Annotated in this window: 53 protein-coding genes (1 of these 53 cut by a window edge); 21 read left to right on the plus strand and 32 right to left on the minus strand. The window is 62.3% G+C overall.

The window, feature by feature from the left end; all coding sequences use genetic code 11:
* Positions 1–244: 244 nt before the first annotated feature.
* From L1075_RS13265 to L1075_RS13275, 3 genes are all read right to left on the minus strand, one after another.
* Positions 245–610, minus strand: coding sequence for a Rap1a/Tai family immunity protein (locus L1075_RS13265; protein ID WP_143333941.1), 366 nt, complete (start codon positions 608–610; stop codon positions 245–247).
* Positions 611–972: 362 nt separating this feature from the next.
* A complete protein-coding gene (locus tag L1075_RS13270) occupies positions 973–2,481 on the minus strand; it encodes a sodium:solute symporter family protein (RefSeq protein ID WP_246895326.1) in 1,509 nt (502 codons plus the stop codon).
* Positions 2,471–2,701 carry a hypothetical protein gene (locus L1075_RS13275; RefSeq protein WP_246895327.1) on the minus strand — a complete coding sequence of 77 codons (231 nt, stop codon included), beginning with the start codon at positions 2,699–2,701 and terminating at the stop codon, positions 2,471–2,473. Before L1075_RS13275 ends, L1075_RS13270 begins: the two co-directional genes overlap by 11 nt.
* 211 nt (positions 2,702–2,912) lie before the next feature.
* Here L1075_RS13275 and L1075_RS13280 point away from each other — a divergent pair, with 211 nt between their 5' ends.
* Entirely contained in the window at positions 2,913–3,731 is an 819-nt protein-coding gene (locus L1075_RS13280; RefSeq protein WP_246895328.1) for a DUF1206 domain-containing protein, read from the plus strand.
* Between the two features lie 11 nt (positions 3,732–3,742).
* Here the strand turns inward: L1075_RS13280 and L1075_RS13285 are convergent, their stop codons facing one another.
* The 16 genes from L1075_RS13285 to serS all read right to left on the minus strand — a co-directional run bounded on the left by L1075_RS13285 (position 3,743) and on the right by serS (position 18,434).
* A complete protein-coding gene (locus L1075_RS13285; RefSeq protein WP_246895329.1) occupies positions 3,743–4,348 on the minus strand; it encodes a HupE/UreJ family protein in 606 nt (201 codons plus the stop codon).
* 38 nt (positions 4,349–4,386) lie between these two features.
* On the minus strand, positions 4,387–5,049 hold the full coding sequence (gene ureG, locus L1075_RS13290) for an urease accessory protein UreG (RefSeq protein ID WP_040241925.1): 663 nt from the start codon (positions 5,047–5,049) through the stop codon (positions 4,387–4,389).
* 11 nt (positions 5,050–5,060) lie between these two features.
* Positions 5,061–5,753 carry an urease accessory protein UreF gene (locus L1075_RS13295; RefSeq protein WP_246895331.1) on the minus strand — a complete coding sequence of 231 codons (693 nt, stop codon included), beginning with the start codon at positions 5,751–5,753 and terminating at the stop codon, positions 5,061–5,063.
* The gene (gene ureE, locus L1075_RS13300; RefSeq protein WP_040241929.1) at positions 5,743–6,237 is read right to left on the minus strand and encodes an urease accessory protein UreE; all 495 of its coding nucleotides are present in this window, start codon (positions 6,235–6,237) and stop codon (positions 5,743–5,745) included. Before ureE ends, L1075_RS13295 begins: the two co-directional genes overlap by 11 nt.
* A 10-nt stretch (positions 6,238–6,247) precedes the next feature.
* Positions 6,248–6,748, minus strand: coding sequence for a GNAT family N-acetyltransferase (locus tag L1075_RS13305; protein WP_040241932.1), 501 nt, complete (start codon positions 6,746–6,748; stop codon positions 6,248–6,250).
* 12 nt (positions 6,749–6,760) lie between these two features.
* On the minus strand, positions 6,761–8,464 hold the full coding sequence (ureC, locus tag L1075_RS13310; protein WP_246895332.1) for an urease subunit alpha: 1,704 nt from the start codon (positions 8,462–8,464) through the stop codon (positions 6,761–6,763).
* A complete protein-coding gene (locus L1075_RS13315) occupies positions 8,461–8,793 on the minus strand; it encodes an urease subunit beta (RefSeq protein WP_246895333.1) in 333 nt (110 codons plus the stop codon). Before L1075_RS13315 ends, ureC begins: the two co-directional genes overlap by 4 nt.
* A gap of 10 nt (positions 8,794–8,803) precedes the next feature.
* Complete coding sequence (locus L1075_RS13320; protein ID WP_246895334.1) at positions 8,804–9,106, minus strand: urease subunit gamma; 303 nt, start codon at positions 9,104–9,106, stop codon at positions 8,804–8,806.
* 42 nt (positions 9,107–9,148) lie between these two features.
* Positions 9,149–10,090: an urease accessory protein UreD gene (locus L1075_RS13325; protein ID WP_246895335.1), complete on the minus strand. Its 942-nt coding sequence runs from the start codon at positions 10,088–10,090 to the stop codon at positions 9,149–9,151.
* The gene (gene urtE, locus L1075_RS13330) at positions 10,087–10,797 is read right to left on the minus strand and encodes an urea ABC transporter ATP-binding subunit UrtE (protein WP_011507605.1); all 711 of its coding nucleotides are present in this window, start codon (positions 10,795–10,797) and stop codon (positions 10,087–10,089) included. The genes L1075_RS13325 and urtE overlap by 4 nt, the downstream gene beginning before the upstream one ends.
* A complete protein-coding gene (urtD, locus tag L1075_RS13335; protein ID WP_245798104.1) occupies positions 10,797–11,669 on the minus strand; it encodes an urea ABC transporter ATP-binding protein UrtD in 873 nt (290 codons plus the stop codon). The genes urtE and urtD overlap by 1 nt, the downstream gene beginning before the upstream one ends.
* Positions 11,666–12,718, minus strand: coding sequence for an urea ABC transporter permease subunit UrtC (gene urtC, locus L1075_RS13340; RefSeq protein WP_075369875.1), 1,053 nt, complete (start codon positions 12,716–12,718; stop codon positions 11,666–11,668). Before urtC ends, urtD begins: the two co-directional genes overlap by 4 nt.
* Positions 12,715–14,331: an urea ABC transporter permease subunit UrtB gene (gene urtB, locus L1075_RS13345; RefSeq protein WP_075369899.1), complete on the minus strand. Its 1,617-nt coding sequence runs from the start codon at positions 14,329–14,331 to the stop codon at positions 12,715–12,717. Before urtB ends, urtC begins: the two co-directional genes overlap by 4 nt.
* Before the next feature lie 156 nt (positions 14,332–14,487).
* Entirely contained in the window at positions 14,488–15,735 is a 1,248-nt protein-coding gene (gene urtA / locus L1075_RS13350; protein ID WP_246942307.1) for an urea ABC transporter substrate-binding protein, read from the minus strand.
* 394 nt (positions 15,736–16,129) lie between these two features.
* On the minus strand, positions 16,130–17,002 hold the full coding sequence (gene cobA, locus L1075_RS13355) for a uroporphyrinogen-III C-methyltransferase (protein WP_246895338.1): 873 nt from the start codon (positions 17,000–17,002) through the stop codon (positions 16,130–16,132).
* 154 nt (positions 17,003–17,156) lie between these two features.
* The gene (serS, locus tag L1075_RS13360) at positions 17,157–18,434 is read right to left on the minus strand and encodes a serine--tRNA ligase (protein WP_246895339.1); all 1,278 of its coding nucleotides are present in this window, start codon (positions 18,432–18,434) and stop codon (positions 17,157–17,159) included.
* 378 nt (positions 18,435–18,812) lie between these two features.
* Between serS and ydiJ the strand changes: the two genes are divergently transcribed.
* From ydiJ to L1075_RS13375, 3 genes are all read left to right on the plus strand, one after another.
* Complete coding sequence (gene ydiJ / locus L1075_RS13365) at positions 18,813–21,974, plus strand: D-2-hydroxyglutarate dehydrogenase YdiJ (RefSeq protein ID WP_246942274.1); 3,162 nt, start codon at positions 18,813–18,815, stop codon at positions 21,972–21,974.
* An 11-nt stretch (positions 21,975–21,985) separates the two neighbouring features.
* On the plus strand, positions 21,986–22,186 hold the full coding sequence (locus L1075_RS13370) for a DUF2905 domain-containing protein (protein ID WP_040241963.1): 201 nt from the start codon (positions 21,986–21,988) through the stop codon (positions 22,184–22,186).
* Positions 22,187–22,338: 152 nt separating this feature from the next.
* Positions 22,339–24,138 (plus strand): cation:proton antiporter, encoded by a 1,800-nt coding sequence (locus L1075_RS13375; protein WP_246942276.1) that lies wholly within the window; start codon positions 22,339–22,341, stop codon positions 24,136–24,138.
* Between the two features lie 100 nt (positions 24,139–24,238).
* On the opposite strand, the gene trpC is transcribed toward L1075_RS13375, so the two are convergent.
* From trpC to L1075_RS13390, 3 genes are read right to left on the minus strand one after another with little or no spacing between them, the layout of a single operon-like run.
* The gene (trpC, locus tag L1075_RS13380) at positions 24,239–25,051 is read right to left on the minus strand and encodes an indole-3-glycerol phosphate synthase TrpC (protein ID WP_246895342.1); all 813 of its coding nucleotides are present in this window, start codon (positions 25,049–25,051) and stop codon (positions 24,239–24,241) included.
* A complete protein-coding gene (gene trpD / locus L1075_RS13385; protein WP_040241971.1) occupies positions 25,051–26,082 on the minus strand; it encodes an anthranilate phosphoribosyltransferase in 1,032 nt (343 codons plus the stop codon). The genes trpC and trpD overlap by 1 nt, the downstream gene beginning before the upstream one ends.
* A 13-nt stretch (positions 26,083–26,095) precedes the next feature.
* Positions 26,096–26,683, minus strand: a complete 588-nt coding sequence (locus tag L1075_RS13390; RefSeq protein WP_246895359.1) for an anthranilate synthase component II — start codon at positions 26,681–26,683, stop codon at positions 26,096–26,098.
* A gap of 519 nt (positions 26,684–27,202) precedes the next feature.
* Here L1075_RS13390 and L1075_RS13395 point away from each other — a divergent pair.
* On the plus strand, positions 27,203–27,655 hold the full coding sequence (locus L1075_RS13395) for a DUF2501 domain-containing protein (RefSeq protein WP_246895343.1): 453 nt from the start codon (positions 27,203–27,205) through the stop codon (positions 27,653–27,655).
* Positions 27,656–27,817: 162 nt separating this feature from the next.
* A complete protein-coding gene (locus tag L1075_RS13400; RefSeq protein WP_246895344.1) occupies positions 27,818–27,961 on the plus strand; it encodes a hypothetical protein in 144 nt (47 codons plus the stop codon).
* A 71-nt stretch (positions 27,962–28,032) separates the two neighbouring features.
* Here L1075_RS13400 and trpE read toward each other — a convergent pair whose 3' ends face one another.
* Positions 28,033–29,520: an anthranilate synthase component I gene (gene trpE, locus L1075_RS13405; RefSeq protein ID WP_246942309.1), complete on the minus strand. Its 1,488-nt coding sequence runs from the start codon at positions 29,518–29,520 to the stop codon at positions 28,033–28,035.
* 227 nt (positions 29,521–29,747) lie between these two features.
* Positions 29,748–30,419 (minus strand): phosphoglycolate phosphatase, encoded by a 672-nt coding sequence (locus L1075_RS13410; RefSeq protein ID WP_246942278.1) that lies wholly within the window; start codon positions 30,417–30,419, stop codon positions 29,748–29,750.
* 263 nt (positions 30,420–30,682) lie between these two features.
* Between L1075_RS13410 and L1075_RS13415 the strand changes: the two genes are divergently transcribed.
* On the plus strand, positions 30,683–31,981 hold the full coding sequence (locus tag L1075_RS13415; protein WP_246895345.1) for an NAD(P)/FAD-dependent oxidoreductase: 1,299 nt from the start codon (positions 30,683–30,685) through the stop codon (positions 31,979–31,981).
* Between the two features lie 55 nt (positions 31,982–32,036).
* Positions 32,037–33,686: a dihydroxyacetone kinase subunit DhaK gene (locus L1075_RS13420; protein WP_246942280.1), complete on the plus strand. Its 1,650-nt coding sequence runs from the start codon at positions 32,037–32,039 to the stop codon at positions 33,684–33,686.
* Here L1075_RS13420 and L1075_RS13425 read toward each other — a convergent pair.
* Both L1075_RS13425 and rpe read right to left on the minus strand, forming a co-directional pair.
* Positions 33,669–33,977: a GIY-YIG nuclease family protein gene (locus tag L1075_RS13425; RefSeq protein ID WP_246895361.1), complete on the minus strand. Its 309-nt coding sequence runs from the start codon at positions 33,975–33,977 to the stop codon at positions 33,669–33,671. The genes L1075_RS13420 and L1075_RS13425 overlap by 18 nt on opposite strands.
* Before the next feature lie 11 nt (positions 33,978–33,988).
* On the minus strand, positions 33,989–34,675 hold the full coding sequence (gene rpe, locus L1075_RS13430) for a ribulose-phosphate 3-epimerase (RefSeq protein ID WP_246942282.1): 687 nt from the start codon (positions 34,673–34,675) through the stop codon (positions 33,989–33,991).
* 265 nt (positions 34,676–34,940) lie between these two features.
* On the opposite strand from rpe, the gene L1075_RS13435 reads away from it, so the two are divergent.
* The 5 genes from L1075_RS13435 (at position 34,941) to L1075_RS13455 (ending at position 40,961) form a co-directional block, all read left to right on the plus strand.
* A complete protein-coding gene (locus L1075_RS13435; protein WP_246942284.1) occupies positions 34,941–36,275 on the plus strand; it encodes an NTP/NDP exchange transporter in 1,335 nt (444 codons plus the stop codon).
* The gene (locus L1075_RS13440; RefSeq protein ID WP_246942286.1) at positions 36,259–37,215 is read left to right on the plus strand and encodes an aldo/keto reductase; all 957 of its coding nucleotides are present in this window, start codon (positions 36,259–36,261) and stop codon (positions 37,213–37,215) included. Before L1075_RS13435 ends, L1075_RS13440 begins: the two co-directional genes overlap by 17 nt.
* 147 nt (positions 37,216–37,362) lie before the next feature.
* Complete coding sequence (gene ggt / locus L1075_RS13445; RefSeq protein WP_246942288.1) at positions 37,363–39,093, plus strand: gamma-glutamyltransferase; 1,731 nt, start codon at positions 37,363–37,365, stop codon at positions 39,091–39,093.
* A 33-nt stretch (positions 39,094–39,126) separates the two neighbouring features.
* The gene (locus L1075_RS13450; protein ID WP_246942290.1) at positions 39,127–40,281 is read left to right on the plus strand and encodes an MFS transporter; all 1,155 of its coding nucleotides are present in this window, start codon (positions 39,127–39,129) and stop codon (positions 40,279–40,281) included.
* Between the two features lie 68 nt (positions 40,282–40,349).
* Entirely contained in the window at positions 40,350–40,961 is a 612-nt protein-coding gene (locus L1075_RS13455) for a YajG family lipoprotein (RefSeq protein WP_246895352.1), read from the plus strand.
* Between the two features lie 24 nt (positions 40,962–40,985).
* On the opposite strand, the gene tmpT is transcribed toward L1075_RS13455, so the two are convergent.
* Positions 40,986–41,627, minus strand: a complete 642-nt coding sequence (gene tmpT, locus L1075_RS13460) for a thiopurine S-methyltransferase (RefSeq protein ID WP_075368813.1) — start codon at positions 41,625–41,627, stop codon at positions 40,986–40,988.
* Positions 41,628–41,684: 57 nt separating this feature from the next.
* Positions 41,685–42,302 (minus strand): TIGR04211 family SH3 domain-containing protein, encoded by a 618-nt coding sequence (locus L1075_RS13465; RefSeq protein ID WP_246895353.1) that lies wholly within the window; start codon positions 42,300–42,302, stop codon positions 41,685–41,687.
* A 502-nt stretch (positions 42,303–42,804) separates the two neighbouring features.
* Between L1075_RS13465 and miaB the strand changes: the two genes are divergently transcribed.
* From miaB to lnt, 5 genes are all read left to right on the plus strand, one after another.
* On the plus strand, positions 42,805–44,160 hold the full coding sequence (miaB, locus tag L1075_RS13470; RefSeq protein ID WP_075368815.1) for a tRNA (N6-isopentenyl adenosine(37)-C2)-methylthiotransferase MiaB: 1,356 nt from the start codon (positions 42,805–42,807) through the stop codon (positions 44,158–44,160).
* Positions 44,161–44,277: 117 nt separating this feature from the next.
* Positions 44,278–45,357, plus strand: a complete 1,080-nt coding sequence (locus tag L1075_RS13475) for a PhoH family protein (RefSeq protein ID WP_075368830.1) — start codon at positions 44,278–44,280, stop codon at positions 45,355–45,357.
* Positions 45,354–45,815 carry an rRNA maturation RNase YbeY gene (ybeY, locus tag L1075_RS13480; RefSeq protein ID WP_246942292.1) on the plus strand — a complete coding sequence of 154 codons (462 nt, stop codon included), beginning with the start codon at positions 45,354–45,356 and terminating at the stop codon, positions 45,813–45,815. Before L1075_RS13475 ends, ybeY begins: the two co-directional genes overlap by 4 nt.
* 108 nt (positions 45,816–45,923) lie before the next feature.
* On the plus strand, positions 45,924–46,817 hold the full coding sequence (locus L1075_RS13485; protein WP_075368817.1) for a CorC family transporter: 894 nt from the start codon (positions 45,924–45,926) through the stop codon (positions 46,815–46,817).
* Positions 46,818–46,892: 75 nt separating this feature from the next.
* Positions 46,893–48,362 carry an apolipoprotein N-acyltransferase gene (gene lnt, locus L1075_RS13490; protein WP_052444970.1) on the plus strand — a complete coding sequence of 490 codons (1,470 nt, stop codon included), beginning with the start codon at positions 46,893–46,895 and terminating at the stop codon, positions 48,360–48,362.
* A gap of 69 nt (positions 48,363–48,431) precedes the next feature.
* Here the strand turns inward: lnt and L1075_RS13495 are convergent, their stop codons facing one another.
* The 4 genes from L1075_RS13495 to L1075_RS13510 all read right to left on the minus strand — a co-directional run bounded on the left by L1075_RS13495 (position 48,432) and on the right by L1075_RS13510 (position 53,156).
* On the minus strand, positions 48,432–49,520 hold the full coding sequence (locus L1075_RS13495; protein ID WP_075368818.1) for a proline racemase family protein: 1,089 nt from the start codon (positions 49,518–49,520) through the stop codon (positions 48,432–48,434).
* Complete coding sequence (locus L1075_RS13500) at positions 49,517–50,680, minus strand: zinc-binding dehydrogenase (protein WP_246942293.1); 1,164 nt, start codon at positions 50,678–50,680, stop codon at positions 49,517–49,519. Before L1075_RS13500 ends, L1075_RS13495 begins: the two co-directional genes overlap by 4 nt.
* 221 nt (positions 50,681–50,901) lie before the next feature.
* On the minus strand, positions 50,902–52,416 hold the full coding sequence (gene betC, locus L1075_RS13505; RefSeq protein ID WP_246942295.1) for a choline-sulfatase: 1,515 nt from the start codon (positions 52,414–52,416) through the stop codon (positions 50,902–50,904).
* Positions 52,417–52,646: 230 nt separating this feature from the next.
* On the minus strand, positions 52,647–53,156 hold the full coding sequence (locus tag L1075_RS13510; protein ID WP_246942297.1) for a zinc ribbon-containing protein: 510 nt from the start codon (positions 53,154–53,156) through the stop codon (positions 52,647–52,649).
* Positions 53,157–53,335: 179 nt separating this feature from the next.
* Between L1075_RS13510 and leuS the strand changes: the two genes are divergently transcribed.
* The 3 genes in view from leuS to holA are tightly spaced (at most 56 nt apart) and all read left to right on the plus strand, a layout consistent with a single transcriptional unit that may run on beyond the window.
* Positions 53,336–55,906, plus strand: a complete 2,571-nt coding sequence (gene leuS / locus L1075_RS13515) for a leucine--tRNA ligase (RefSeq protein ID WP_246942299.1) — start codon at positions 53,336–53,338, stop codon at positions 55,904–55,906.
* 56 nt (positions 55,907–55,962) lie between these two features.
* The gene (locus tag L1075_RS13520) at positions 55,963–56,457 is read left to right on the plus strand and encodes an LPS-assembly lipoprotein LptE (protein ID WP_246942301.1); all 495 of its coding nucleotides are present in this window, start codon (positions 55,963–55,965) and stop codon (positions 56,455–56,457) included.
* On the plus strand, positions 56,454–57,298 hold the 5' portion of the coding sequence (holA, locus tag L1075_RS13525) for a DNA polymerase III subunit delta (RefSeq protein ID WP_040242016.1). The gene runs 214 nt beyond the window's last position; only the first 845 of its 1,059 coding nucleotides appear in the window; the start codon lies at positions 56,454–56,456; the stop codon falls past the right edge of the window. Before L1075_RS13520 ends, holA begins: the two co-directional genes overlap by 4 nt.

Below are 57,298 nucleotides of genomic sequence, written 5' to 3' on the forward strand. Positions count from 1 at the left end.
GAGAGAGCCTCCGAGGACGACCGGAGGCTCTCAATCAGCATAAGCCCATGTGTCTGAATGAATTCAGCACGTCCTTGGCAGCTGAGCATCCGTCCTAGATGCAGGTATTCTGACAAATTTCGAATGCAATAAACTTAACCTGCATCAACAAAAGACTCGTAAGCGGGCCAGCATCTTCATGCTGGCTTTCCCGACCCAATCTTCATGGTAGAAGGCCGCATTTCACCCGACATACGCCATCATGTCATTGACATGCGTACGCCTTTTTCAAGGCTTTGGTTACAACATCGCTGGCCGGTTCGTTCCAGCTCCCGGAGGTGTTTTCCAGATATTGCGACACACCATCCAAGATATCGCGACCGCGAACGTCACTGGGTGCACAAATCTTTTCTCGGGATTCTAACCGATCAAAAACCCCTAGTACGTATCCGGTATACGTAAAAAACTTACTAGTATCGTAGGACTCATCATCACGAAACTGCTGGTAATGGCGCTGAAAATCGAGAAGGTCGGCCCCATTGTAGAAATAGCCCCAGGCGTTGCCGATTCCCGCACTACCCAATCCGGCCACCAATATCACGCTCAATGCCCGCTTGGCGGTTTGTCTCATGAAAATCACCCCTGACTCTTTGCATTCCTCAAACGTCGAAACGAAGACAAAAAAACGCCGGCTGACAATCAACCGGCAAGCCGCCACGTACAGCATGGCGAGAGAGATACGCCGGCCTTTGCAGACCGGTTGGAGGCGGATGATCTTCCACCTCTGGAGACACATGAGACCTGCGTCTTCCTTGGCGATTCGGATCACATGAGCCTGCGAGGCGAGATCCGCCTCTTTCCTTGGCTGCCGGCCACCAGCCAGCGCAATCGCGCAATTCCCTTGGCAGCGTCCCAGTGACCGATGATCGCTTGAATCACCTCCATCTTAGACGTCAGACCGGGCTTGGAAAAGCTTTGTACAATAGCACTTACTCATCCTCGCGACGCCAAGTCCTCGCTGTCTGCTCCACTGAGACGACTTCTCGCGGGCGCCGCAATGGCGAAAAACCGCTCGATCACGGCTGTCGAGGCCGGGCGCGTCAAGCAAGTGATCATCACGAATACTGGCAGATTGATCAGCAGCCCCCAGAACCCAGCGTGGATTCCCAGCGGATTGCGCCACACCAGCGTAAACAACAGTGTGACGGTAAACCCTGCCAAAATGCCGCTCAACACGCCCACCTTGGAAGCACGAGTCCAGAAGAACATGCCGATGAAGGCGGGCAATACCTGGGTGGCAAAACCCAGCCCCACGAGCAATATCATCACCAGATTGCTGGGCTCGGCGATGGCCACCGGTGCTACGATCAGCGCCATGATCGGCAATAGCAAGCGCCGCGCCAACTTGGCGGCGGCGGCATCGGAAAGCTTGCAAGCCGGCTGGGCGATGTCCTTGGCGTAGGACAGCGCCACCGAATGCAAGAAGGGTTCGCAGGACGACATCGACGCGGCCAACGTGCCCGCGCCCAATAAGCCCACCAGCCAGACCGGCATCTGTTGCATGGCAAGCTCCAGAGCCACGGTATCGGCACGCGCCAGCTCAGGCAGGCTATAGATGCCGATGAAGCCCACCACCACCATCGGCAGGATGACCACGTAATAGCTCGGCAGCCAAGTCGCGCTGCGACGAATGGTGCATGCCGATGACGCACTCATCCACTGCGTCCAGACCGGCGGCATGAACGACAGCATCGAGACGATGATCGATGTCGTCCAGAAGGCAAAGCTCATATCCCCCTGCGCGCCCGGCAAGGTCAGAAAGGCAGGATCACGCTCACTCAAAGTGGTAAAAACATCGTCGAACCAAAGGCCGCCGCCGAAGCGCTGTGACGCCCAGAGCCCAATCGCCCACGCCACCGCCAGCATCAGCACGCCCTGAAAGGCGTTGGTGATACCGATCGCACGTTGGCCGCTGGCATAGAGATAAAGGGCGATACAGCTCAAGACCACCAGCACCCCCACCCAGATCGGTAAACGTCCAGCGCTCATGACGTGCAGAATATACGCCGCCCCAATGGTCTGCAGTACCGCATAGGCCAATGACGCGATCGACATTACCCCTGCGGCCAGGCCACCCAGCAGCGGGCTTTCATAACGATCGGCAATGGCCGCCCCTTGCGTGACATGTCCGAAACGCCGACCAAAGGCCCACACCTTAGGACCAAAATACCAAGCCACCAACGCCAGATAGGATAGGTAGATCACCACGTAGAATACCGCAACGCCCTTGGTGTAGGCCCAGCCTGGAGCGCCCATGAAGGTGTAAGCGCTCACGCTGCCTGCGGCGATCAGCAAATAGAGCGTAACCGGCCCCATGCTGCGACCGGCGACGCCCCACTCTTCCAGCGAGTTCATCGAGCGTCCTGTCCGGGCGCGCAAGCCAAGGAAGATCGCCACGCCCAGATAAGCGAGCGTCATGATAATCGGCACACTACTCGTCATCGCAAGAACGCTCCACTAGCCGATTGCCGATGGCCATGACACCACAACAGGCAAACACGATGACGTACGCCCATACCGCGATCAGTGGCAAGCCGAGCACCACGCAGGCTTGGTTGAACCAACCGATCACCGGCCAGATGCCTGCTGCTATGAGCACGACGAATGCCAGAGTCAAACCCCAGCCACGGCCCGTGGTCGGCCGCACGATATAATGCTTCATGAAACGTTCCGCTCAGGAAAGATGGTCTACGTTGCCAAGGCGTATGCCTTACAATGCGATACGAAAAGCGCTCATGGTAGCGCATTCATTCGCTCTAGGGGATCGACACGTGCTCGCATGTTCTTAACGGCCTATGGGCATAGTCAGTACACTTGCCATAGCATGGCGCCTACCGCTTCCTCTGTTTTTCCTCGGCGACAAGGATGTCCTAATGAAATTTTCCCTGGCCGGATTGCGTAACGCACTCAGTGGCACGGCCAGTGCCGGCTATATCGCCAAGGGAATGGTCTACTTCACGGTGGGCTGGCTGTCGCTGCTCACCACGATTGGGCTCGGTGGCCAGCAGGCCGGTACCAGCGAAGTCATTCGCGCCATCGCGCTATGGCCGTTCGGCACACTATTGATCGGGTTGCTCGGTATCGGCCTGCTCGCCTATGTGCTCTGGCGACTCGCCCAGGCCTGGTGGGATCTTGAGCACAAGGTCAACGGCTGGAAAGGCATCTTGCAGCGTCTCGGTTTCGCCATCAGCGGGCTTTTATACATCGCCCTGGCCTGGCAATGCGCCACGCTACTGATTCTCTCGCTAGCCAGCGGCGGAGGCAGCAGCACCTCTCAGCAAACTGCCAAGCTGCTCACCTATCCTGGCGGGCTATTCGTCTTGCTGGGCATCGGAATAATCTTTGTTTGCGTGGGGCTGCATCAGTTTTATCGCGCGTGGAAGCGGCACTACCGGCGCAACTGGCATATCGAGGACATGCCCAAGGGCCCGATGCCGCTGCTCGAAGGCATCGCCCGCCTGGGCCTGGCGGCACGGGGCCTGGTCTTCATGATCATTGGCGTGTTTCTGTGCATTGCTGCCGTCGAGGTCGACCCCGACAATGCCGAGGGGCTGGGAGGCGTGCTCCACACACTCGCCGAGCAACCCTACGGCCGTTGGTTGCTCGGCGGTGTCTCGCTGGGCCTCGTGGCCTATGGACTCTATTGCTTCATCAATGCCGGTTATCGGCGTACACGAACGCCGCGCCTGTAAACGACGTCGACTCAGCCCATCATCAAGGCGCCGCCGGCAGCCGCGGTAGCGGCGCCGATCCCGCGTAGCCAACGATTGTCACGACGCGATAGCCACTCGCCCAGCACACGTCCCGTCAGGGTGATGGCCACGCTGGTCGCCACGAAGCCCGCCGCATACAACAACGCGGATGCCCCCGGCGCCAATTCGCTGCCATGCGCATGGCCATGCATCAGGATGAACGCGAAAACCAGCGTGCCCCCCAGCACACTCGGCAAACGCACCAGAGTGGCCAGCAGCACCCCGGCCAGCAACACGCTCGAGGCAATGCCGAATTCGACGCCCAGCAGCGGCACGCCCATCCAGGCCAGACTGGCACCCGCCAGCATACCCAGCGCAATCAGCAGTGGCATGGCACGGCGTAACGCGCCCGCCTGGCGGAAGCTCCATAGTCCGATGGCCGCCATTGCCAGCAAGTGATCGAGCCCGGTCAACGGATGCATCAAACCGGCCATGAAACTTCCGGCATGCGAATGCGATAGATGCCCCGGGTGCGCCAATGCAGAACCAGCGAACAACAAAGCCAAGGGGGTCAACGCCAGGATCAGATGGCGCATATGAAGACGAGACATGGACATGAATATTCTCCTTTATAGTCAGTGATAACCAGCGTGTCTTAGGTGCTTGACGCCACATCGGCGTCCGCCGCCTGCCCCACATGCTGCGGACGGCGCTCGGGCAGCATGCCGCGTTCGAGCATGAAGTCGACGATCGTCTCGAGCCCCACCCCGTCATACAGATTGGCGAACACGAAGGGTCGCTCGCCGCGCATCTTGCGCGCATCACGTTCCATGACGTCCAGTGAGGCATGTACTTGCTCGGCGATATCGATCTTGTTGATGATCAAAAGATCGGACTTGGTGATACCCGGCCCGCCCTTGCGCGGGATTTTGTCCCCGGCGGAAACGTCGATGACGTAGATCGTCAGATCGGAAAGCTCGGGGCTGAACGTCGCCGACAGGTTGTCGCCACCGGACTCGACCATCACCAGCTCGAGCCCCGGATGACGCGACTGCAACTCGTCGATGGCCGCCAGGTTCATCGAGGCATCCTCGCGGATCGCGGTGTGCGGGCACCCCCCGGTTTCCACCCCCAGAATGCGGTTGGATTCCAAGGCATCGTGCTTGAGCAGGAAGTCGGCATCCTCGCGGGTATAGATGTCATTGGTGACCACGGCGATATCGTAATGATCGCGCAGGGCCAGGCAGAGTTGCTTGAGCAGCGCCGTCTTGCCGGATCCCACCGGGCCGCCGACACCGACGCGTAGACAATGTGTCATGTTCTTTCTCCTCAACTCCTGAACAACCGTGAATACTGGGTTTCATGCAAAGCGCTAGCTAACGCCAGGCCGGGCAACGCCGGTCCCAAATCATCATCTTCCAACGCCAGGGCCTCGGTGACTGCCGCAACAAGGGCCGGGCGTAGACGTTCGACGAGACGCTGAGCACTCGTCTGCCCCAGAGGCAAGGCCTTGCAGGCCACCGTCAACTGGTTTTCCAGCCACGCCCAGGCGAAGCCCAGCATGGCGTCTTCACAACTCACTCCGCGTACGCGTGCCGCCAAAGCAAAGGCCACTATGTAACCCGGCGTCTCGGGCAAAGCCGGCGTCTCGGGCACCTGATCGAGGCTTCTCAGCAAGCGCACCAGCGTGCCGCCTAGGCGTTGCTCTTCCTCGAGCAGCTCACGGGTTTCACGATTGGCTTGCAGCCAGTCATTCCAATGCGCCAAGGCCTCGGCGTCGTCCTCCGCCCAGGCACGATGGGCGCGCGCCAGCACCGGTAATTCGCAGCGGGTCAGCCCATCGTCGAGCACACCGGCGAGCCACTCGCCGAGACTCGCCTCATCATCGACCCAGCCCAGCTCCAGCGCGCTCTCGAGACCCTGCGACCAGGCGAAGGCGCCGATCGGCAACGCCGGACTGACCAGCTGCATGAGCCCGGCCAGGGCCAGCGGATCGTGTTGCGACACCGGCTCAGTGGACATGTGCCGACGCCTGATGGTGGTGATGATCGTGACCATGGCCTTCCGCCTGGCCATAGGCGCCCGGCTCGGGATCGAACGGCGCCGCGTGATGCTCGAGCGTCGCACCCAGCCGCTCGGCCAGCTCCTCGAGCACGTGATCCGGCGGAAAGCGCACCCAGCCGCGCTGCGCGTCGCCCGCGATGGCCAGTTGTACATGCCGGTTGCCCAGGTGATAGCACAGCCGCGCCAGCGCCAGAGCGCCTTCGATCCGTGCCGTCACTACCGGCTCGTCGGCCGCCTGCACGCGTACCACCTCGCCGCTCTCGGCACGCAGCCCGTCGCCGTCGCGCAGCACCGGGCCACGATCGAGGAACAGGCCCAGCTCGCGGCCGGCATCGCTGACCGCCTTGAGCCGCCCGCGCATGCGCGCCTCGAATGGCAACGTCAGAGTCTCGCCGGCCTGCTCCGCCGCAATCGGCCCCAGACGTTCGATCAGTTTCAACATAATGGCTCCTTCAGTATTCATGGCGAGGCGTGAGGCGCCTCCCCAGGATGGCAAGCGAGGTCGGCTGCCCATCGAGATCCGCAACCTCCGGCAGCAGTCCCCAGCGCTCGAACCCGCAACGCTGGAACAGGGCCAGACTCGGAGCATTGTGGGCAAAGATGAACCCCAGCAGCGTCTGACGTCCGAGTGCCATGGCGGAGTCGATCAATCGTTCGACAAGCTGCTTGCCATACCCGCGCCCCTGGTGCTCACGCGCGACATAAAGGCTTGCCTCATTGGTTGCAGCATAAGCAGCCCGGCCATAGAAAGGCTGCAGGCTCGCCCATCCAACGATCTTCTCGTCCACCTCGAGGACCCATAGCGGATGGGCTTCATCATGAGCGTCGAACCATGCCTGACGCGCCTCGACCGTGACCGGCACCAGATCGGCCGTCGCCAGCCGCCCGGGTATGGATTGGTTATAGATTTCCACGATGCGAGCCAGGTCGCGGGATTGCGCATGCCGAAACATAAGGGAGCTCTCTCAAAACAGATGATATCGCTGCGCCAGCGGCAATTCCGTCGCCGGCTCGCAGGTGAGGATGTCGCCATCGCAACGCACCTCGTAGGTCTGCGGATCCACCTCGAGATGAGGGCACGCCTCGTTGAGCTTCATGTCGGCCTTGCGCACGCCGCGCACGTCCTTGCAGGCCGCCAGTTCGCTATTCAGCCCCAAACGCGTCTTGATACCCGCGTCGAGCGCGGCCTGGCTGACGAAGGTCAGGCGCGTGCGGCTGGCCGCCCTCCCCAGGGCGCCGAACATGGTCCGGTAGTGCACCGGCTGCGGCGTGGGGATCGAGGCGTTGGGGTCGCCCATTGGCGCGGCAGCGATCATGCCGCCCTTGAGCATCATGGCCGGCTTGACGCCGAAGAAGGCCGGGTCCCAGAGCACGAGGTCGGCCAGCTTGCCAACCTCCACCGAGCCCACCTCATGCGCGATGCCGTGCGTGATCGCCGGATTGATGGTGTACTTGGCGATATACCGCTTGGCACGGTGGTTGTCCGCACCGCGTGCGGTGTCCTCCGGCAGCAGGCCACGCTGCACCTTCATCTTGTGGGCAGTCTGCCAGGTCCGGCAGATCACCTCGCCGACCCGCCCCATGGCCTGGGAGTCTGACGCGATCATCGAGATCACGCCCATGTCGTGAAGGATGTCCTCGGCGGCGATGGTCTCGCGGCGGATCCGCGAATCGGCGAAGGCGACGTCCTCGGGGATGTTGGGGTCGAGGTGGTGACACACCATCAGCATGTCGAGGTGCTCATCGATGGTGTTCACCGTGTAGGGCCGCGTGGGATTGGTCGATGACGGCAGCACGTACGACTTGGCGCAGGCGGTGATGATGTCCGGGGCATGTCCGCCCCCGGCGCCTTCGGTGTGGTAGGTGTGAATGCAGCGTTCCTTGAAGGCCGCCAGGGTGTCCTCGACGAAGCCCGACTCGTTGAGCGTGTCGGTGTGGATGGCGATCTGCACGTCGTATTTCTCGGCCACGCTCAGGCAGTTGTCGATGGACGCCGGCGTGGTCCCCCAGTCCTCATGCAGCTTGAGGCCCATGGCGCCGGCCTCCAGTTGCGCCTCGAGCGCCTCGGGCAGGCTGGCGTTGCCCTTGCCCAGCAGGCCGATGTTCATCGGCATGTCATCGATGGCCTGCAGCATCTTGCCGAGATGCCACTCGCCCGGGGTGCAGGTCGTGGCGTTGGTGCCGGTAGCCGGGCCAGTGCCGCCACCCAGCATGGTGGTGATCCCGCTCATCAGCGCTTCTTCCACCAACTGCGGGCATACGAAGTGGATATGCGCGTCCAGGCCACCCGCCGTCAGGATCTTGCCTTCGCCGGCGATCACTTCCGTGCCGGGGCCAATGACGATGTCGACGTCCGGTTGCGTATCCGGGTTGCCGGCCTTGCCGATACCCGCGATGCGGCCCTGCCTGAGGCCTACGTCGGCCTTGACGATGCCCCACCAGTCGAGAATCAAGGCGTTGGTGATGACGGTATCCATCACCGCTTCGTCGACACGCTGGCTCTGTCCCATGCCATCGCGAATCACCTTGCCGCCACCGAACTTGACCTCGTCGCCGTAGTGGGTGAAGTCCTTTTCGACCTCGATCCACAGCTCGGTATCGCCGAGCCGCACACGGCCCCCCACCGTCGGGCCGTACATATCCGCATAGGCTTTGCGACTGATCTTCATGGCGTTCCTCCCGCACTGGATTGGTCGAGGCTGCCCATCACATCGCCGTGAAAGCCGTAGATATGCCGCCGACCGACGAAGGGAATCAGGGTCACCTCGCGGCTCTGGCCGGGCTCGAAGCGAATCGCCGTGCCCGCCGCCACGTCGAGGCGATAACCGCGCGTCTTGTCGCGGTCGAAGATCAAGGCCGGATTGGCCTCGGCAAAGTGATAGTGCGAACCGATCTGGATGGGCCGGTCGCCGGTGTTGGCGACCTCGACGGTGATCCGCTCGCGCCCTGCGCAGAGCTCGATCTCGCCGTCTTTCAATTGGTATTCACCGGGAATCATCGAGAACTCCTTACACAATGGGCGCATGCACCGTGACCAGCTTGGTGCCATCCGGGAACGTCGCCTCGACCTGCACCTCATCGACCATCTCGGCGACCCCCTCCATCACATCGTCACGGGTCAGAATTTCACGGCCGTAACTCATCAGCTCGGCGACGCTCTTGCCGTCGCGCGCGCCTTCCAGGATCTCGAAGCTGATCAAGGCCACCGCCTCGGGGTAGTTGAGCTTGAGGCCACGGTCACGGCGTCGTTCGGCAAGTTGCGCGGCGGAAAACAGCAGCAGCTTGTCCTTGTCTCTCGGGGTCAATTCCATATCGGCAACTCTCTCGTGATGAATTCGGGCGTCGGGCCGTCGTCAGGTCATCCAGATCCGCGGCACGCTGGCCTGCCGTGACGACAGCCAGGGCCGCAGCACCTCCCAGGCCTGCTGACAAATCTCCCAGGCGGCATTGCGCTCATCGCCCAGGTAGCGCAGCAGGAGCACGTCACGGCGCTGGGTGACTGCCCAGTGCCGCGATGCCGGCAAGCATTCCCTCAGGGCCTCCACCGCGGCCTGCGGCGCCGCCAGCCCCACTGCCCAGAGCGTCGCCTGCACCGTACTGCCGCCCTGTCCCCAATAGCCGTGGAACCGTGGATGCATGGGATCGAGCGGTTGACGTTCACGCCATAGCGGGCGTCCGTCGCGCGTCAACGCGAAGCGCTGCTCGACCCGTCCGCTGACGAACGGCAACTGGCTGGCGGGACGCCCCAGCGCCAGGACTTCCCAGCCCACGCAGCACCCATCGCCCTGCACATCCAGCGTCGTGCTCTGCATGCCACGCGCGCCGTCGAAACACAGGGTTTCCTGCGGCAGCCATTCGAGCAGCGCGCCGGACCGCACGGTCAGATGCGTGTGCTGCCCCCAGCACACGCCATGGCTGTCGGCGCGATACAGCTTGGTCGCCGCCGGCGTGGTCAGCAGGGCATGGGCGCCGCGCTCGGCCTCGATGTCGATGCGCAGCTCGTCGCCGCTGACCAGTCCGCCCGGCGGGTGCAACAGATACACATGACAAGGCTCTGCGTAGCGAGCGTCGGGAACATGGCCCGTTTCGGGATAGAACGGCCGTTGCACGCGCAGAGGACCGTGGTGGCGAGCGCGCGTCATCCGCGTGCGCGCATCGCGGTCGCGAAAGCCCAGCGACAGGGAAGCCGCCCAGTGGCGCCGGGTGTCGAAGCGATGCCCCGAACCGCCGGACGGCGTCTGGCCCGCCTCTTCCCCGGGCGACGCCGCCTGGCCTGGAAACGACAAGTCCGTCATACCGTCAGGTGCCGTTTGATCAGGTCGTCGTCGAGTTCGCCGATCTCGCCGCCGGCGACCGTCTGCCCCCGGTCCATGATCGTGAAGCGATCCGCGTACTTGCGCGCGAACGGCAGCTTCTGCTCAACCAGCAACACGGTGAGCCCGTCCTCCTGGTTGAGCCGGCGGATCACCTCGCCGATCTGCGCGACGATGTTGGGCTGGATGCCCTCGCCGGGTTCGTCGAGGATCAGTAGGCGCGGCTCGATCACCAGCGCCCGGCCGATCGCCAGTTGCTGCTGCTGGCCGCCGGACAGGTCGCCACCACGCCGGTGGCGCATTTCCCGGAGCACCGGAAAGAGTTCGTAGATACGCTCGGGAATGCCCCGCTCCGCTGCGCCTTGCACACGCTTGCGCCGTGCCGGCAGACCGATGCGCAGATTCTCCTCCACGCTCAGCGTGGCGAAAATCTGCCGCCCCTGGGGGACGTAGCCGATGCCCAGATCGGCGCGGCTCTCCGGGCGCCGCTTGAGCAGGTTCTCGTCGGCGAAACGCACCTGACCGTCGCGCACCGCCACTTCGCCCATGATGGCCTTGAGCAGCGTGGTCTTGCCCACGCCGTTGCGGCCCATGACGCAGGTGCAGCGCCCCGCCGGTACCTCCAGCGAGAGATCGCGCAGGATATGACTTTCGCCGTAATACTGATTGAGCTTGTCGACGCTGAGCATCAGGTTCCCTCCCGCACGTCGGACGATTCGTCGCCGCCCAGATAGACGTCGATCACTCGCGGGTCGTTGGCGACCTCGTCCATGCTGCCCTCGGCGAGCACGCTGCCCTGGTGCAGCACGGTGACGGTACGGGCGATGGAGCGCACGAACCCCATGTCGTGCTCGACCACCACCACCGACTGCTGGCCGGCCAGGCGCGTCATCAAATCCGCCGTGCGATGCATTTCCGGCTCGGTCATGCCCGCCACGGGCTCGTCGACCAGCAACAGGCGCGGACGCTGCATCAGCAACATGCCGATTTCCAGCCATTGCTTCTGACCATGCGAAAGCACACCGGCCAGCCGGTCGCGTTCGCCGCTCAGGCCGATGATCTCCATGACCTCGTCGATTCGTTCGCGCCCCTCGTGGTCGAGGCGGGCAAGCAAGGTCTTCCACACGCGCCGGTCGCCCGCCATCGCCAGCTCGAGGTTGGCGCTCACCGACAGCGCCTCGAACACGGTGGGTTTCTGGAACTTGCGCCCAATCCCCAGGTTGGCGATCTGCGGTTCGTCCATCTGCAGCAGATTATGGCGACTGCCGAACCAGGCCTGTCCGCGATCGGGACGCGTCTTGCCGGTGATGATGTCCATCATGGTGGTCTTGCCCGCGCCATTGGGGCCGATGATGCAGCGCAGCTCGCCGTCGTCGATGGTCAGGTTGAGATCGTCGATGGCCTGGAAGCCGTCGAAGCTCACGCTGACATCCTCGAGGTAGAGAATCGGCCCGTGACGCACGTCGACGGGGGAATCCGCCGGTGCCATGAAGTCGAAGACGCGATCGGGACGCGCGAACTCGCGCAGGCGTTGCATGCGCTGCGAATCCATCATGCTCATGCGGTCACCTCCCGGCGCCGACGCAGATGCGCCATCAGGCCCGCCACGCCCTGCGGCAGGAACATGGTGACCACCACGAACAAGCCGCCTAGGAGAAACAGCCAGGCATCCGGCATCACTCCGGTCAGCACCGTCTTGAGATAATTGACGACCAAGGCGCCGAGCAACGCGCCGTAAAGCGTGGCGCGGCCGCCCAATGCGACCCAGACCACCACCTCGATGGAAAACAGCGGCGCGAAGGTGCTCGGGTTGATGATGCCGACCTGCGGCACGTAGAGCGCCCCGGCGATGCCCGCAATCATCGCCGATAGCACGAACACCGCCAGCTTGACGTGCTCGACGCGATAGCCGATGAAGCGCACCCGCGCCTCGGCGTCCCGGGTGGCCATGCATACCCGCCCGAGCCGTGACCGCGTGATCGCCTTGCAGCCCCAGAACGCCAGCAGCACGGCCACGCCCGAGGCCACGAACAGCGCCACGGTCATGCCCTCGCTACTCAGCGAGAAGCCCAGTAATTCATCGAACCGCGTCAGCCCGGTGCTGCCGCCCATGCCCATCTCGTTACGGTTGAAGGCCAGCATCAGCGCAAAGGTCAAAGCCTGAGTGATGATCGAGAAGTACACGCCGGTGACCCGCGAGCGAAACGCCAGCCAGCCGAAGACCAGGGCCAGCAGCCCCGGCGCCAGGACCACGGCAAGCGCCGCTACGGGAAAGTGGGCCATGACAGCCTGCCAGGGCGCCAGCGGTGCCTGCTGGGCGGTCAGGTAGAGCCCCATGGCGTAGCCGCCCAGAGCGAAGAAGGCCCCGTGGCCCAGGCTCAGGATGCCCAGATAACCCCAGATCAGATCCACCGCCAGCGCCAGCAGCATGTAGGTCAGGTACTTGCCCAGCAGCGAGACGACGGAGTCGTTCAGATGCCAGGCATGATCCGGCGGCAAGGCATGGAGCACGACCACCGCCAGCATGCCGACGATCAGGACGACACTGGTGATCCAGGTCGAGCGTTCATCGAGCAGGGAATTGCGTTTGAACACCGTGGCGAGACTCATGACGTCCGCCCCTTGGGCGCGAAGAGCCCCTGCGGACGTTTCTGAATGAACAGGATGACGCCGATCAGCACGATCACCTTGGCCAGCACGGCTCCAACCCAGGGCTGCAGAACCTGATTGATCACGCCCAGCGACATGCCGGCGACCAAGGTGCCCCACAGGTTGCCGACGCCGCCGAAGACCACCACCAGGAAGGAGTCGACGATATAGCTCTGCCCCAGATTGGGCCCCACGTTGGTGATCTGGGACAAGGCGACGCCCGCCAGCCCGGCGACACCGGCGCCCAGGCCGAAGGTGAGCATATCCACCCGCGCGGCGCGCACGCCCATCGAGCGTGCCATGGTGCGATTCTGGGTCACCGCGCGCACCTCGAGCCCCAGCCGGGTGTAGCGCATCAGCGCCCATAGCGCGGCGAACACCACCAGGCAGAAGAGCAGCACGCCCAGACGGTTGAGGGTCAGCGACAAGGCCTCGTTGATCTGCCATGCGCCCTGCAGCCAATCCGGCGAAGCCACCCGGCGATTGAGCGGCGAGAACACCGTGCGCACCAGTTGCTGCAGAATCAGACTGATACCGAAGGTCGCCAGCAACGTCTCGAGCGGGCGCCCCTTGAGAAAGCGGATCACGCTGCGCTCGATGAGAATGCCGAACGCTGCCGCGACCAAGAAGCCGCCGGGGATCGCCAGCAACAACGCCAGCCCCGGCTGCCCGGGCAGCAACTGCTGGATCATCCAGGTGGTGTAGGCGCCCAGCATGATCAGCTCGCCGTGCGCCATGTTGATCACCCCCATCACGCCGAAGGTGATCGCCAGGCCGATCGCCGCCAGCACCAGCACGGACCCTGCGCTCAAGCCGAAGAACAGCGTCTGTCCCCGCTCGTACCAAGCACGCTTGCTCTCGATGCCGGCCAGCGTCTCGCCGGCCTCGGCAGCAATGGGAGCATCACTGGCAGCGATGGTAGAGAGCGAATTGCGCACGCGGGTGTCGAGATTGCCGCGCAGGGTCGACAGAGCCGAGGCATCGCCCTGCTCCACGCGATACAGCGCCAGCGCGGTTTCGATCTCGGCGCGTACCGCGGAACTCTCCTCGTCGTCGAGTTGTGCAGCGACCGCGTCGACGCTTTGCGCATCGACCTCGCCGATCAAGCGCTTCGCGGCATCGAGACGGGTCGCCTCGTCGCCTTCGTCGAGCGACAGCGAGGCGATCAGGCCCTGCAACTGGGTGCGCAGCGCGTTGTTGATGCGAAACGCATCGACGCTGCGCCGGGAGCCGGTGCCGGCATCCTCGAAAGTGATGGCATCGATGATCGGCCATTCGCGGCCGCTGTCATCGGTGATGATGTAAAAACGCTCGCCACGGCGCTCGCGTCCCAGACGGCCGTCGAGCAAGGCCTCGAGCCAGCGCGTTTTCTGGGCGGCGTCACTGGCGGCGATGGCCTGGGCGGCCTCGGCCTTGGCATCGAAGTCGTCGGTATCCAGCGCCTGCAGCAAGGCCTGGGCGCGCTGTGGCGTCACCTCGGCCTGCACCGGCGAGACGATGGCGAACCATACCAGCAGTACGGCCACGACCATCAGGCAATGCCGGAAACCGAAGCCGGCCTGCGATCCGGTCATGCTTTCTGGCCGAACATTCATCGCGTGAGTTGGCGTCATCGAAGGGTTCCTTCTCGCGCCGCGACGGTCGCGGCGCACGATTCGGGAGCGCCCCGTCCTACAGGGCGTCATGACGTGAAGGAAACGGCGAGCGCCGGACGCTCGCCGTGGGCGTGCTTACTCGGCGCCGGCGCCGTCCTCGCAGGTCATGGTGTCGACGTTGAGCTTTCCGCAGCGCAGCGGCGCGCGCCAGTCGCTGATCAGGTTCTGGGACTCGGGGAGATAGTCGGACCAGGCGTCGCCGGCGACATTACCCGAGGTTTCCCAGACCACGCTGAACTGACCGTCGTCCTGGATCTCGCCGATCATCACCGGCTTGGTGATGTGGTGGTTGGGCATCATCGCCGAGGAGCCGCCGGAGAGGTTGGGCACCGTGACCCCGATGATCGAATCCTTCACCGCGTCGACATCGGTGGTGCCGGCCTCGCGCACCGCCTCCAGCCACATGTTGAAGCCGATGTAGTGCGCTTCCATGGGATCGTTGGTCACGGCCATGTCGTCGCCGGTGTATTCGACCCAGTTGTCGATGAAGTCATAGTTGGCGTCGCTGTCGACGCTCATGAAGTAGTTCCATGCCGCCATGTGCCCCACCAACGGCCCGGTATCGATCCCGCTGAGTTCCTGCTCGCCCACCGAGAAGGCGACGACCGGAATGTCGGAGGCACTGATGCCCTGGTTGGAAAGCTCGGTGTAGAACGGCACGTTGGCATCGCCGTTGATGGTCGAGACCACGGCGGTCTTCTTGCCCTGGCTGCCGAAGTCCTTGACCTCGGAGACGATCGACTGCCAATTGCTGAAGCCGAACGGCGTGTAATTGACCATGATGTCGTCGTCGGCGACGCCGTGGTCCTTGAGATACGCCTCGAGAATCTTGTTGGTGGTACGCGGGTAGACGTAGTCGGTGCCCAGCAGCGCCCAGCGCTCCACGCCCTGGCTCATCAGGTAGTCGACCGCCGGGATCGCCTGCTGGTTGGGTGCCGCGCCGGTATAGAAGATGTTCTCGGACGATTCCTCGCCCTCATACTGCACCGGATAGAACAGCAGCCCGTTCTCTTCCTCGACCACCGGCAGGACCGCCTTGCGCGACGCCGACGTCCAGTTACCGAAGATCACGTCGACCTTATCGTCCCCGGTAAGCATGTCACGTGCCTGCTCGGCGTACAGCGACCAGTCCGAGGCCGGATCCATCACCACGGGCTCGATCTTCTTGCCCAGCAGACCGCCCTTTTCATTCTGCTCTTCGATGAGCATCAGCATTTCGTCTTTCAGCGTCGACTCGCTGATGGCCATGGTGCCGGAGAGCGAATGCAGGATTCCGACCTTGATTGTGTCTTCCTGGGCCGCGGCCGGAAGCGCGATGCCCATCGAGAGTAAGAGTGCGGCGGTGGAGGTGATCTTGTTCACGAACGACTCCTTGCGGGTCTGATTGTTGTTGCAGCGCCAATGCACGCTGTTGTCGTGATATCCAGCGACGACGCCCGATGGCGTCTACACGACACCTCGCAAGTCATGTGCCAACTTCGTGCACCACCCCTAAAAATTCATAAACAACAATTACTTATAGCGTATACAAAAGGCGTGAGAACGAACCGCTCGCACCTAAATGGCGCACGCCGGATCCGTGGGCGCACCAAAGAGGAAGAAGAATGGCGCCATGAGCACCAAAAAAGTGCACACGCGCAAGACAAGGAGGGAAACGGCGGGGACTGCGCCTACGTATTGAGCGGGCGTAAGCGGCAAAGGAAGCGAGCGCCTGCTATCAGACGCTTGAGGCGTTATCCAGCGGCGTGGGATGCTTGCCGTCGCGCCAGCCCTGGGTGGAAGAGGACGCCGGTTCGAACCACTCCAGCCGACCGTGTAGCGACACCACATCGCCGACCACGATCAACGTCGGCGGACGAATATCGCCCGTGTCGATGGCTTTCAGCAGGCCCTCGGGAAGCGTCTCCAAGGTGCCCACATGCACCCGCTGGCGCGCGGTGGTGCCCTGTTCGATCAAGGCCAGGGGCGTGTCGCCGGACATGCCATGCGCCTGCAGCTCATGGCGGATGGTGGCCAGCGAGCCCAGCCCCATGTAGAACACCAGCGTCTGCCCGGGACGCGCCAGCGTCGGCCATTCGAGGTCGCAGCCGCCGTTCTTGAGATGCCCGGTGACGAACCGCACCGACTGGGCATGATCGCGATGAGTCAAGGGAATGCCCGCGTAGGCGGCGCAGCCGCTGGCCGCGGTGATGCCCGGCACCACTTCGAAGGCGATGCCCGCCTGGGCCAGGGTTTCCAGTTCTTCGCCGCCACGCCCGAAAATGAACGGATCGCCGCCCTTGAGCCGCACCACGCGATGTCCGGCACGCGCCCAGTCGACCAGCGCCTGGTTGATGCCTTCCTGAGGCACGCTGTGCGACGACCGCGCCTTGCCGACATACAGTCGCCGCGCCTCGGGGTTGGCCAACGCCATGATCTCCTCGCTGACCAGGCGATCGTGCAGCACCATGTCGGCTTCCTGCAGCAGGCGCAGCGCCTTGAGCGTCAGCAGCTCCGGATCGCCAGGTCCCGCGCCGACCAGCGCCACATGGCCGTGGAGACGTCGGGGACGCGACGAACGCGATGTCACATCAGGCGAAGAGGCAGGCATCTTTATTCCCTGTTCGACTTAAAAAACGAGGTCTTATAGCCAAAACGATAAGGTTACTCGGCGTTACGGGGAAGGAACGTCTGGTTGGAAGGTTATAACCAAGTGGCGGACCATGCCATTGCCCGTGGCGCGCAATGGCATGGCGGGCGTCGCATCAAGCGTTGATTCGCTCGACCCCGTCCATGTGGCCGCGCAGGGCCTCGGGAATCACGATGCTGCCATCGGCTTGCTGACAATTCTCGAGCACCGCCAGCAGGCAACGCCCCACCGCCAGGCCGGAGCCGTTGAGCGTATGCACCAGCTGCGGCTTCTTCTGCTCAGGATGCCGCATGCGCGCCTGCATCCGCCGTGCCTGAAAGTCCTCGCAGTTGGAAATCGAGGAAATCTCGCGATATGTCTCCTGACTCGGCAGCCAGACCTCGAGATCGTAGGTCTTGGCCGCACCGAAGCCCATGTCGCCGGCACACAGCGTGACGACGCGGTAAGGCAGCTCGAGCGCCTGCAGGATCGCCTCGGCGTGTCCACGCATGGATTCCAGGGCGTCATAGCTGGTCACCGGGTCGACGATCTGCACCATCTCGACCTTGTCGAACTGATGCTGGCGAATCATGCCGCGGGTGTCTCGCCCGTAGGCGCCCGCCTCGCTGCGGAAACACGGCGTGTGGGCGGTCAGCTTCAGGGGCAGCTCGGCAGGCGTGAAAATCTGTTCCCGCGCGATGTTGGTCAACGGCACCTCGGCGGTGGGAATCAAGTAGAAGTCATGATCCCCCTCCAGCTTGAACAGGTCCTCGCCGAACTTGGGCAACTGCCCCGTACCGGTGAGCGAGTCGTCATTGACGATATAGGGGACGTAGCATTCCTCGTAACCGTGCTCGCGCGTCTGCTTGTCGAGCATGAACTGCGCCAGCGCGCGATGCAGCCGCGCGATGGGGCCACGCATCACGGCAAACCGCGATCCAGTCAACTTGGCCGCCATCTCGAAGTCGAGGTAGCCGAACTTGGCGCCCAGATCGACATGATCGCGCACTTCGAAGTCGTACGTGCCCGGCGTTCCCCAACGATGCAGCTCGACGTTATCGGCCTCATCAAGCCCCTGGGGCACGCTGTCGTGGGGCAGATTGGGCAACGCCGCGACGCTCTCGTCCCATTCGGCCTGCACCTCGGCGAGACGCGCCTTGGCGGCGTCGAGACGCTCGCCCAGATCGCTGACTTCATCGAGCAGCGGCTGAATGTCCTCGCCCGATGCCTTGGCCTGACCGATCGCCTTGGAGCGCGTGTTGCGCTCGTTCTGCAGGCGTTCGGTCTCGGTCTGCAGCTCACGGCGGCGCGATTCCAGCGCCTCGAGACGCACCGTGTCCAGGGTAAAGCCGCGACGGGCCAGTCGTTCGGCGACCAATGCCGGGTCGCTGCGCAACAATTTAGGATCGAGCATGGATCTTATCCGTCGAAAAGAAATAATGAAGCCACGTGAATAGGCCCACATTGTAGGGAAAAGCCACGCCGTTCACCACGCTAACCGCCTTCTCGAACCCGCAGGCGGGATGCGTCACGCGGCAGGCTGCAGTAAAGTACCCCCAATATCCCTAGGCACTGTCTGAAAAGTCGACGAGCGAAGGTCAGACAAGGCAAAAATCAGCGAAAAAGCGGAGTTTACGGGTTGTAAATGAGCATTTTGAGCTGATTTTTAACGCAGTATGGCCGAGCGCAGACAGTTTTCAGACAATGCCTAGACTGTATCGTCCCGACGACGCCGCACGGCCAGACGGTCGCAGAAACCGTCGTCCGGCGCTGACCGATGGCTTGAGACTTCATGATCGCACCCCTGGACACCCCAGAACGCACCGCCACACCTTACCTACGCTTTCTCGATGCGCTCGACCAGGCCGGCTTTCGCGGCGACATCGCCCCGGACTACGCCAACCGCACGGTGCTGGCCACCGACAACTCCATCTACCAGCGCCTGCCCCAGGCCGTGCTCTATCCCCGCGACGCCGAGGACCTCGCCCACCTGGCGCGCCTCGCCGCGCGCGAGGAATTCCAGGCCATCGTGCTCACCCCGCGCGGCGGGGGCACCGGCACCAACGGGCAATCGCTGACCGACGGACTGGTGGTCGACGTCTCCCGGCACATGAACCGCATCCTCGAGATCGACGCCGACAACCGCCGTGTGCGCGTTCAAGCCGGCGTGGTCAAGGATCAGCTCAACGCCGCGCTCAAACCGTACGGTCTGTTCTTCGCGCCGGATCTGTCGACCTCCAACCGCGCGACCATCGGCGGCATGATCTCCACCGATGCCAGCGGCCAGGGCAGTTGCGAGTACGGCAAGACTCGCGATCACGTCCTAGCACTGGACATGCTGCTGCTCGGCGGCGAGCGTCTGCACTGCCAGCCCCTCGACGCCGACGCCCTCGACCAGGCCTGCGCCCGCGATGACCGCATCGGCGACGCACACCGCACCTCGCGCGAGATCGCCGACACCCAGGGCGCGTTGATCGAGGCCACGTTCCCGCCTCTCAACCGCTGCCTGACGGGCTACGACCTGGCCCACCTGCGCCGCGCGGACGGTACCTTCGATCTCAACAGCGTGCTTTGCGGTTCGGAAGGAACGCTGGGCTTTCTCGCCGAGGCCACGCTCAACGTCCTGCCCATCCCCAAGCATTCGACCCTGGTCAACATTCGCTATCGCGGCTTCATGGATGCCCTGCGCGACGCCAAAGCACTGATGAGCGGTGCATCTTCATCAGATCAGCCGCAGGCGCTTCCCACCTCCATCGAGACGGTCGACGACAAGGTGCTGGGGCTGGCCATGGAGGACTTCGTCTGGGATGGCGTAGCCGAGTTCTTCCCCACCGAGGGCGAGGACATTCACGGCATCAACCTGGTCGAATTCAACGACGACGACCCAGAGCGCCTCACGGCGCGCGTCGAGGCCTTCTGCGCGCATCTGGGCACCGACACTCAGGTCGAGCGGCTAGGCTATACCCTGGCCGAAGGCCGCGAGGCAATCGGCCGTGTCTACGCCATGCGCAAGCGCGCGGTGGGCCTGCTCGGCAACGCCAAGGGCGAAAAGCGCCCGATCCCCTTCGTCGAGGATACTGCCGTACCGCCCGAGCATCTGGCCGACTACATCGCCGAGTTCCGCGCCTTGCTCGACGCCCACGGACTGGCGTACGGCATGTTCGGCCACGTCGATGCGGGCGTGCTGCACGTGCGACCGGCCATCGACATGAAAGACCCGGCGCAAGAAGCCCTGATCCGCGAGATTTCCGACCAGGTCGCCACCCTGACCCAGCGCTACCACGGTCTGCTGTGGGGCGAGCATGGCAAGGGCGTGCGCTCGGAGTACGCGCCGCAGTTCTTCGGCAAGCTCTACCCCAGCCTGCAGCGCCTCAAGGCGGCGTTCGACCCGCACAATCAGCTCAACCCCGGCAAGATCGCCACGCCGCTTGCCGCCCAACCCGCTCCCGCTGAGGCCGTTGGCTCGCCCGAAGCCGCCGAGGCGGAGCCGGTCACATGGGTCGATCCAGGGCTTTTGACCATCGATGGCGTCACCACACGCGGCCAGTTGGATCGCCAGATCGACGAACGCGTCTGGCAACACCATGCCAGCGCGGTCTATTGCAACGGCAACGGCGCCTGCTACAACTACGACCCCAATGACGCCATGTGCCCCTCGTGGAAGGCCACCCGCGAGCGCGTCCACTCGCCCAAGGGGCGCGCCAGCTTGATGCGCGAATGGCTGCGCCTGCAGGACCAAGCCGGCATTGACGTCATCGAAGAATCACGCCAGAAGCAAACTGAAGGTCTCTGGGGCGCCACCAAGGCCTTCCCGCGCCGCCTGCGCAACACCCTGCGCAAGCGACGTGGCCAGGAGGATGTCTCCCACGAAGTGTATGACGCCATGGCCGGCTGCCTGGCCTGCAAGTCCTGCGCTGGCCAGTGCCCGATCAAGGTGAATGTCCCCGAGTTTCGCTCGCAGTTCCTGGAGCTCTATCACAACCGCTATTTGCGCCCGCCACGCGACTACCTGATCGGCTCGCTGGAATTCTTCGTGCCCTACCTCAAGCCGGTGGCGCCTGCGTATAACGCGTTGCTGAACACACGCCTGGCAGAGCGCCTGCTCGCCGGGCCGCTAGGCATGGTCGACACCCCGCGCCTGTCTCGGGCGAGTCTCGCCAAGCAGCTCCAGGCATGGGGCATCGCCGAGGCCACGCCCACTGCGCTGGGCCTGTTGACCGAACGCCAGAAGACGCGCAGCGTGGTCATCGTTCAAGATGCGTTCACCAGCCACTTCGAGGCCAAGCTGGTGATGGATATCGTCGAGCTGCTCTCGCGGCTGGATATACGTGTCTTCGTGGCGCCCTTCCGCGCCAACGGCAAACCGCTACACGTGCAAGGCTTTCTGGGCGCGTTCGAAAAGACCGCCAGCGCCCAGGCGAAGCGTCTCAAGACGCTCGCCGACTTCGGCGTGCCGTTGGTGGGCATCGACCCAGCCATGACGCTTGCCTACCGTCAGGAGTATGTCAAGGCGCTGGGGCCCGAGGCCGTGCCCGAGGTGCTGCTGCTTCAGGAGTGGTTGCTGTCCTTGGGGCGCGCCCTGCCGCCCGCCGGCCTGCCGGCGATCGAAGACCCTGGCTACAAGCTGCTGACGCACTGCACCGAGAAAACCAACGCGCCGGGCGCGACCAAGGCGTGGCAGCAGGTCTTCGCGGCGTTCGGACTGGACCTGGAAAGTGTCGCCACCGGATGTTGCGGCATGTCCGGCACCTACGGGCACGAAGCCCGTAATCGCGAGACCTCCGAGAAAATCTACGATCTCTCGTGGCGAGCGCCGGTCGAGAACGACGCCAATGCCGGGCGCCTGCTGGCCACCGGTTACTCGTGCCGCAGCCAGGCCAAGCGCCTCTCCGATGCCGTACTGCCGCATCCGTTACAGGGCTTGCTGACGGCACTCAAACGCACCCGATCTTGAAGGTGTCGACGATGTCCCGATCGATTATTTTCATTGGCCTGGCCATCGTGGTCATCGGCTTGTTGTGGCCCTGGCTTTCCAAGCTACCGCTCGGGCATCTGCCCGGCGATATCGCCATCAAGCGCGAGGGCTTTGCCTTCTATTTTCCGATCACCACCATGATCCTGGTCAGCGTGGTCGTATCGGCTCTGTTGTGGCTATTCAATCGCTGAATCGGCGTACACCAAAACGGTGCAGCGAGCACACCATAACGGGGCATCCAGTAGCGATATAGACACATTCATCATTAACGCTTGCCGTGCATTGCAACTAGCGTGAGGCGACGCTAGGCTTCGCGCTTTCGTTCACCCCAAGGAGCGCGACCATGGAGCACGCTGCCGTCGACCTGACCTTGATCGGCCTGCTCGCGCTGATCTGCCAATGGCTAGCCTGGCGTCTCAAATTGCCGGCGATCCTGCCGCTTTTGATCGTGGGTATCGTCATGGGCCCCGTGACCGGTCTGCTCCAGCCCGATGCGCTGCTCGGCGACCTGTTGTTCCCGCTCGTTTCGCTGGCGGTGGCGGTGATCTTGTTCGAGGGCAGCCTGACGCTCGACTTCGGCGATCTGCGCGGCCATGGCCACATCGTACGTCGGCTCGTCACCTGGGGAGCACTGGTTACCGGCATCATCGGCATCGTCGCGGCACGTTATACCCTGGGACTGTCGTGGGAAATGGCCAGCGTCCTGGGCGCCGTGCTGGTGGTGACGGGGCCGACAGTGGTGCTGCCCATGTTGCAGACGCTGCGTGCCCGCGAACACCTTTCGCAGATCCTGCGCTGGGAAGGCATCCTGATCGATCCGGTGGGCGCCATCGGCGCGGTGCTGGTGTACGAATTCGTCGCCCTGGGCGCATCCAACGGGGCTGCCACCTACACCCTGGTATTGTTCGCCAAGACGGCACTGATCGGTTTCGGTCTCGGCGGCCTGGGGGGCTATCTGTGGGGGTGTGTCCTGCGCCACCACTGGTTGCCGCAGCGCCTGCACAGCTTCGGCACGCTGATGGCCATGCTGTCGCTGTTCACGCTCTCCAACATGCTCTTTCACGAATCCGGGCTGTTGACCGTGACGGTGATGGGCGTGTGGCTGGCCAATATGCGCGGCGTCCCCACGCAGCAAATCATCGAGTTCAAGGAAACGCTCTCGTTGCTATTGATCTCGGGGCTTTTCATCCTGCTCGCCGCACGCTTGACCGTCGATCAGTTGGCGCAGCTTTCTTGGCCCGCCTGGGCGTTTCTGCTCATCCTGGTGGGCGTGGCTCGCCCTCTGGCGGTCTGGGTCTGCACCCTGGGCACTCGGCTCAACTGGCGAGAGAAAGCGTTGCTGGCATGGCTCTCGCCGCGCGGCATCGTCGCCGCCGCCGTGGCCTCGCTGTTCGCCCTCAAGCTCGAGAACCTGAGCATGCCAGGTGCGGAAATGCTGGTGCCGGTCACCTTCCTGGTCATCATCAGCACCGTCGTCGTGCAAAGCTTGCTGTCGCGCCCCATTGCGCTGGCATTGAAGGTCAGCGAACCGCCGCCCGCCGGCTTTCTGATCATCGGCGCCAACCCAGTGGCCCGTACCATCGCCAAGGCCTTGGAAGAATCCGGTTTCACCGTGCGCCTGACCGACAACAGCTGGGACGCCGTACAGGAAGCGCGCATGGCCGGCTTGCCTGTCTACTACGGCAACCCACTCTCCGAGCATGCCACCCAGCATCTCGAACTGACCGGTATCGGCCACCTGCTGCCGTTGTCGCCCTACCGCGAACTGAACAACCTGGCGATCCTGCATTTCGAGCATGTGCTAGGGCACGGCAAAGTCTTTCGCCTTGCGGCGGGCACCAGCAAGCATGCCCATCGCCATCAGGAACAGGCGCTGGATCACCTGCCCATGGTCTTCGGCGAAGACGTGACGTATGCCCAGCTCTCGAGCGTGGTCTACCGTGGCGGCGAGGTTCGCAAGACCAAGCTGAGTGCCAACTTCAACATCGAGAACTATCGCCAGGCGCACCAGAACCGCTTGTTGCCCCTATTCTGTATCGGTCCCAACGGCCGCATTCGGGTCGCCAACGACCGGGCACCGCTTACCCCTCGTGCCGGGGACACCCTGATCAGTTTGATCTACCCCGACTCCCCCGAATTCTGAACGCCCCACAATTCTTAATACCCCACAATTCTGAATACCCCCAACGCCATCGGGCCGCACAAGGCGGCCCGATGGCGGTCAAGACAAGGCAATGCCGAGCCTAGAAAAACAGGCGACGCAAGGCACTGCCCGGGTCCGCCTCGCGCATGAAGGCCTCGCCGACCAGAAAGGCATTCACGTCATGCTCGCGCATGTGCTCGACATCGTCGCGCGTGTGGATTCCCGACTCGGTGACGACCGTGACATGCTGTGGAATGCGCGGCAGCAGCTCGAAGGTCGTCGCCAATGAGGTCTCGAAGGTGCGCAAATCGCGGTTGTTGATTCCTACCAGCGTCAAATCCAACGCCAGCGCACGCTCCAGCTCATGAGCATCGTGGACTTCCACCAGCACGTCCATACCCAGTTCATGGGCGTGTTGATGCAATGCTTTCAGGCGGGCATCGTCGAGTGCCGCGACGATCAGCAGGATGCAGTCCGCGCCGATGGCCCGTGCTTCGCTGACCTGATAGGCATCGACGATGAAGTCCTTGCGGATCACCGGCAGTGCACAGGCCTCGCGCGCCGCCTGCAAGTCACGCTCGTGGCCCTGGAAGAAATCGGCATCGGTCAACACCGAGAGGCAGCTGGCCCCGGCTTCGGCGTATGCCTTGGCGACCTGGGCCGGCTGGAAGTCTTCGCAGATCACACCCTTGGAGGGCGAGGCCTTCTTGACCTCGGCGATCACCGCGGGGTCGCCCTCCACAATGCGCCGCTCGAGCGCGGCGACGAAGCCTCGCGGCGCGTCTTGCTGGCGCGCCTGTTCTAAAAGCTGTGCTTCGCTGACGCGCGCGCGACGCTCACGAATCTCGTCGTCCTTGCGCGCCAGAATCTTGGCCAGAATCGTCGGCAGGCCGGTGTCGTGTTCATGGCTCATCAGCGGTCGTCCTTATGGGCCAGAATACGCGTGAAATCCGCGAGCTCTTTCATCTTCTCCAACGGCAGTTTGGACCCTTGAGCATCCTGCGCCAGGATCACGCCCTCTTTCAACGTGTCCGCCACGCCGGCAGCGTAAAGCGCGGCCCCCGCATTCAGCGCCACGATATCCGCCGCCGGGCCATCTCCCACCAGTGCGGCCTTGACCAGCTTGAGGCTATCCTCGGCGGTCACTACTTTCAGCGGCGCCAGCGACTGGCGCTCGATGCCGAAGTCCTCCGGCGCGATGGTGTATTCGCGAATCTCGCCGTCCTGCAACTCGGCCACATGCGTCGGAGCGGCCAGGGATATCTCATCGAGACCGTCCTCGGCATTGACGACCAGCACATGGTCGCTGCCGAGTCGCTTCAAGGCTTCCGCCATGATCGTCAGCAACGCGGGATCGTAGACACCCAATAACTGATTCGGCGTATTGGCGGGGTTGGTCAGCGGCCCAAGAATGTTGAACACGGTGCGCACGCCCATCTCGCGACGCGGGCCGATGGCATGACGCATGGCCTGGTGATGCATGGGCGCGAACATGAAGCCGACCCCGACTTCCTGGATGCAGCGCGCCACTTCATTCGGCGGCAGCTCCAGCGAAATACCCGCTACGTCGAACAAGTCGGCGCTCCCGGAAGACGACGACACGCTACGATTACCGTGTTTGGCGACACGGCCACCGGCAGCGGCAACCACGAAGCTGGACGCGGTCGAGACGTTGAACAAGTTGGCCCCGTCGCCGCCCGTGCCGACGATGTCCACTAGGTGCGTGCGGTCGATCTCGACGGGCAGCATCAATTCACGCATCACCTGCGCGGCCGCCGTGATCTCGTCCGCCGTCTCGCCCTTCATCGCCAGGCCGATCAGAAAGCCGCCGATCTGGGCGTCGCTGGCCTCACCGGTCATGATCGCTTTCATCACCGCGTGGGTGTCATCGAAGCTCAGGTGACGGCGACGCATCACCGCGCCGATGGCTTCTCGCATCTGCATGTTTCGCTCCTCGTTACGCGCGGCGTTTCAGAAAGTTGGCCAGAAGCTCATGGCCCTGACGGGTCATGATCGATTCGGGATGGAACTGCACGCCCTCGATATCCAGCGTCTTGTGGCGCATGCCCATGATCAAGTCGGGCGTGACGTCATCGGCCACGACGCGTGCTGAAATCTCGAGACACTCAGGCAGGCCTTGTTCGGCCACCACCAACGAGTGATAGCGCGTCACCTCGAGCGGGTTGGCCAAGCCGTCGAACACACCACGGCCATCGTGCTCGACCCGCGATGTCTTGCCGTGCATGACCTGCGGTGCTCGCACCACCTCGCCGCCGAAGACCTGGCCAATGGCCTGATGTCCCAGACAAATCCCGAGGATCGGTAATTTGCCGGCGAAATGACGTACGGCCTCGAGCGAAATGCCCGCTTCATTGGGCGTGCACGGTCCTGGCGAGATCACTAGATGACTCGGCGCAAGGCGTTCGATCTCCTCGAGGGTGATGGCGTCGTTACGGTAGGTGACGACCTCGGCCCCCAACTCCGCCAGATACTGCACGACGTTATAGGTAAAGCTGTCGTAATTGTCGATCATCAGCACGGACATGGCGATAAAGTCCTGTTTCACATTAAGTTCTTTGGCATGAGCTCTTGATAACGCAGATTGTGGCTCACAATCTTACCCGAGTCGGCCTCTCCAGGTATGCCAGCCGTGCAGGGAGCGATAGACACAAAAATGCCGCCCTGACGGCGGCATTTCGTTCAGTCGCAAGCGTGCCGCCCCTCGCTCAGGAGCGCCACCACTTCATGGGACCGAATGTCAGATCTGGTATATTCATAGCCGTAATAGTGCTCGTGCGTCACGGGCCATGTCAAGCGCTCACAGCCGCCCGCAACGGCCAGAAACGCCAGATCGACGCCACGTCCTTTTCACGCCCACACGAAGCTGCATCTATCGCACCTACCGCACGAACCTCTATCGATCGCATCTACTCGCCGATGGCACTAACATCTCGTGAGCGTATGATCTTCCAGCAGGAACATCGCTGTAGATAGCTGGTCGAAAGGAAGTCCCTACGTGCGGCATATGTAGGAGACCGCTCTTTAATGACATGGATACGATTGTATGGATACACGTTTTAAAAGCTTCGCCCTCGCCGGTTTTCTGGGTCTCATGTCTATTGGGCAAGCGCAGGCTTTTTCTCTCGATAGCATGAAAGACGAGGCAGCAGACATGATGTCCGGCAGCGGAGGAGGAGGCAATGGAAGCGCCAGCCTGTTGAGCACGTTATCCAGCGGTTCCTTCAACCCCGGAAGCCTTACCAATCTCACGGGCGTAATCAGCTATTGCCAAGATAACGGCTATCTCGGTAGTACTGCCAATATCGCGAAGAATCAGGTCATGGAAAAGTTGGGGGTCAATTCCGAACCCACCGATGACAGCGACTACCAGCAAGGCTTGAGCGGTATCCTTCAAGGCGAGGATCAGGAATTCAATCTGACTTCCCTCGGCGACAAGGTCGGCGAGAAAGCCTGTGGGATGGTTGCCGATCAGGCCACGTCTTTTGTTGGAGGCTAACTTCTCCAAACGGCCCTACTATTGGTACCACTGCGCGTAAGACGTACCGTGCCGAGTATTGACGGCACGGTCACGACTGGCACTTGATCTCGCCGCGCGACGACGCCATGTCTATTTTTAAAGACATGGCTTAGAGGCATTCCTCATCCGCAGGAGGCACCGATGAAACGCATGATAGGCGCAGCCATTGCCAACTGGTTCCGTAAACCCGAGAACCGCGAAAAGGCAAAGCGAACGGCCAAGCAGATGGCCGATAAGTACCAGAATCGCCGCAAGAAATCGCCCAACGACTCGTCTTCTCGCTAAGCGTGTCTTGCACGGCGCTACGTCATAACGCAGCGCCGTGCTCCCCGCATACGTGTGACCCTACAGCCACATTAACCGAGATTGTCGAGGCCCCGCTCAGCCATCGCCACCGCGCGAAACAATGCGCGGCCTTTATTGAGCGTTTCCTGCCATTCCTGCTCGGGCACCGAGTCGGCGACGATACCCGCGCCCGCCTGCACATGCAGCTGGCCGTCCTTGATGACCGCCGTGCGAATGGCGATGGCAGTATCCATGTTGCCGTGCCAGGAAAGATAACCGACCGCGCCGCCGTAGACGCCGCGCTTGACCGGCTCTAGTTCATCGAGAATCTGCAAGGCGCGAAACTTGGGTGCGCCGGAAAGCGTGCCCGCCGGGAAGGTGGCGCGCAGCACGTCGAGTGCCGACATCCCAGGCTTTAGCTTGCCGGTCACGTGGGAGACGATATGCATGACGTGTGAGTAACGCTCGATGGCCATGTTGTCGGTGACCTCGACCGAGCCGGTTTCACTGATGCGCCCGATGTCGTTGCGGCCCAGATCGATCAGCATCAAGTGCTCGGCGATTTCCTTGGGGTCGGCAAGCAGTTCGGCCTCGAGCGCCTTGTCTTCCGCCTCATTTTGGCCTCGCACTCGCGTGCCCGCGATGGGACGCACCGTGACTTCGCCGTCTTCCAGACGCGTGAGAATTTCCGGCGACGAGCCGACCACGTGATGATCGTCGAGGTTGAAGAAGAACATGTAAGGCGACGGATTGAGGCTACGTAGCGCGCGATACAGGTCCAACGGCGCCGCGCGATACGGGATCGTCATGCGTTGCGAGGGCACGCATTGCATGACATCGCCGGCCAGCACGTATTCCTTGATCTGCTCGACCGCGTCCTTGAATCCCGCCTCGGTAAACCCGGAGGTAAAGTGCCCCTCCTCCACCGCCGGCCCGCCGGTGCCGGGGCTGACGGTGTTGAGCGTGGCGCTGCGCAGCTTCATTTCCAGCGCCTCGAGACGCTCCAAGGCCTGCGGATAGGCATCCGTCGCGTCGGGATCAGCGTGCGTCCACAGCGTCAGACGCCCTGAAAGGTTATCGAAAACCACCAGCTCATCGCAGACCATCAGCAGGATGTCCGGCACCCGGATGGGGTCTGGTTTTTCCACGCCCCGCAGGCGCGGTTCGATATAACGGATGGTGTCATGACCGAAATACCCGACCAAACCGCCATCGAAACGGGGCTGGTCGTCGACCTGGGGCACCTTGAAGCGCGCCTGGAACTGCTCGATCCATGCCAGCGGGTCTTCGACCTCGGTGGCGCCGAGCACTTCGCCGTCAGCAATATGACGTACCACCTGGCCGCGCACTTCGATGCGCTCGCGGCTCGGCAAGCCGATGATCGAATAGCGCCCCCACTTCTCGCCGCCCTGCACGGACTCGAGCAGGAAGGTCCAGGGCGCATCGGCCAGCTTGAGATAGGTGGAGAGCGGCGTGTCGAGATCCGCGAGCACTTCGCGGGTCACGGGGATACGGTTATAGCCGGCCTGCGCCAGCTCGGTGAAGCGTTCGGGGGTCATCATGCCCTGCATTCCTTGGGTGAGAGTCTACGTCGTGACGAATTCGCACTTCCGCATGGGGCCGACACACAGACGAGTCGGCGAGCATCACCATCGCCAGCGTTTGACTGCGCGCATCAACGCATGGGCGCTACGGAATGAGGGAGCATCCAGATCCATGAAACGCTATCCGTTATAACAGATGATTATCAAAGGCTTAGCGTAATAGACGCAAGCATCGAAAAACACTAAACGAGTTCCCCCAGCGATTCAACCATGACATCCGGCTCGCTCGCGGACACCGGTTCGCCGTGATTGTACCCGTATGGCACCGCCAATGTACGAAAACCCGCCCGCCGACCGGCTTCCACGTCGTGTCGTGAATCCCCCACCATCAAACATGCGCTCGGGACGACCTCAAGGCGCTCCGCCAGATGCAGCAGCGGCGCCGGATCGGGTTTTTTGGTGGGCAGCGCATCACCACCCAGCATCACCACGAAGTACTGGGAAAGCCCCAGGCATTCCAGAATAGGAGCGATGAACGCGGTCGGCTTGTTGGTGACCAACCCCAGCATCATATCGCGCGCGGCAAGCGCCTCGAGCGCATCGCGAACGCCGGGATAGACGTACGTCAATTGGCATGGCGCTTGCCGATAGTGCCGTAAGAAGGTCTCGTGCGCGGCCTCGAGCTCCATATCTTGCGCGCCGACGGCATGTAGCGCCCGCTCGACGAGCTTGCGAGACCCGTTGCCGACCCAGTCCCGCACCGCCGCCTCGCCAACCTCGGGCAGCGCCATGTCACGAAGCGCACCATCGACCGCTGCAGCCAGGTCCGGCACGGAATCGATCAGGGTACCGTCGAGATCGAAGACCACGAGCCGGATACCCTCGAGGGCGGGATGTGTCGCGCTGAACGACATGAGCGTCTCCTTGAATTAAAAAGCGCCTAGTAGGATGCATGTAATATTACGCAAAAACTCGGCGGCACGCGTGCTTCCCGGTGTTCTTGGTACGCGAACAGCGTTATTCTATACACAGACGTCGCCGACACTAGGCGCCAGCGCCCACTCGTCACGACGCACAGCTCACTATCGTGCGTTTCGTGCCCTTGCCATTCCGCTGCGATGCCCGACCCTGGCGACTTTTTTTCGAACCCTTTCAATGCTTTTCTCCAGGAGTCAGTATGTCCACACCCCGCATCGTGGTGGTCGGTGGCGGCGCCGGCGGTCTCGAACTAGTGACCCGCCTGGGGCGCAAGCTCGGCAAGCGCCAACGCGCCGAGATCGTGCTCGTCGACCGCAACTCGACCCATATCTGGAAACCCCTGCTACACGAAGTAGCCACGGGCGTGCTTGACTCGAGTCTCGACGAAGTCTCCTATCAAGGTCATTCCAAGGCGCATGGTTACCGCTTCCAGCGCGGCACGCTGAGCAATCTCGATCGTGACAACCGCACCATCACGCTGGCACCGATCATCGACGACGACGGCGTCGTGATCCTCCCCGCCCGCACGATCAATTACGATTATCTGGTCATGGCGCTAGGCAGCGTCTCCAACGATTTCGGCACCCCCGGCGTCGCCAAGCATTGCCACTTCATAGACAGCCCCGGGCAGGCCGAAAACTTCCGTCAGAACATGCTCAACACCTTCCTGCGTTACAGCGACCCTGAACGCCGAACCCATCCCAAGTTGAGTGTGGGACTCGTAGGGGCCGGCGCCACCGGGGTCGAACTCGCCGCGGAGTTGATCGGTGCCTCGAAGATGCTGCACAGCTACGGCTTCACCGCCATGGATAGCGGCAAGCTGGAGATCCATCTGATCGAGGCGGCGCCACGCATTCTGCCAGCGCTCCCCGAACGCATCAGCCAGGCCGTGCATAAGGAACTGGAAAAGCTTGGCGTACAGATTCACGTCGACACCCGCGTGACCTGCGCCGATGAACACGGCTTCATCACCGCCGACGAGACGCGCATCGCCACCGACCTGAACGTTTGGGCGGCGGGGATTCGCGCACCGGCATTCTTGTCCGAACTGGGCCTTGCCACCGAGCGCAACCACCAGCTCAAGGTAAATCAGACGCTGCAGAGCCTCGACGACGAGCGCATCTTCGCCTTCGGCGATTGCGCCTCTTGCCCCCAACCCGACGACAAGCGTGTCCCTCCACGCGCGCAAGCGGCCCACCAACAGGCCACCCTGCTGTATCACAACCTGCGCGCCGCCATGGACGACAAACCCCTCAAGCCCTTCGTGTTTCGTGATCGTGGCTCGCTTATTTCGCTGGCTCACTTCGATGCTGTGGGCAGCCTCATGCGTGGTGCCTCGGCGCGTAGCCTGTTCATCGAGGGGCGTCTGGCCAAGCTGTTCTACGCCTCGCTCTATCGCATGCACCAGATGGCCATTCATGGCGTGGTCAAAACCGGTATGACCGTGGTCGTCGATGGCCTCAATCGCTACCTGCGCCCACGCATGAAGTTGCACTAATCTAGCCGGACCACCATGATCGAGACACCGCACCGCTCGATCATGGAGCCCGTTCATGCAACATTTTTTCAATGACACCTCACACGTCGTCGCCGACGTTCTCTACGCCGCCGGCCACCTCGCTCCCTTGCGTATCGCCGAACCCCAAAGCGGCGTACGCATCCTGATTCGTCGCGACTGGGACCGCGACACGCGCGGCCAGCAACAAGTCGCGGTGCTATCCGGTGGCGGCGCAGGACACGAGCCCGCGCATGCCGGTTTCATCGGCGAGGGCATGCTGACCGGGGTGATTTCCGGCAGCCTGTTCGCCTCCCCCAGCATGGACGCCGTACTCGCTGCCATTCGCGAAGTCTGCGGGTCGGCTGGCTGCTTGCTGGTCGTCAAGAACTATACCGGAGACCGGCTCAACTTCGGACTGGCCGCCGAGCAGGCGCGTCGCGAAGGCCTCAAGGTCGCCATGATCATCGTCGCCGACGATATCTCCCTGCCCGATACGCCACAGCCACGTGGCCTAGCCGGCACCTTGCTGATCCACAAGATCGCTGGCTATCACGCGCAACAGCAAGAGTCGCTGGATGATATTCAAGCCCTTGCCCAACACGCATGCGAGCGCATGGCCTCAATGGGCATGGCGCTCACGCCAGCCACCTTGCCAGGCCAAGCACGTCCCGACCGAAGCCCGGAACTGGGGCTTGGCATCCACAACGAGCCGGGCGCCCGGCATATCGTGCCGGATAGCGCACGCGACGCCATTAGCCACGTCGTCACGCCCCTCGCGACCACCCTCGAGGAGCGCGGCCATATCGACGGCTGGATCGCCCTACTCAACAACCTGGGGAGTTGTTCGACACAGGAGATGGGCGTGCTGGCTGCCAGCTTGATCGATCACCTCGGTGTGGCGCGCATGACTCAACTCATCGGCCCCGCACCTTTGATGACCTCGTTGGATATGCACGGTTTCTCGGTAACGCTGATGGCCGCCGACGCCACCATGCGTAAAGCCTTGCAGGCGCCTACCGATGCACCCGCCTGGCCCGGCGTCAGGAACGTGCGCCAGCCGGACACCTTCACACCCAACCTCGCCGCCCGCAACGGCGCACTGCAAGACAACGCACCCCAGGCGACGCACATTGCGGCGGCGCTCACTCAGGTGCTCAGTGTTTTACGCGATGCACGTGACGATCTCGATGGGCTCGATGCCCAGAGCGGCGACGGCGATGCCGGCAGCAGCTTGGTGGAGGGCGCCGATGCCATCGAGCAGGCGTTGACGGCAGGCCGGCTGGATACCGCTCACTCCGAACGGTTATTCGCAGGCTTGGGGCAATGCCTGGCCACCGGCATGGGCGGTTCGAGCGGAGTACTGCTATCGATCCTGATGACCGCCACGGCAACCAGCCTCGAGCAGCGTGGCCTGGTCGACAGTCTCTGGCAAGGGGTCGAACGCATGCAGACCTATGGCGGCGCCCGGCTCGGCGACCGCACCCTGCTTGACGCCTTGATCCCCGCGCTTCAAGCGCTCCAAAAAGATGCCACGCTCACCGAAGCGGCCCAAGCCGCGCGTCAGGGGGCCGCGCATACGGCGACGCTCTCCCGCGCCCGAGCCGGACGTGCCGCCTATGTCCCCGACAGTGCGCTGGAAGGTGTCGTCGACCCTGGCGCTGAAGCCGTTGCCCGGGTCTTCGAGACACTAGCGCGCTGTCTCTGACGACGTCCCGCCCCCGCGTGCCGACAACCAGGCACGCTTGGCGGCGGGGCTGAGCTTCTTGAGGGCAGCCTCTTGACGCAGCGCTTCACCGTGGCTGCCCACATATTCCGAATGACGCAAGGTCAATGGTCCCTTGCCGCGCAAGGCACGCGCGCCGCGTTTGCCATCGCGGTGCTCACGGAAACGACGCGCCACATCGGTGGTCACCCCGGTATAAAGCGCCCCTGACGCCGTTTCGACCAGGTACAGATACCAGGCCTGAGCGCGTGCGGCACGCTCGTCATCGGCCATGAATCCCCGACTCAACGCTGTTCCAGGGCGTCGCGGAAGGCCCGCATGACGCTGTCGTAACGGTGCGGATCCGCCTCGTCGCGTGCCTTGAAGACCGCCGACCCGGCGACGAAAGTATCCGCGCCGGCACGTGCGATCTCGGCGATATTCTCAACCTTGACGCCACCGTCGACTTCCAGACGAATATCGCGACCACTGGCATCGATGCGTTGGCGTACCTCGCGTAGCTTATCGAGCGTGCCAGGGATGAAGGATTGCCCGCCGAAGCCGGGATTGACGCTCATCAGCAGCACCATATCGAGCTTGTCCATGACATAGTCGAGGTAGGAAAGCGGCGTAGCGGGATTGAAGACCAGGCCGGCCTTGCAGCCACCATCGCGGATCAATTGCAGTGAACGGTCGATGTGTTCGCTGGCCTCGGGGTGAAAGGTGATGTAGCTCGCACCCGCTTCGATGAAATCCCCGATCAGGCGATCCACCGGTTTGACCATCAAATGCGCGTCGATGGGCGCGGTAATGCCATGATCACGCAGAGCCTTGCACACCATCGGACCGATGGTGAGGTTGGGGACGTAATGATTATCCATGACATCGAAGTGCACGATATCCGCGCCGGATGCCAACACATCCTCCGTCTCCTGACCGAGACGAGCGAAATCGGCGGACAGGATCGAAGGTGCAATCTTGAAGTCGGGCATAAGCAATAAAGGTGCGTTCGGCTGGAAATGAGGGCTTCATTCTAGCGAATGCCGGGCGGAAAAACAGGCTCAAGGGCGAGCTCGATCACAGTTGCCTTGCATATTCAGGTGCGATACTCGGCATGCATTCGGACAACGGAATGCGCCTGTCCAGCATAGTTGCAGCGACTACCCCCTGAGGGTAGCGTAGAAATATTGGTTCGTTCTCCAAATGGCCCGCCGTCGCGCGGGATCCGCCTTGGGCCGTGACGGTCCCGGAGGTTCCATGGTGTCGAATCCGCCGAGTGGCGATGACCGAGTGCCGTTTCTATCGCGTGCCGTCAACGTCAGTCGCAGCGAATTGCCCGGCCTGCTAAGCGCTGCGGCCTATTTCTTCTGCCTTTTATGCAGCTACTACATCCTGCGACCAGTGCGCGACGAGATGGGCGTACGCGGCGGCGTGGAGAACATGCAGTGGCTATTTACCGCCACGTTTTTTGCCATGCTTCTGGCCGTGCCAGTGTTTGCTACCCTGGCCTCGCGCTTCCGGCGTACGCGCCTTATCCCCGCCGTCTATGGCTTTTTTATCGCTTGTATCGCCTTGTTCTGGCTGTGGCTGCGCGTCGACATGCAGATGGTCTGGGCGGCACGTAGTTTTTTCGTCTGGCTGTCGGTGTTCAACCTGTTCGTCGTATCGGTCTTCTGGAGTTTCCTGACCGATGTTTTTACGAATCGCCAGGCGACGCGCCTGTTCGGTGCCATCGCCGCCGGCGGGAGCGCCGGTGCGATCGCCGGTCCTGCGATCACCGGCGTGCTGGCTCAGCAACTCGAGCCGGCAAGCCTATTGCCCATCGCCGCCGTTATCCTCGCCTGCACCCTGCCGTGCATGTGGGTGCTGGAACGCTGGTCCAGCCGCAGTAGCGAGCATGGCACTACGAATCAGCCACTCGGCGGTACGCTATTCGAGGGGGTGAAAGCAGTTCTACAATCGCGTTATCTGCTCGGCATCTGCCTGTTCATCTGGCTATACACGACGCTGGCCACGTTCCTGTACTTCATCCAGGCCGATATCATCAGCAATGCCATCGACGACAGCGGCGACCGCACCTCGGTATTCGCGATCATCGACCTGCTCACCAACACGCTCACCGTCGGCATCCAACTGTTTCTCACCGCCCGAGTCGTTCAGTACTTTGGCCTCGGCCGTGCGCTGTCATTCGTGCCGCTGCTCGTCGCCGCGGGCTTTGTGGTGCTGGTCGCGGCCCCCGTGCTACTCAGTATCGCTGCGGTCCAGGTACTCCGGCGCGCCGGTAACTATGCATTGGCGAAACCAGGTCGGGAGATGCTGTTCACGGTCGTGCCACGGTACGAGAAGTACAAGTCGAAGAACTTCATCGATACCGTGGTCTATCGTGGAAGTGACGCCATCGCGAGTTGGGTCTATACCGGATTGACGGGCCTCGGATTGGGTATCAGCGGCATCTCGGTCGTCGCCATTCCAGTGGCGTTGGTTTGGGCGGTTATCGGCTATCGCCTCGGCGTATCGCGTCAGGCAAGGGCCACCGGCACTGCACCCCCGTCTCGACGGCGGCAAGGAGAATCCGATGATCGACGGCAATAATTGTCCCGGCGGGCGCGGTCTCATATCGCGCCGCACTTTCCTCCAGTTGTCCGCAGGCGCGGGCCTATTGGCCGCGCTTGGCCCAACGGCCCTGCGTGCCGCATCGGGTACGCTGAACGTCCGTGAAATCCCGGCTTCCGGACAGCACATTCCGGTCATTGGGCTTGGCACCGCACGCACCTTCAATGTCGACCCCGATAACGCCGCTGCGATGCGGCCGCTGGAACAGGTCCTGCAGAATTTCTATGGCGGTGGCGGTCGGCTCGTCGACAGTTCACCGATGTACGGACAGGCTGAAACCGTTGTCGGCCAGCTCGCGGAGCGGCTCGATATCGCCGACGACCTGTTCATGGCCACCAAGGTATGGACACGTGGCAGGGAGGCCGGGATCGAGGAGTTGGAGGCCTCGCGTAAGCGCATGGGGGGCGGCCACCTCGACCTGGTCCAAGTTCATAACCTGGTCGATCTACAGACCCAGCTCGATACCCTCAAGGCCTGGCGGGACGAAGGCAGGGTCCGCTACATCGGCGTCACCCATTATACGGTGTCGAGTCACGAACGCCTGATCCGGATCGTCGAGCGCGAGCCGATCGACTTCGTCCAGTTCAACTACAACATCGCGACCCGTCATGCAGAGAAGCGTCTACTACCGGCCGCGGCCCATAACGGTGTCGCGACCCTGATCAACGAGCCGTTCGAGAGAGGATCACTGTTCGGCCGGGTCAAAGGCGAGTCACTGCCCGAATGGACCAAGGAACTCGGCATCGAGAGCTGGGCGCAACTGTTCCTCAAGTTCATCGTCAGTCACCCGGCGGTGACCTGCGCCATCCCGGCGACGAGCGATCCGGAGCACGCAACGGACAATATCGGTGCTGCCCATGGCTCACTCCCGGATGCTGACCAACGCGAGCGCATGGCGTCACTGGTGCGCTCACTATGACCCGATGCCATACAGCATGGCATCCTGCTCGCCACCTTGAGAGGGGCCGCGCAATCCTTGCATATTCAGGCGACGCCTTCGATAGTAAAAGCAATTCCTCATAAAAATGCGGCGCCGTATTGCCGCCCCACTCTCGAGAGGCCTGGCATGATTCGACTTACCTTGCGCCATGGACGACGTCTGGCACTGTGCGCATTACTTACTACCCTGTCGCTTCCCGCCATCGCTCAACAAGCGATTCTCGAAGGCGAGCGCTTCCATCCCCAGGAAGGCCAACACGGCATGGCGGCCACCAGCCATTACCTGGCCTCGAAGATTGCCCGCGACGTCATGCAAGACGGCGGCAACGCCGTCGACGCGGCGGTCACCGCAGGGTTCGCACTGGCCGTCACACAACCCCGCTCCGGCAACATCGGCGGCGGCGGTTTCATGCTGATCTCCGATGAAGAAAGTGGTGACGTCATCGCCATCGATTATCGTGAAAAGGCGCCAGCGGCGGCCTATGAAACGATGTTCCAGAACGAACAGGGCGAGGCCGTCTCCGAGCTTTCCCGCTACACTCACAACGCCTCCGGCGTGCCCGGCACCGTTGCCGGCCTGGCGCTAGCGCTGGAGAAATATGGCACCCTCAGCCTCGCCGATGCCTTGGCACCCGCCATTCGACTCGCCGAGGAAGGCTTCGAGATACCGCCGCGCTTCGCGGAAGGACTCGAGCAGTCTCAAGATCGGCTCAAACAATGGGATTCGACGCGCGAGGTATTCTACAAGCCGGACGGCTCGCTATATCGCGCTGGTGAACGTTTCCGTCAGCCGGACCTGGCCGCCACGCTCAAGCGCATCGCCGAGCACGGCCCGCGCGAGTTCTACGAGGGCAAAACCGCCGAACTCATCGCCGCCGAAATGGAAAAACACGACGGCCTCATGACCGCCGAGGATCTGGCTGCCTACCGGCCCACGCTTCGCGATTCCGTACATGGCAACTATCGCGGCTACGACGTCTATGCCATGAGCCCGCCTTCCAGCGGTGGCGCGCATATCGTACAGATGCTCAACATCCTCGAGGGTTACGACATCGGCGAGATGGGCTTCAACTCGGCTCGCACCATCCACGTCATGTCTGAGGCGATGAAGCGCGCTTATGCCGACCGCGCCGAGTATTTGGGCGATACCGATTTCGTCGATGTACCACTCGAAGGCATCACCTCCAAAGACTATGCCGACGAACTGCGCGAACAGATCGACCTGGGGCGCGCCACGCCCAGCGATGCCATCGCTGCGGGTGACCCGCTGCCTTATGAGTCCAACGAAACCACGCACTTCTCGATCGCCGACGATAACGGCCTGGCCGTTTCCAATACCTATACGATCAACTTCAGCTACGGCTCGGGCATCGTCGTCGATGGCGCAGGCTTCTTGCTCAACAATGAAATGGACGACTTTTCCGCCAAACCGGGCACACCCAATGCCTACGGGCTGATCGGCGGTGAAGCCAACAAGATCGAGCCCGAAAAGCGCATGCTGTCATCGATGACGCCGACCATCGTCAAGAAAGATGGCAAGAACTTCCTGATCACCGGCAGCCCCGGTGGATCACGCATCATCACCACGACGCTGCAAGTCGTCATGAATGTCATCGATCATGACATGAACGTGCAAAGCGCCGTGAGTGTGCCGCGCATTCACCATCAATGGCTGCCCGACGAGATCCGCATCGAGGAAGGCATCAGCCCGGATACTATCGGCCTGCTCGAATCCATGGGCCATACGATTTCGCAGCAAGACGCGATGGGAGCCGCGCAATCGGTGCTGATCGAGAACGGCCACTTCTACGGCGGAGCAGACCCGCGTCGCTCGACGTCTTCAGCATTAGGGCTTTGAGTGCTAGGTAGAGCTAGGTGGAGGCGAGCCGCCATGCCCATCGTATGGATCGCCCTGGCCGAGCTGTTCGGCACCGCATTGTGGTTCACCCCCAATGCAGTGATCGGCGACCTGGAGCGTGAATGGACGCTCGCCGCTCATGACCTGGGTTGGCTCACTGGTGCCGTCCAGGTCGGCTTTCTCCTGGGCACGTTGATGATCGGCCTGAGCGGCCTTCCCGACCGACGCGACGCAAGCCGCCTGTTCGCCACCTGTTGCCTGATCGGCGCCCTAAGCAATGGCCTGCTTCCCTGGGCAGGTGGCCTGTGGCCAGCCGTGGCACTACGCCTCGCCACCGGCATGGCACTGGCTGGCATCTACCCGGTAGGCATGAAGCTCATGGTCGGCTGGGCGCCACAACGTACGGGGCTCGGGCTGGCGTGGCTGGTGGGCATGCTGGTCATCGGGACCGCGACGCCGCATCTTCTGGCCGGGCTATCACTGGGGGGAGATTGGCGCAGCGCCTTGTGGTGCGCCTCGCTGCTGGCCCTCATAGCGGGCATCATGATCTGGCATCTCGGTGAGGCCCCTCAGTTGCGCAAATCGAGCGGCGAGACACCGCGTTGGGCAGGGCTCGGCGCCTTTAGAATCGAAGAATTCAGACACGCCGCCAGCGCCTACTTCGGACACATGTGGGAGCTTTATACGCTATGGGCGCTGATACCTCTTCTTCTGGCCACGGCGCTGCCAACCCTGACGACCACACAACTGGCGCTCGGTAGTTTCGCGCTGATCGCCATCGGCGGACCGGGGTGCTGGCTGGGTGGCTGGCTGAGTCTGCACCTAGGCAGTCATCGCATCGCCCAGTTGGGATTGAGCGGCTCGGCCGCCTGCTGTCTATTGTACCCTTGGCTCAGCGGCGTATCGGGGGTCTGGGCGGCATTGTTCCTGGCGCTTTGGAGTCTACTTGCGGTCATCGACTCGCCGCATTTCTCGGCGCTATCGGCACGCGCCTGTCCGGCGTCGCTGGTCGGCAGCGCCCTGACCCTGCAAAATGCCATCGGCTATGCGGTATCAGCGGCATCCTTGGCATGGCTGCTTCCCGCCTGGTCGACACTAGGCCCTTGGGTCGCCTGGCTGATGTTGCCCGGTCCACTGATCGGCCTGTGGGTCCTGCGGTCACGCCAAAAGGGCTTCGCGCACTCTTGAGCTACCGCTATACTCGCAGCCAAGCTTCAACTATCTTTTTCCTTTTCATTTCAGGACACACGATACGCATGCGCCGGCTCATTACGGTCAGAACACGTCCCGCGTTCGCTCTCGTCGCACTACTCATGACGCCACTACTCATGATCGGTTGCGCCCAGAGCCCTCAGATTCTTCAGGTCAAGCCCGATATCGGGACGGATCTTCCTCACACGGGGAACGGACAGGAAATTGCCCTGAGCGTGGTCGACGGACGCCGAAGCGATGTGCTGGGCACGCGCTCCGGCTCACCCGCGTCGACATCGACGATCCGCGTCCCCGCGCATGACGTCATCCCCAAGCTACAGACGCAGGCGGAACAGGCATTGCGTCGCATGGGCTTCTCACCCGTCGAGGACGGTAGCGCCAACGCGACGTTAACGTTGACGCTTGCCGATCTCAGTTACGCCCCTGTCGAAGCCGATGCACCGCTACTCGACGCCGCGCAGCTACAGGCAGTGCTGCATGCCCAGGTCGCCAACGATGGCGGCACATATACCGGCACCTATACGGCCAAGCGCAAGCAGAGCTTCGCGATCAAGCCCGACTGGGACTCCAACAACCGCATGGTCAGCGACCTGCTGAGCAATGCTTTGCGGCGAGCCTTCAGCGACCCCGAGCTTTCCCGCCAGCTCAAGGACTGACGCATGCCGGCGCCGCGACGAGGGTCATGCCAGTCGCGGCCCACGCCTCATCAGCGACCACACGCTTTCCTGCTTGCCGGTGTCATCCGGTGGCCGTGTTTCCAGGTGAGTCAGCTCGAAATTCGCCGCGAACAAACGCTCGACTTCGTCATCGGCCACCGAATACGGCGGACCGCCCTCAGGCGAGTGCGTATCCACCAAGCTGATCAGCAAGCCTCGCGCACCGGGCAACAATAATTGCGCCAAGTGAAAGGCATAGCGTTGCCGCGTGGCCTCGGGCAACGCGATCAGCGCCGCACGATCATAGAACGCCGACAACTCTTCGGCCTGCGCGGTATGGAAATGAAAGAAATCGCCACACCAGAGTTCGATACTGCCCTGACGACAGCACGAGAAAGCCTCCTGCGTGTAGCGTGATATCGGCGCCTCGCTTTCAGCCATGAACTGCTCGATGGCCAGCGACGAGAGTTCCAGGCCGAGCACGGGATGCCCCTGCTCGGCCAGCCAGCGCATATCCAGGCTCTTGCCACACAGAGGCACCAGCACCTTGCCGCCAGGCTGAGCCCCGAGCGATGGCCAGTGACGTATCAAAGCGTCATGCGGCGCCGACCGATGGAACCCGATCCTGCCTTCCTCCCAGCGCTCCAACCACTCATCCGTCGGCATACGTCGTTAACGCCTCTCTTGTCCATCTTCCATCGTTCACACGTCTGCGACACGCCATTAAAACCATCCACTACGGCGCTTACGCCGACGCGGGAGATGCGGCACGATCAGGCCCACCAGCAAGCCGGCCCCGGCCACGGCAGCACCGTAGGTGAAATAACGCATCAAGAGATCCTGTTCCTGCGTATCGAGCCGCGCCTTGAGCTCGCGCGTGGTTTCTTCGGCGTCACTGTAAGCGCTATCCAATTCGGCGTTACGCGATTCCAGCTCTTCGATACGCTCGGCTCTATTGTCCAGCTTCGTGGTCATGCCCTCCACGCGCTGTTCCCATTCTTCATTGATACCGTCGAGCTTCGAGGTCAATTCATCCACACGCGCTTGCAACTCGGGCAAGCGCGAGCTGGCACTCGGCGAGTCCTGCAGGTAACGGCTGGGAATCCAGACGGCATCACCATCGTCACCACGGACGCGGCTATAGTCACCCTGGCGCTCGAGTAGCGTCACGGGATCGCCGCTCTCGAGTGTGCCGACGATACGGTAGCCCTCGGTGGGGCCGCTACGTACATAGGTCGGCAACTTGTCCGAGACCCAGTACTGCCCATCGTCTTGCGCATGAGCGTTAAAAGCGCAGGCCCCGAGGACCAAGCTCAGCATCAGAGGTTTGATTCTAGACATAACGTGGCTTCTTCATGAATGACGAACGGCTCACGAGTACGTACTGCTCCACGCGTTGTATCGCCCAGCCAAGAGGACATCCTGTCGCGACTCGGGGGCGACCATCCACACATTCTGTGGATAAGTCTTGGGAAAACCGGACCTTGACGGCAGCGAGACCACCGCAATGTCTGTCATAGCGACAAATCGTGCAAATTTTAACCACTCATCGTCGCGCGATAACCAACTCATCGAAAACGAAAATTCCGCATTCCTGCGTCGATCTTGACTGTCCGCAGCGTACCTTCACGAGGCACCTCATGCGAGCAACGCTAGCGTATCATAGCCTCGGTATCATCGCGGACGATTCGACTCAGGCGCAAGGCTGGCCCACGATGCCGTCAATCCGTATAATGTGCCTTCTTATCCTGGACAAGCGGCTGAGCCACGCATCAAGGCCACGCTTTTACTCACTCCCAATCACGGACATATGTCGGGCGCTCGACGCACCGACCGAATCGGTATGGCGAAGAAACTCTTCATCAAGACCCACGGCTGCCAGATGAACGAGTATGACTCCGCACGCATGGCGGATCTACTCGGCGAATCGCATGCACTCGAGCTGACCGACGACGAGCGGGAGGCCGATGTCATCCTGCTCAATACCTGCTCGATCCGTGAGAAGGCCCAGGAGAAGGTCTTCCACCAGCTCGGGCGCTGGAAGAAGCTCAAGGCCGCCAATCCCGACCTCGTGATCGGCGTCGGGGGCTGCGTGGCCAGTCAGGAAGGCGACAATATCCAGAAGCGTGCGCCGCATGTGGACATGGTCTTCGGACCGCAGACCATGCACCGGCTGCCGACCATGCTCGACTCACGCCAAGGCGCGGAGACGGCAGAGACCATCTCCATGGTCGATGTCACCTTCCCCGAGATCGAGAAATTCGACCACCTGCCCAAGCCCACGGCAGACGGCGCCACCGCGTTCGTCTCGATCATGGAAGGCTGCTCGAAGTACTGCACCTTCTGCGTGGTGCCCTACACCCGTGGTGAAGAGGTTTCGCGGCCCTTCGAGCCGGTGATGGAGGAAGTCATCCACCTCGCCGATCAAGGCGTGCGCGAGATCAATCTGCTGGGCCAGAACGTCAACGCCTACCGCGGCGAGAACCAGTTGGGCGATGAAATCGACCTCGCCGAGCTGATCGGCTGTGTTGCCGCCGTGGAAGGCATCGACCGCATCCGCTTCACCACCTCGCATCCCGTGGAATTTTCCGACAGCCTGATCGAGGCCTACGGCGAGATTCCAGAACTGGTCAGCCACTTGCATCTGCCCGTGCAGGCCGGTTCGGATCGTGTCCTGGCGGCCATGAAGCGCGGCCATACCGTCGAGGAATACGTCGATAAGCTGGAGCGCATCCGCGCACTGCGTCCGGACATCAGCTTCTCCTCGGATTTCATCATCGGTTTCCCCGGTGAGACCGAAGAAGACTTCATGAACACCATGGATCTGATCCAGCGCATCGGTTACGACGCCTCGTTCAGCTTCGTCTATTCCCCGCGCCCGGGCACGCCGGCGGCGAACTTGGAAGACGAAACGCCGGAAGCGACCAAGAAACAGCGCCTGGCGATCCTGCAGGAACGCCTCAACCAGCAGACCATGCAGATCTCGCGGCGCATGGTCGGCAACACCGAGCGCATTCTGGTCACCGGCTTCTCGCCCAAGGACCCCGGCCAGCTCTCCGGTCGTACCGAGAACAACCGGGTCGTCAACTTCCGTGCGCCCAACCCGACCGAACTCATCGGTTACTTCGTCGATGTCGAGATCACCGAGGCGCTGCCCAACTCCTTGCGTGGCGACCTGGCCTCCCCGGCTCGCTATTGAGGCGCTGCTAGCGGTCTTTATCTACTATCGCGACGAATCCTTGCGCAAGATCATTGCCCCGGCATTGTCCGGGGCGCTAAGCTGAATTCACACTTCCAACCCATGGATCTCCTCGAGTTGAGCCAGAACACTTCGCAGGCACATCGCATTCTCACGCTGACACTCGAACCCAACGACCCCATGCGCCTGGCCAGTCTATGCGGGCAGCAGGACGAGCATCTCAAGCTCGTCGAGACTCGTTTGGGAGTGACGCTGCGCAATCGCGGCAACACTTTTCAGCTCGCAGGCCCCGGCCCTCACGTCAAGGCGGCCGCCAATGTCGTCGAGCATCTCTACCGTGAGACCGAAGCCAGCGAGCTGACGCCCGACACTGTGCACCTTTTTCTGCAGGAATCCGGCCTCGAGTCACTGGAAGAAGACGAGGAAGCGCTCGACGAGGGCGGCGTTCTCATCCGCACGCCACGTGCCTTGATCAAGCCACGTGGTCACAATCAGCAGACCTACGTCTCCAGCATTCACGATCACGACATCAATTTCGGGGTCGGCCCGGCGGGCACCGGCAAGACCTATCTGGCGGTCGCGGCGGCGGTCGAGGCGCTCAACCAGCAACAGGTACGGCGGATTCTTCTGGTGCGCCCGGCGGTGGAAGCCGGCGAGCGCCTGGGCTTCCTCCCCGGCGATCTGGCACAGAAGATCGACCCTTACCTGCGTCCGCTCTATGACGCGCTCTACGAGATGCTAGGTTTCGAACAGGTCAACAAGCTGATCGAACGGCAAGTGATCGAGATCGCCCCGCTGGCCTACATGCGCGGGCGCACGCTCAACAATGCCTTCATCATTCTCGATGAGAGCCAGAACACCACGCGCGAACAAATGAAGATGTTCCTGACGCGTATCGGCTTCGGCTCCACCGCCGTGATCACCGGCGATATCACCCAGGTCGACCTGCCGCGCGGCAATCAATCGGGGCTGATTCAAGTTCTCGATGTGCTCAAGGGCACCGCAGGGATCGGGGTCACGCATTTCGTCGCCAAGGATGTGGTCCGCCATCCCCTCGTCCAGCGCATCATCGAAGCCTACGATGCCTTCGAAAGCGCCGAGGAAGAGCAGGAACGCGCCCGCCAAGAACGGCGTGCACAGGCAAAGCGCGAGAAAGACGACGCGCGCCGCGATAACGACGAGCCGGCAGACGCATGACCCCCGACATCGACCGTCAGGTCGCCATTGACACGGCAACCGCGCTTCCCACTCAGGCTGACCTCGAGGCCTGGGTGGGCGCTGTGTTCGCTCGCCATCCCGATGAAGCACGCATGGAAATGACCGTGCGCTTCATCTCCCCTGAAGAGAGCCAGACCCTCAATCACGACTATCGCGGCAAGGACAAGCCCACCAATGTGCTTTCCTTCCCTTTCGAAACGCCGCCCGGCATGTCCTTGCCATTGCTTGGCGACTTGGCGATTTGCCACGACGTCGTCGTCACGGAAGCCGCCGCACAGGAAAAGCACCTGGCCCATCACTACACCCATATGGTGATCCACGGCACCTTGCATTTGCTTGGCTACGATCATATAGATGAGCGTGAAGCCGAAGAGATGGAAGCGTTGGAGCGCGAGCTACTGGCAGGTTTCAAGATCGGTGACCCCTATGCCGAGTGAACCCCCGCCTGGCACTCATCTCGACGCCCCGCGATGCCCGGCCAATGGCCGTGCACGTCCTTTTATCATCCCCGCGTTATCGTCCATGAGGAACGAGAGACCTATCGCATGAGCGAAGACCGATCGAGCAGCCAGGGTGGCAAATCCTGGCTGGATAAACTGCTGAACGCTTTTTCCAACGACTCCGATGAACCGAGTTCACGAGACGAGTTGCTCACCTTCCTGCGTGAGGCCGGTACACGACTGCGCCTCGACCAGGATGCGCTGACCATCATCGAAGGCGCGTTCCAGATCAGCGATCAACAAACGCGCGAGGTGATGATCCCGCGCTCCCAGGTAACCGCCTTGCATGTCGATCAGCGTCCCGAGGACTGCCTGCCGATCATCCTCGAGACGGCGCACTCTCGTTACCCGATCATCGACGAGAACCTCGACGAGGTACTCGGCATCGTACTGGTCAAGGATCTCCTGCCGTTGCTCAAGCTCAGCGACGCTGAGCGCCAACGTTTCCAACTACGCGATATCCTGCGCCCGGCGATGTTCATTCCCGAGTCGAAACGCCTTAACAGCCTGCTCAAGGAATTTCGCGACACCCATAACCACATGGCAGTGGTGGTCGATGAATACGGTGGCACGGCGGGCATCGTGACCATCGAAGACATCCTCGAGCAGATCGTCGGCGACATCGAAGACGAACACGACATCGATGAAGAAGACGACATTCGCGACTTGGGCGACGGCACCTATGCGATTCGCGCCCTGACACCCATCGAGGACTTCAACGAACGCTTCGACACGGAATTTCCCGACGAAGAATTCGATACCGTCGGCGGTCTGGTCATGCAGCGCTTCGGGCATCTGCCGCGACGCAACGAATACGCCGACCTGGGCACCTGGCGCTTCACCGTGCTCAATGCCGACAACCGCCGTATCCGTCTGTTGCAGGTCTCGCCTTGCCCCGAGGATGATGCCGAAGAGTCCGGGAACGACGACAAGCATTAAAGCGATCGGGCGCACATGCCATGGCCCACGGCGCCCCGCTCTGTTATAAGAGGCACCTTCGACAAGGAGTGCCTCATGCTGTCTTCCCGAGCCTATCGCCCCTGGATGGGATACCTCGTCGCGCTGGTTGCCGGCGCGCTCACGACGCTTACCTTCGCCCCCTTCGACTGGTGGTGGGTCGGCCCCTTCGCCGTCGCCTTGGTGTTCTACAGGCTGCACGACCTCACGCCCGGCCAAGCGGCGCTGCGCGGCTGGAGCTATGGCGTCGGCCTATTCGGTGCCGGCACGTCGTGGATCTATGTCTCGATCCATGACTACGGCTACACCGGTGTGCCACTGGCGGTGTTCCTGACTGGGCTCTTCGTAGTCACCCTGGCGCTGTTTTATGGCGTGGTGTTCGGTGTTTATCGGCGTTTCACGAGTGCGCGATGGTCCGTGATCACCTTCGCGGGCGTCTGGGTGCTCGGCGAGGCATTGCGTACCTGGGCATTCTCGGGCTTTCCCTGGCTACTGTTGGGCAGCGCCCATGTCGAATCGCCGCTAGCGCCGTGGGCGCCCATCGGCGGCGTCTACCTGCTGTCGTTGATCGTCGCCCTCAGCGGCACCTTGCTGGTGGCGCTCCTGAAGCGCCGCCTGTGGGCACTGGTGCCACTCGTCGCGATGTGGTGCCTACCACTGGTGCTGCCCACTCAGTGGACTTCCCCGCACGGCGACCCCAAGCAAGTCGCCCTGTTGCAAGGCAATCTCCCCCAGCTCTCGAAGTGGAGCCCCGAGGGACAGCGCAAGGCCGCCAACACCTACGCCGAACTAACCCGTGACCAGAACGACGACACCGACCTGATCGTCTGGCCGGAGACCGCCTTGCCGATGTTTGCGTCCCAAGCGCGCCCCGTTCTGGAACGCGTCCAGGCAACGCTGCCCGCCGATACCGCGCTGCTGACCGGTATCGTCCAGCGCGACGATCAAGGCGATTACTACAATGCGGTCATCGGGATGGGCGACAGCCAAGGCAGCTATCGCAAGGAACACCTGGTGCCGTTCGGTGAATATTTACCGTTGGAAGGATTGCTGCGCGGCATCATCGCCTTCTTCAACCTGCCGATGTCGAGCTTCACCGCCGGCGCTTCCGATCAGGCACCGATTCAAGCCGCGGGTATGCGGTTGGGAAGCGCGATCTGCTACGAGATCATCTATGCGGACTTGGTCGCCCAGCGTGCGCGCAGCGCCGACGTGCTGCTGACCGTGTCCAACGACACCTGGTTTGGAGACTCCATTGGCCCATTGCAGCACTTGCAGATGGCCCAATTGCGCGCCCTCGAAAACGGCCGCTACGTACTCCGCGCCACCAGCAACGGCGTCACCGCCATCATCGACGCCCAAGGCCATATCACCGAACGCGCCCCGCGCTTCGAGACCGCCAGCATCAGTGGCGAGGTTCAGCCCATGCAGGGAATGACCCTATTCACTCGCACCGGCAGCTGGCCGACGTGGGGGCTCGCCCTGTTGCTACTCATCCCCGGACTGCGTTGGCGGCGCCGCGGATAGCATACGGCGATGACACGACGTGGCGTGCAGGCGTCTCCACGCCGCGTCGTGCCCGGGGCGGAAGCGCTCCTAGTCTGACAAAGACGCCTCTTCCTCGACGGTCAGTGCCGCCTCGGCCTTGCGATGACCGCTAGTGACGATATGGTGCAGGCTGCCGCACTCCACTAGCGGGTCGTTGCAGTTGATGACGATGTCCGAGCGAGCCAGCATATGGGCCTTGCCGGTGATGGTGTTCTCGGCCACCCGATGATCCCCTTCCTGCCGGGAGCCGGTGAATTCGCCAATGAATCCCGTACCACGCAGGGACACGGTCTCCAGCTTGTCTCCCGGCTGGAGAATGCCTTCATGATGCATGAGGGCCAAGCGCGCCGAGGTTCCCGTGCCGGTCGTGCTGCGGCAGATCACGCCTGGATGCACGTAGGTCGTCGAGCGTGAGCGGAAGAAGCCATCCGCGACATGCTCGACCGGGCCCATGAAATGCAGAAACGGCAGCGGCCCCACATCGCCCAGGGTGTAGTGGGAAAAACCGCGCTCGGCCTGGATCGCCTCGACGATGGCATGGGCGCACTCCGCCAGCCGTGTCTCCTCATCCCTATTGAGCGAGAAGCCCAGCTCAGCGGCTTCCACCAGGGCATAGAAACCACCACTATAGGCGACGCTGTAGGTCACATTCCCGATCGAGGGCACATGGATGCTGGCCCGGTAGGTGTCGATGTAACTGGGCAACCCTTCGCAGGTGATGCCTTCCACCACACCGTTCTCCACGCGCGCCTCGATATGCACCAGGCCGGCCGCGGACTCCAGAACAAAACGCTGGTACCCCTCGCGCTTGGGCACAAGACCGCTTTCCAGCACGGCCGTGGCGGTGCAGATGGTGTTAGATCCGGAATAGATGGGATAGCCCATCACCTCCATGATGATGTAGCCCACCTCGGCTTCCGGATCGCTGGCGGGAACCAGCAGGTCCACCGACATCTCGGGAATGCCATAGGGCTCGCTGAGCAATAGCTGGCGCAGGCCATCGGCATCCTCGCGCAGATATTCCATCTTTTCGCGCACCGTGTTCCCCGGCAGCGGGTCGATGCCGCCGGTCACGATACGGCTGACATCACCGCCAGCGTGCAAGTCGATCAATTGCAGCGTTAGTTTGTCGCTCATTTGCCTTCCTTCAACGCGTAGGGTGCGCCATGTTCTTGCCACTGCGAGTCCGGGACGATCACGATTTTGCCCAAGTAATTGCTGTTGCGATTGACGAAATAACGTTCAGCGTCATGCAGCTCGGAAAGTTTGAACGCCGCGTGCAAGACCGGCTTCAGTTGCCCCGAGCGAATCCAGGCCACCAGTTGCTCGGCCTCATCGCGCGTGCCATGGGAAACACCGAATATCTGCACCTGATAGAGATAGATACGCGTCCACATGATCTCGCTGAGATTGCCGCCGCTGGCGCCGGCGATGCTCAGGCGTGGATAGGTGGCGCGGCGCGTCATATCGAAGATCATGGTATCGATGAAGCGATCGGTCATCTCGCCCCCGACCAGGTCCATGACCGCATCGATGGGCACGCCCTGCGTCAGGGATTTCACCTTCTCGGTGAAATCCTCCATGTCCGTGCGGTCTAGCACGGCTTCCGCCCCCAGGTCTAGAAGCGCCTGAGCCTTGTCCGGTTGGCTCAGCGCGTAAGGAATCGCCCCCATGATCCGACAAAGCCGAATCAAGGACGTGCCTACCCCGCCACTGGCGCCTGTCACCAGTACACGCTCCCCGGCTTTGACGTTGGCCGCATTCAGCATGTGCAGCGCGGTCTGATAAGAACACATGCCCATCGCCGCGAGTTCGGCATCGGCCAGCTCGGAATTCTCCACCGTGTGGAACTGTGCCGAGGGCACGGCAATGTATTCGGCATAGCCGCCATCGGCGCCGTGTCCGTAATAGTCAGGCGTAAGATTGATGTCGGGACGCGCATCGGCGTAGATATTGAAGTCCAGAAGTCCACGCTGGCCAATGCGCTCAGCGCTCACCTCCTCGCCGACAGCCACCACGTGCCCGGCGACATCGGCACCCTGGATGCGCGGAAAGGTCAGCGTCGGAGAACCACCGATCTGGAACGAGGTCGTATCCCCTTTGTCCTTGGTCGGATAGAGCCCCTCTCGTGCCTTGCGATCGGTATTGTTCTTCGCCGTCGCGGTCACCTGCACCAAAACCTCACCTTTGGCAGGCCTGGGGACGGAAACGTCCTGCCGATACTCCAGTTTATCGATGTCCCCATGCCCAGTCAGCAGCATCGCCGCCATCGTGTCGGGTAGCGCCTCGCTCCGCATACCTGCCTCCTCATCGTGGTCGCTGCTTTGAGGTGTGACGATATCAAACTTTTTCCCATGCCAAAGGGGGACGCAGGATCAATCGCACTTGCGTGCCATTACCGGACACTCGCTCGGCATAGGGAAAACCATCCCGCGTGAAGAAAAACGCCCGTACCAGTCTGGCACGGGCGTGCATGCTGCTCGCCGATTTGGCTCAGACGATGTGTTTTGCCATCGTCTTACTCACCGCGGGGATAGCGCTGAGCTTCTTCGACCTCGTTCAAGTCCATGTGGTTACGCATGTAACGCTCGGAAGCGTCTTGTAGTGGCTGGTAGTCCCACGGGTAGTAGTGGCCATTGCGCAGCGCTTCGTAGACGATCAGGCGCTGAGCCTGGGAGGCGCACACGTCAGCATAGAAGGCTTGCATGTCCCAGCGCTCGTGCACCTTGGCCTGGTACTCGGCCAACACGTCGGCATAGTCGGGATCTTCCGCCAGGTTGTGCTGCTCCAGCGGATCGGCTTCGAGGTCGAACAGCTGTGGTGGATCGATCTCGCAATGGTTGAATTTCCACTTGCCCTCGCGGATGGTCACGATCGGCGAATAGCTAGCCTCGGCGGTGCACTCCATGTACACCGGTGCATCGCGTTTCTCGCCCCGGGTCAAGGGCAGCAGCGACTGGCCATCGGTATAGGGAGCGATAGAGGAAAGGTCGATCCCAACGAGGTCGGCGATGGTGGTGTTGACGTCGATGATCGACACCGGATCCTCGACATTGCACGGTTCAATCCCCGGCGCGGAAAGCATCAGCGGCACGCGCGACGAGCCTTCATAGGGACTCATCTTGAACCACAGGCCCTTCTCGCCAAGCATGTCACCATGGTCGGCACAGACCACGATGATTGTATTGTCGAGCATGCGTGTGCGCTCAAGCACGTCTAGAACGCCGCCGATCTTGTCGTCGATATAAGAGATATTGGCGAAATAGCCTTGACGCGCGTTGCGCACGTCCTGGGGCTGGATGTCGAACTTGGTGTAGTCGTTGGCCTCGAAGATCCGTTGGGAATGCGGATCCAGATCATCGAAGGGCACGGGCCCTTGCTGTGGCTCGAGATACTCGCAGTCGTTATACAGGTCCCAATACTGACGACGTGCCACATAAGGATCGTGCGGGTGGGTAAAGCTGACACACAGCGCCCAGGGGCGCTCGTCATGACCGCGCGAAAGATCGTAAAGCTTTTGCTCGGCGTGGAAAGCGACCTCGTCATCGTACTCCATCTGATTGGAGATCTCGGCGACGCCGGCCCCGGTCACCGAGCCCAGGTTGTGGTACCACCAGTCGATACGCTCGCCTGGCTTGGTGTAGTCCGGTGTCCAACCGAAATCGGCGGGATAGACGTCGGTGGTCAAGCGCGTCTCGAAACCGTGAAGCTGATCGGGGCCGACGAAATGCATCTTGCCCGACAGACAGGTGGAGTAACCGGCGCGGCGTAGATGGTGCGCCCAGGTCGGCACGCTGGAGGGGAATTCTGCGGCGTTATCATATACCCCGGTGCGACTCGGCAACTGGCTCGACATGAAGGCAGCCCGTCCCGGTGCACACAAATAGCTCGGCGTATAGGCATTATTGAAGTTGACCGAACGCTTGGCCAATTTCTTGAGGTTGGGCGCATGCAGGAAATCGGCGGGACCGTTCTCGAACAACGTGCCGTTGAGTTGGTCGGCCATCAGGACCAATACGTTGGGTCGTGTCATGGGAAACCTCCCTGGCGAGTATTGTTAGCGTCGAAAGCAGCGTATGAGACCGCCTTCGAACTCCTTACAATGACGTGCCAAGAGCCGACAGACCAGAGACTTATTTGCCCCCTTAGCCCCAACTCACATTAGTCTCCAAGAGGGCTGGCCATGAAGACTCATGCCAGCCACTCTGATGAAGCGTCAAAAGGCGTCGCATTGCTCTTACGCCTGTTATCCCCTTTTCGGCCTTACCCCCTAGTCCGCGCGAAATAGCGATGCCCGCACTGATGGCAGGGTTCGAGCCGGGTGATGGACTCGAGCACGACTTCCGCGTCGCAGTGCACGCAGCGCATGCGGCCGGGCACGGCCATCTCGCCTTCGACATAGTCAGCGCGCGCCGCTTCGAGATCGTCCTCGAAACGCGCCTGATCGACGGTGGTGCGGTCGGCGATGGAAAAAAGCGCCTCGGTGACGCGCCGCGAAATGGTGCCTAGATCGATTCCCAACCAGGTGGCGATGCCTTCGCCACCCCGAGCCAGGAATCCCCGCAAATCGCGCATGTCGCGCTCGATCCAGGCACGCAGCAAGGCCAATTCGTCCTTGGTATAGGTCTCGAACTCCGCTTCGAACTCGATGGCGTCGTCCATTTCGCGCTGCAACGACTCCCAGGAAAGATCGCCGGCGCCTTTTTCGAGACGCTCGAGAACCCGCTCATAGGCGCGGCTCAGGCGATGCTCTTGATCGTGACGTTCGCTCATAACGCTTCTCCTGATCTGTCGTCGTCGCCATGCCCCTACCTGTAGGCGCATGACTGGGGTATCCTGACGGCCTGTCGTAACACACGGACAACGTCCCGCCCAGCTCCGTTCTACCACATCGCGAGGCCGGGCGTTATCCGCTTCAAGCCAAGCCTAACGCAAGGTGCCAGATCAAACCGATGGACGCACAGTACACGCCGCACGCAACCGAATCCGCCGCCCAGACCTTCTGGGAAACCAACCAGTGCTTCAAGGCCGTCGAGGACGCGACCCGGGAGAAATTCTACTGCCTGTCGATGTTCCCCTACCCCAGCGGCAAATTGCACATGGGGCACGTGCGCAACTACACCATCGGTGATGTGGTCTCGCGTTTTCAACGTATGCAGGGCAAGAACGTCCTTCAGCCCATGGGCTGGGATGCCTTCGGCATGCCCGCCGAAAACGCCGCGATCAAGAACCGGGTCCCGCCTGGTGCGTGGACGTACGACAACATCGACGCCATGCGCCGTCAGCTCAAGGCGTTGGGCTTCGCCTACGACTGGAACCGTGAATTCGCCACCTGCGATGTCGACTACTACCGCTGGGAACAGTGGTTCTTCACCAAGCTGGTCGAACAAGGCCTGGTGTACAAGAAGATGTCGACCGTCAACTGGGATCCGGTGGATCAGACGGTGCTCGCCAACGAGCAAGTCATCGAAGGCTGCGGCTGGCGCAGCGGCGCGCCGGTCGAGCGCAAGGAAATCCCGCTGTGGTTCCTCAAGATCACCGACTACGCCGAGGAACTGCTCGCCGATCTGGACGAGGTCGACTGGCCCGAACAGGTCAAGACCATGCAGCGCAACTGGATCGGCAAGTCCACCGGCGTCGAGCTGACCTTCGATGTCGCCGGCCAGGCCGACCCGCTCGTGGTGTACACCACGCGTCCCGATACGCTTTATGGCGCCACCTACATGGCGCTGGCCGCCGGCCATCCGCTGGCCAAGCAGGCGGCTGCCGACAATCCAGCGTTGGCCGATTTCCTGGTCGAGTGCCAACACGGCGGCAATTCCGAAGCCGAGCTTGCGACCATGGAAAAGAAAGGCATGGATACCGGCTACAAGGCGATCCATCCGCTGACCGGCCGTGAAGTGCCGATCTTCGTGGCCAACTTCGTACTCATGGAATACGGCACCGGCGCGGTCATGGCGGTTCCCGCCCATGATCAGCGCGACTGGGAATTCGCCACCAAATACGACATCGCCATCGAACCGGTGATCGCCGATGCCGAGGGTAACGCGCCGGATTTGTCCCAAGGCGCACATGCCGAGCATGGTCCGCTGATCAACTCCGGCGAATATGACGGGCTCGACTTCGAAGCAGCCTTCGACGCTATTGCCGCCAAGCTAGAAACCAACGGACAAGGAACGCGGAAGACCAACTTCCGTCTGCGTGACTGGGGCGTAGCGCGTCAGCGTTACTGGGGCGCGCCAATCCCGGTCAAATACGGGCCCGAAGGCCAGACCGTGCCGCTGACCGACGATGAACTGCCGGTCGCCTTGCCGATGGAAGTCGAGGTCGATGCCTCCGGCTCGCCACTCAAGAAGATGCCGGACTTCTATGACCTCGGCGAGGGCTGGACACGCGAGACCGACACCTTCGACACCTTCATGGAATCCTCCTGGTACTACGCGCGCTTCGCCAGTGCCGACAACATGGAGGCAATGCTCGACGAACGTGCCAACTACTGGCTGCCGGTGGATCTCTACATCGGCGGGATCGAGCATGCGATTCTGCACCTGCTCTACGCACGCTTCTTCCACAAATTGATGCGCGACTTCGGCCTGGTCGAGAGCGACGAGCCCTTCCAGCGCCTGCTCACCCAGGGCATGGTCATCGCCGAAACCTTCTATCGCCAAAACGCCGATGGCAGCAAAGACTGGTTCAATCCCGCCGATGTCGACGTCAAGCGTGACGACAAGAGCCGCCCCGTCAGCGCCGTGCTGCGTGAGGATGGCCAACCGGTGGAAATGGGCGGCATCGAGAAGATGTCCAAGTCCAAGAACAACGGCGTCGACCCGCAGGCGATGATCGACCGCTTCGGTGCCGACACCGTGCGCCTGTTCATGATGTTCGCCGCGCCGCCGGAGCAGTCACTGGAATGGTCGGACTCCGGCGTCGAGGGCGCGCACCGCTTCTTGAAGCGGCTCTGGAAGCTCGTCGCCGATCACCTCGATGCCGGCACGCCCGCCACGCTGGATATCGACGCGCTCAACGACGAACAGAAGACGTTGCGCCGCAAAACCCACGAGACCATCGCCAAGGCCAGCGACGACATCGGCCGCCGGACCACCTTCAACACCGCTATCGCCGCGGTCATGGAGCTGGTCAACGCCATCGGCCGCTTCGAAGATGCTTCGCCACAAGGCCTGGCGGTCACGCGCGAAGCGCTGGAAGCCTGCGTGCTGATCCTGGCGCCTATCGTGCCGCACGCCTGCCATGCGCTATGGCAAGCCCTGGGGCATGAGACACCGGTCATCGACGCCGACTGGCCAGTCGCCGACGAAGCGGCCATGGTCAAGGACAGCGTCGAACTCGCCGTGCAGGTCAACGGCAAGTTGCGGGCACGCCTCGAAGTCCCGGCGGCGGCCGACAAAGCCGCCGTCGAGGCTCAGGCGCTGGAGGCGGAGAACGTACGTCGCCATACCGAGGGCAAGACCGTGCGCAAGGTCATCGTCGTGCCCGGCAAGCTGGTCAATATCGTCGCCAACTGACTCGGCCCATACGCCCGCTCCTCGAGGAGCGGGCCCAAGCTCGCAAGGAGGCCTGCGTGAAGCGCCGCTCGCTCATCATCCGATCTCTGCTCCTACTGACCCTGACGACACTGCTCGCCGGGTGCGGTTTTCAACTGCGCGGACTCGACGCTGCCGCGCTCGACATTCCCGCGCTGACGCTGTCCTCCCCCGACGGACGCTTCGAAGACGCCGTGGAACAAGCGCTGCAAGGCACCGGCACCACGCTTGAGGACAACGCCCCGCTACGCGTCAACCTGAGCGAGGAGCAAGTCCGCGAGACACGCCTGACCCAAGGGGCCAGCGGAAATCAGGAACGCCGCCTGACCCTCAGCGTGCCGTTCTCGGTACAGCGCAGCGAAGACAACGCCTACCTGCTCGACCAGCAGACCCTCGAGGCCAGCACCACGCTGAGCGTCGACAACAACAACCTGCTGGCGCAGGACGAACTGCGTGACGAAGCGCTCGACTCATTGCGTCAGGAAGCGGCACGTCAACTCGTCGACCGCCTGCGCGCCCTAGAGATACCATGAAGGTCTTTCCCGACAAGCTCGACGAGGCGCTCGGCAAGCGCCTCCAACCGGTCTACATCGTCGCCGGCGACGAGCCGTTGATCCACATGGAAGCATGCGACGCCATCCGCGCCGCGGCCCGCCAGCGCGGCGTCGAGGAGCGTGAGGTGCTGCACGTGGAAAACGGCTTTCAGTGGGGACGGCTCACGGAGTCAGCAGCCAGCATGTCGCTGTTCGCCTCGAGCAAGCTCATCGAGCTGCGCCTGGGCGGCCAGTCGCCAGGACAAGAAGGCGCCAAGGCCCTCGATGCCTACGCGCGCCAGGCCAAGGACAGCGACGATATTCTCCTGATCAGCAGCGCGCGTCTCGACCGGCGCGCGCAGTCCAGCGCCTGGTTCAAGGCACTGGATAAGATCGGTGTATTCGTCCCGGTGTGGCCGGTGGATCACCAGCGCCTGCATTTCTGGGTGCGCGATCGTGCGTCGCGCCATGGGCTGTCACTGGACATGGATGCGGCGCGCCTGCTCGGCGAGCGCACCGAAGGCAACCTGCTGGCCGCCGATCAGGAGCTGCAAAAGCTCGCCTTGCTCTACCCCGCCAACGCGCGGCTCGACACTCAGGCCATTGCCGGCGGCGTGGAGGACAACGCACGTTATGATGTCTTCACGCTGATCGACGCCTGCCTGCGCGGCGACCGCGTGCGCGTCTCGCGCATCGTCAGTGGGTTGCGCGGCGAAGGCATCGAGGCGCCGGTGGTGCTGTGGGCATTGACGCGTGAGTTGCGCATTTTTCTGTCGCTGGCGCAGCATCTCGATCAGGGGCAAAGCCTCGATCACGCCTGCAAGGCACAGCGTCCACCGAT

Source organism: Chromohalobacter beijerinckii, from assembly GCF_023061185.1.
GTDB classification, from domain to species: domain Bacteria; phylum Pseudomonadota; class Gammaproteobacteria; order Pseudomonadales; family Halomonadaceae; genus Chromohalobacter; species Chromohalobacter beijerinckii.

Bases quoted from the DNA above. Each gene is read 5' to 3' on its own strand.
- tmpT (WP_075368813.1), bottom strand. From the start codon at position 41,627: ATGCCGACGGATGAGTGGTTGGAGCGCTGGGAGGAAGGCAGGATCGGG.
- L1075_RS13390 (WP_246895359.1), bottom strand. From the start codon at position 26,683: ATGTCCGTGCTGATGATCGACAATTACGACAGCTTTACCTATAACGTC.
- rpe (WP_246942282.1), bottom strand. From the start codon at position 34,675: ATGCCCGACTTCAAGATTGCACCTTCGATCCTGTCCGCCGATTTCGCT.
- L1075_RS13295 (WP_246895331.1), bottom strand. From the start codon at position 5,753: ATGTCCACTGAGCCGGTGTCGCAACACGATCCGCTGGCCCTGGCCGGG.
- ydiJ (WP_246942274.1), top strand. From the start codon at position 18,813: ATGATCGCACCCCTGGACACCCCAGAACGCACCGCCACACCTTACCTA.
- urtD (WP_245798104.1), bottom strand. From the start codon at position 11,669: ATGAGCATGATGGATTCGCAGCGCATGCAACGCCTGCGCGAGTTCGCG.
- serS (WP_246895339.1), bottom strand. From the start codon at position 18,434: ATGCTCGATCCTAAATTGTTGCGCAGCGACCCGGCATTGGTCGCCGAA.
- L1075_RS13400 (WP_246895344.1), top strand. From the start codon at position 27,818: ATGAAACGCATGATAGGCGCAGCCATTGCCAACTGGTTCCGTAAACCC.
- L1075_RS13320 (WP_246895334.1), bottom strand. From the start codon at position 9,106: ATGGAATTGACCCCGAGAGACAAGGACAAGCTGCTGCTGTTTTCCGCC.
- L1075_RS13420 (WP_246942280.1), top strand. From the start codon at position 32,037: ATGCAACATTTTTTCAATGACACCTCACACGTCGTCGCCGACGTTCTC.
- leuS (WP_246942299.1), top strand. From the start codon at position 53,336: ATGGACGCACAGTACACGCCGCACGCAACCGAATCCGCCGCCCAGACC.
- ureE (WP_040241929.1), bottom strand. From the start codon at position 6,237: ATGTTGAAACTGATCGAACGTCTGGGGCCGATTGCGGCGGAGCAGGCC.
- trpE (WP_246942309.1), bottom strand. From the start codon at position 29,520: ATGACCCCCGAACGCTTCACCGAGCTGGCGCAGGCCGGCTATAACCGT.
- L1075_RS13315 (WP_246895333.1), bottom strand. From the start codon at position 8,793: ATGATTCCCGGTGAATACCAATTGAAAGACGGCGAGATCGAGCTCTGC.
- L1075_RS13395 (WP_246895343.1), top strand. From the start codon at position 27,203: ATGGATACACGTTTTAAAAGCTTCGCCCTCGCCGGTTTTCTGGGTCTC.
- L1075_RS13510 (WP_246942297.1), bottom strand. From the start codon at position 53,156: ATGAGCGAACGTCACGATCAAGAGCATCGCCTGAGCCGCGCCTATGAG.
- L1075_RS13275 (WP_246895327.1), bottom strand. From the start codon at position 2,701: ATGAAGCATTATATCGTGCGGCCGACCACGGGCCGTGGCTGGGGTTTG.
- L1075_RS13280 (WP_246895328.1), top strand. From the start codon at position 2,913: ATGAAATTTTCCCTGGCCGGATTGCGTAACGCACTCAGTGGCACGGCC.
- ureC (WP_246895332.1), bottom strand. From the start codon at position 8,464: ATGAAGATCAGTCGCAAAGCCTATGCGGATATGTACGGCCCGACGGTG.
- L1075_RS13465 (WP_246895353.1), bottom strand. From the start codon at position 42,302: ATGTCTAGAATCAAACCTCTGATGCTGAGCTTGGTCCTCGGGGCCTGC.
- L1075_RS13450 (WP_246942290.1), top strand. From the start codon at position 39,127: ATGCCCATCGTATGGATCGCCCTGGCCGAGCTGTTCGGCACCGCATTG.
- L1075_RS13265 (WP_143333941.1), bottom strand. From the start codon at position 610: ATGAGACAAACCGCCAAGCGGGCATTGAGCGTGATATTGGTGGCCGGA.
- trpD (WP_040241971.1), bottom strand. From the start codon at position 26,082: ATGCAGATGCGAGAAGCCATCGGCGCGGTGATGCGTCGCCGTCACCTG.
- ggt (WP_246942288.1), top strand. From the start codon at position 37,363: ATGATTCGACTTACCTTGCGCCATGGACGACGTCTGGCACTGTGCGCA.
- urtE (WP_011507605.1), bottom strand. From the start codon at position 10,797: ATGCTCAGCGTCGACAAGCTCAATCAGTATTACGGCGAAAGTCATATC.
- L1075_RS13455 (WP_246895352.1), top strand. From the start codon at position 40,350: ATGCGCCGGCTCATTACGGTCAGAACACGTCCCGCGTTCGCTCTCGTC.
- L1075_RS13305 (WP_040241932.1), bottom strand. From the start codon at position 6,748: ATGTTTCGGCATGCGCAATCCCGCGACCTGGCTCGCATCGTGGAAATC.
- L1075_RS13285 (WP_246895329.1), bottom strand. From the start codon at position 4,348: ATGTCCATGTCTCGTCTTCATATGCGCCATCTGATCCTGGCGTTGACC.
- L1075_RS13425 (WP_246895361.1), bottom strand. From the start codon at position 33,977: ATGGCCGATGACGAGCGTGCCGCACGCGCTCAGGCCTGGTATCTGTAC.
- trpC (WP_246895342.1), bottom strand. From the start codon at position 25,051: ATGAGCCATGAACACGACACCGGCCTGCCGACGATTCTGGCCAAGATT.
- L1075_RS13435 (WP_246942284.1), top strand. From the start codon at position 34,941: ATGGTGTCGAATCCGCCGAGTGGCGATGACCGAGTGCCGTTTCTATCG.
- L1075_RS13440 (WP_246942286.1), top strand. From the start codon at position 36,259: ATGATCGACGGCAATAATTGTCCCGGCGGGCGCGGTCTCATATCGCGC.
- ureG (WP_040241925.1), bottom strand. From the start codon at position 5,049: ATGACACATTGTCTACGCGTCGGTGTCGGCGGCCCGGTGGGATCCGGC.
- lnt (WP_052444970.1), top strand. From the start codon at position 46,893: ATGCTGTCTTCCCGAGCCTATCGCCCCTGGATGGGATACCTCGTCGCG.
- L1075_RS13415 (WP_246895345.1), top strand. From the start codon at position 30,683: ATGTCCACACCCCGCATCGTGGTGGTCGGTGGCGGCGCCGGCGGTCTC.
- L1075_RS13485 (WP_075368817.1), top strand. From the start codon at position 45,924: ATGAGCGAAGACCGATCGAGCAGCCAGGGTGGCAAATCCTGGCTGGAT.
- L1075_RS13325 (WP_246895335.1), bottom strand. From the start codon at position 10,090: ATGACGGACTTGTCGTTTCCAGGCCAGGCGGCGTCGCCCGGGGAAGAG.
- L1075_RS13410 (WP_246942278.1), bottom strand. From the start codon at position 30,419: ATGTCGTTCAGCGCGACACATCCCGCCCTCGAGGGTATCCGGCTCGTG.
- L1075_RS13495 (WP_075368818.1), bottom strand. From the start codon at position 49,520: ATGAGCGACAAACTAACGCTGCAATTGATCGACTTGCACGCTGGCGGT.
- L1075_RS13270 (WP_246895326.1), bottom strand. From the start codon at position 2,481: ATGACGAGTAGTGTGCCGATTATCATGACGCTCGCTTATCTGGGCGTG.
- L1075_RS13370 (WP_040241963.1), top strand. From the start codon at position 21,986: ATGTCCCGATCGATTATTTTCATTGGCCTGGCCATCGTGGTCATCGGC.
- L1075_RS13500 (WP_246942293.1), bottom strand. From the start codon at position 50,680: ATGCGGAGCGAGGCGCTACCCGACACGATGGCGGCGATGCTGCTGACT.
- ybeY (WP_246942292.1), top strand. From the start codon at position 45,354: ATGACCCCCGACATCGACCGTCAGGTCGCCATTGACACGGCAACCGCG.
- urtC (WP_075369875.1), bottom strand. From the start codon at position 12,718: ATGAGTCTCGCCACGGTGTTCAAACGCAATTCCCTGCTCGATGAACGC.
- urtB (WP_075369899.1), bottom strand. From the start codon at position 14,331: ATGACCGGATCGCAGGCCGGCTTCGGTTTCCGGCATTGCCTGATGGTC.
- miaB (WP_075368815.1), top strand. From the start codon at position 42,805: ATGGCGAAGAAACTCTTCATCAAGACCCACGGCTGCCAGATGAACGAG.
- cobA (WP_246895338.1), bottom strand. From the start codon at position 17,002: ATGCCTGCCTCTTCGCCTGATGTGACATCGCGTTCGTCGCGTCCCCGA.
- L1075_RS13375 (WP_246942276.1), top strand. From the start codon at position 22,339: ATGGAGCACGCTGCCGTCGACCTGACCTTGATCGGCCTGCTCGCGCTG.
- urtA (WP_246942307.1), bottom strand. From the start codon at position 15,735: ATGGGCATCGCGCTTCCGGCCGCGGCCCAGGAAGACACAATCAAGGTC.
- betC (WP_246942295.1), bottom strand. From the start codon at position 52,416: ATGACACGACCCAACGTATTGGTCCTGATGGCCGACCAACTCAACGGC.